This is a genomic window from Herbaspirillum frisingense GSF30, assembly GCF_000300975.2.
Lineage (GTDB): Bacteria > Pseudomonadota > Gammaproteobacteria > Burkholderiales > Burkholderiaceae_D > Herbaspirillum > Herbaspirillum frisingense.
Window position 1 is genome coordinate 223920 of sequence record NZ_AEEC02000001.1, and the last position, 57470, is coordinate 281389.

50 protein-coding genes, 1 tRNA gene and 1 pseudogene (1 of these 52 only partly in view) are annotated in these 57470 nt (G+C 59.9%); 34 read left to right on the forward strand and 18 right to left on the reverse strand.

Annotation, left to right across the window (positions count from 1 at the left end; genetic code table 11):
* Window positions 1–63 precede the first annotated feature (63 nt).
* The 3 genes from HFRIS_RS01035 to HFRIS_RS01045 all read left to right on the forward strand — a co-directional run bounded on the left by HFRIS_RS01035 (window position 64) and on the right by HFRIS_RS01045 (window position 2147).
* Window positions 64–486 carry a F0F1 ATP synthase subunit epsilon gene (locus tag HFRIS_RS01035; RefSeq protein ID WP_006461340.1) on the forward strand — a complete coding sequence of 141 codons (423 nt, stop codon included), beginning with the start codon at window positions 64–66 and terminating at the stop codon, window positions 484–486.
* Between the two features lie 334 nt (window positions 487–820).
* The gene (locus HFRIS_RS01040) at window positions 821–1282 is read left to right on the forward strand and encodes a CoA-binding protein (RefSeq protein WP_006461341.1); all 462 of its coding nucleotides are present in this window, start codon (window positions 821–823) and stop codon (window positions 1280–1282) included.
* Between the two features lie 52 nt (window positions 1283–1334).
* Window positions 1335–2147 carry a polyphosphate kinase 2 family protein gene (locus HFRIS_RS01045; RefSeq protein ID WP_006461342.1) on the forward strand — a complete coding sequence of 271 codons (813 nt, stop codon included), beginning with the start codon at window positions 1335–1337 and terminating at the stop codon, window positions 2145–2147.
* A 27-nt stretch (window positions 2148–2174) separates the two neighbouring features.
* On the opposite strand, the gene HFRIS_RS01050 is transcribed toward HFRIS_RS01045, so the two are convergent.
* The gene (locus HFRIS_RS01050) at window positions 2175–2966 is read right to left on the reverse strand and encodes a transporter substrate-binding domain-containing protein (RefSeq protein WP_006461343.1); all 792 of its coding nucleotides are present in this window, start codon (window positions 2964–2966) and stop codon (window positions 2175–2177) included.
* Between the two features lie 240 nt (window positions 2967–3206).
* Here HFRIS_RS01050 and hemE point away from each other — a divergent pair, with 240 nt between their 5' ends.
* From hemE to fmt, 7 genes are all read left to right on the forward strand, one after another.
* Window positions 3207–4316, forward strand: coding sequence for a uroporphyrinogen decarboxylase (gene hemE / locus HFRIS_RS01055; RefSeq protein ID WP_039873801.1), 1110 nt, complete (start codon window positions 3207–3209; stop codon window positions 4314–4316).
* Window positions 4317–5034: 718 nt separating this feature from the next.
* Window positions 5035–7206, forward strand: a complete 2172-nt coding sequence (locus tag HFRIS_RS01060) for a primosomal protein N' (protein WP_006461345.1) — start codon at window positions 5035–5037, stop codon at window positions 7204–7206.
* 207 nt (window positions 7207–7413) lie between these two features.
* A complete protein-coding gene (gene argS, locus HFRIS_RS01065; RefSeq protein WP_006461346.1) occupies window positions 7414–9147 on the forward strand; it encodes an arginine--tRNA ligase in 1734 nt (577 codons plus the stop codon).
* Window positions 9148–9167: 20 nt separating this feature from the next.
* Entirely contained in the window at window positions 9168–9824 is a 657-nt protein-coding gene (locus HFRIS_RS01070) for an SPOR domain-containing protein (RefSeq protein WP_039873803.1), read from the forward strand.
* 108 nt (window positions 9825–9932) lie between these two features.
* Window positions 9933–10640 (forward strand): thiol:disulfide interchange protein DsbA/DsbL, encoded by a 708-nt coding sequence (locus HFRIS_RS01075; RefSeq protein WP_006461348.1) that lies wholly within the window; start codon window positions 9933–9935, stop codon window positions 10638–10640.
* A 108-nt stretch (window positions 10641–10748) separates the two neighbouring features.
* Complete coding sequence (locus HFRIS_RS01080) at window positions 10749–11555, forward strand: SDR family oxidoreductase (protein WP_006461349.1); 807 nt, start codon at window positions 10749–10751, stop codon at window positions 11553–11555.
* A 43-nt stretch (window positions 11556–11598) separates the two neighbouring features.
* Complete coding sequence (gene fmt / locus HFRIS_RS01085) at window positions 11599–12552, forward strand: methionyl-tRNA formyltransferase (protein WP_006461350.1); 954 nt, start codon at window positions 11599–11601, stop codon at window positions 12550–12552.
* A 10-nt stretch (window positions 12553–12562) separates the two neighbouring features.
* Here the strand turns inward: fmt and HFRIS_RS01090 are convergent, their stop codons facing one another.
* The gene (locus HFRIS_RS01090; protein ID WP_006461351.1) at window positions 12563–13147 is read right to left on the reverse strand and encodes a phosphorylase family protein; all 585 of its coding nucleotides are present in this window, start codon (window positions 13145–13147) and stop codon (window positions 12563–12565) included.
* A 202-nt stretch (window positions 13148–13349) separates the two neighbouring features.
* Between HFRIS_RS01090 and metH the strand changes: the two genes are divergently transcribed.
* From metH to HFRIS_RS01110, 4 genes are all read left to right on the forward strand, one after another.
* Window positions 13350–17093, forward strand: coding sequence for a methionine synthase (gene metH, locus HFRIS_RS01095; RefSeq protein ID WP_006461352.1), 3744 nt, complete (start codon window positions 13350–13352; stop codon window positions 17091–17093).
* Between the two features lie 107 nt (window positions 17094–17200).
* A complete protein-coding gene (locus HFRIS_RS01100) occupies window positions 17201–17485 on the forward strand; it encodes a WGR domain-containing protein (protein ID WP_039873897.1) in 285 nt (94 codons plus the stop codon).
* Between the two features lie 265 nt (window positions 17486–17750).
* Window positions 17751–18914, forward strand: a complete 1164-nt coding sequence (locus HFRIS_RS01105; protein ID WP_420865053.1) for an MFS transporter — start codon at window positions 17751–17753, stop codon at window positions 18912–18914.
* 117 nt (window positions 18915–19031) lie between these two features.
* Window positions 19032–19721, forward strand: a complete 690-nt coding sequence (locus HFRIS_RS01110; protein WP_006461355.1) for a MarC family protein — start codon at window positions 19032–19034, stop codon at window positions 19719–19721.
* A gap of 24 nt (window positions 19722–19745) precedes the next feature.
* Here the strand turns inward: HFRIS_RS01110 and HFRIS_RS01115 are convergent, their stop codons facing one another.
* From HFRIS_RS01115 to HFRIS_RS01130, 4 genes are all read right to left on the reverse strand, one after another.
* The gene (locus tag HFRIS_RS01115; protein ID WP_039873807.1) at window positions 19746–20399 is read right to left on the reverse strand and encodes an LON peptidase substrate-binding domain-containing protein; all 654 of its coding nucleotides are present in this window, start codon (window positions 20397–20399) and stop codon (window positions 19746–19748) included.
* Window positions 20400–20421: 22 nt separating this feature from the next.
* Entirely contained in the window at window positions 20422–21951 is a 1530-nt protein-coding gene (locus HFRIS_RS01120; RefSeq protein WP_006461357.1) for a SpoVR family protein, read from the reverse strand.
* Window positions 21948–23216, reverse strand: coding sequence for a YeaH/YhbH family protein (locus HFRIS_RS01125; protein ID WP_006461358.1), 1269 nt, complete (start codon window positions 23214–23216; stop codon window positions 21948–21950). The genes HFRIS_RS01120 and HFRIS_RS01125 overlap by 4 nt, the downstream gene beginning before the upstream one ends.
* Before the next feature lie 102 nt (window positions 23217–23318).
* Window positions 23319–25241, reverse strand: coding sequence for a PrkA family serine protein kinase (locus HFRIS_RS01130; protein WP_006461359.1), 1923 nt, complete (start codon window positions 25239–25241; stop codon window positions 23319–23321).
* 1197 nt (window positions 25242–26438) lie between these two features.
* On the opposite strand from HFRIS_RS01130, the gene rpmH reads away from it, so the two are divergent.
* The 10 genes from rpmH to HFRIS_RS01180 all read left to right on the forward strand — a co-directional run bounded on the left by rpmH (window position 26439) and on the right by HFRIS_RS01180 (window position 34470).
* The gene (gene rpmH / locus HFRIS_RS01135; RefSeq protein ID WP_006461360.1) at window positions 26439–26576 is read left to right on the forward strand and encodes a 50S ribosomal protein L34; all 138 of its coding nucleotides are present in this window, start codon (window positions 26439–26441) and stop codon (window positions 26574–26576) included.
* Window positions 26577–26602: 26 nt separating this feature from the next.
* Window positions 26603–27016, forward strand: coding sequence for a ribonuclease P protein component (gene rnpA, locus HFRIS_RS01140; RefSeq protein ID WP_081626806.1), 414 nt, complete (start codon window positions 26603–26605; stop codon window positions 27014–27016).
* Between the two features lie 6 nt (window positions 27017–27022).
* A complete protein-coding gene (gene yidD, locus HFRIS_RS24650) occupies window positions 27023–27364 on the forward strand; it encodes a membrane protein insertion efficiency factor YidD (protein ID WP_077236227.1) in 342 nt (113 codons plus the stop codon).
* Between the two features lie 16 nt (window positions 27365–27380).
* Window positions 27381–29096, forward strand: a complete 1716-nt coding sequence (gene yidC, locus HFRIS_RS01150) for a membrane protein insertase YidC (protein WP_006461363.1) — start codon at window positions 27381–27383, stop codon at window positions 29094–29096.
* A 152-nt stretch (window positions 29097–29248) separates the two neighbouring features.
* Window positions 29249–30649 (forward strand): tRNA uridine-5-carboxymethylaminomethyl(34) synthesis GTPase MnmE, encoded by a 1401-nt coding sequence (gene mnmE, locus HFRIS_RS01155; protein WP_006461364.1) that lies wholly within the window; start codon window positions 29249–29251, stop codon window positions 30647–30649.
* A gap of 326 nt (window positions 30650–30975) precedes the next feature.
* The gene (locus HFRIS_RS01160; protein WP_006461365.1) at window positions 30976–31569 is read left to right on the forward strand and encodes a nitroreductase family protein; all 594 of its coding nucleotides are present in this window, start codon (window positions 30976–30978) and stop codon (window positions 31567–31569) included.
* A 109-nt stretch (window positions 31570–31678) separates the two neighbouring features.
* A tRNA-Asp gene (locus tag HFRIS_RS01165) sits at window positions 31679–31755 on the forward strand.
* A gap of 251 nt (window positions 31756–32006) precedes the next feature.
* Window positions 32007–32477, forward strand: a complete 471-nt coding sequence (locus HFRIS_RS01170) for a DUF6538 domain-containing protein (RefSeq protein WP_152486596.1) — start codon at window positions 32007–32009, stop codon at window positions 32475–32477.
* 156 nt (window positions 32478–32633) lie between these two features.
* Window positions 32634–33710: a site-specific integrase gene (locus HFRIS_RS01175; RefSeq protein ID WP_006461367.1), complete on the forward strand. Its 1077-nt coding sequence runs from the start codon at window positions 32634–32636 to the stop codon at window positions 33708–33710.
* 64 nt (window positions 33711–33774) lie between these two features.
* Window positions 33775–34470 (forward strand): hypothetical protein, encoded by a 696-nt coding sequence (locus HFRIS_RS01180; protein WP_006461368.1) that lies wholly within the window; start codon window positions 33775–33777, stop codon window positions 34468–34470.
* A gap of 33 nt (window positions 34471–34503) precedes the next feature.
* Here HFRIS_RS01180 and HFRIS_RS25115 read toward each other — a convergent pair whose 3' ends face one another.
* Window positions 34504–35469 (reverse strand): hypothetical protein, encoded by a 966-nt coding sequence (locus HFRIS_RS25115; protein WP_152486598.1) that lies wholly within the window; start codon window positions 35467–35469, stop codon window positions 34504–34506.
* A 72-nt stretch (window positions 35470–35541) separates the two neighbouring features.
* Window positions 35542–36768 carry an IS256 family transposase gene (locus HFRIS_RS01190; RefSeq protein ID WP_006461370.1) on the reverse strand — a complete coding sequence of 409 codons (1227 nt, stop codon included), beginning with the start codon at window positions 36766–36768 and terminating at the stop codon, window positions 35542–35544.
* A 222-nt stretch (window positions 36769–36990) separates the two neighbouring features.
* Between HFRIS_RS01190 and HFRIS_RS01195 the strand changes: the two genes are divergently transcribed.
* Window positions 36991–37641 carry a hypothetical protein gene (locus HFRIS_RS01195; RefSeq protein WP_006461371.1) on the forward strand — a complete coding sequence of 217 codons (651 nt, stop codon included), beginning with the start codon at window positions 36991–36993 and terminating at the stop codon, window positions 37639–37641.
* A gap of 81 nt (window positions 37642–37722) precedes the next feature.
* A complete protein-coding gene (locus HFRIS_RS01200; RefSeq protein ID WP_152486599.1) occupies window positions 37723–38412 on the forward strand; it encodes a hypothetical protein in 690 nt (229 codons plus the stop codon).
* A gap of 68 nt (window positions 38413–38480) precedes the next feature.
* Here HFRIS_RS01200 and HFRIS_RS01205 read toward each other — a convergent pair whose 3' ends face one another.
* The gene (locus HFRIS_RS01205; RefSeq protein ID WP_006461373.1) at window positions 38481–38912 is read right to left on the reverse strand and encodes a hypothetical protein; all 432 of its coding nucleotides are present in this window, start codon (window positions 38910–38912) and stop codon (window positions 38481–38483) included.
* A gap of 348 nt (window positions 38913–39260) precedes the next feature.
* On the opposite strand from HFRIS_RS01205, the gene HFRIS_RS25120 reads away from it, so the two are divergent.
* The 4 genes and pseudogenes from HFRIS_RS25120 to HFRIS_RS26045 form a co-directional block, all read left to right on the forward strand.
* On the forward strand, window positions 39261–39476 hold the full coding sequence (locus HFRIS_RS25120; RefSeq protein WP_152486600.1) for a hypothetical protein: 216 nt from the start codon (window positions 39261–39263) through the stop codon (window positions 39474–39476).
* A 149-nt stretch (window positions 39477–39625) separates the two neighbouring features.
* On the forward strand, window positions 39626–41476 hold the full coding sequence (locus HFRIS_RS01210) for an ATP-dependent nuclease (protein WP_006461374.1): 1851 nt from the start codon (window positions 39626–39628) through the stop codon (window positions 41474–41476).
* Window positions 41476–43305: an ATP-dependent helicase gene (locus tag HFRIS_RS01215; RefSeq protein WP_152486601.1), complete on the forward strand. Its 1830-nt coding sequence runs from the start codon at window positions 41476–41478 to the stop codon at window positions 43303–43305. Before HFRIS_RS01210 ends, HFRIS_RS01215 begins: the two co-directional genes overlap by 1 nt.
* A gap of 31 nt (window positions 43306–43336) precedes the next feature.
* Window positions 43337–43498: pseudogene (locus HFRIS_RS26045) on the forward strand (HNH endonuclease); the annotation flags it as partial.
* Between the two features lie 57 nt (window positions 43499–43555).
* On the opposite strand, the gene HFRIS_RS01220 reads toward HFRIS_RS26045, so the two are convergent.
* On the reverse strand, window positions 43556–44473 hold the full coding sequence (locus HFRIS_RS01220; protein WP_006461376.1) for a LysR substrate-binding domain-containing protein: 918 nt from the start codon (window positions 44471–44473) through the stop codon (window positions 43556–43558).
* Between the two features lie 172 nt (window positions 44474–44645).
* Between HFRIS_RS01220 and HFRIS_RS01225 the strand changes: the two genes are divergently transcribed.
* On the forward strand, window positions 44646–45458 hold the full coding sequence (locus HFRIS_RS01225; RefSeq protein ID WP_006461377.1) for a class II aldolase/adducin family protein: 813 nt from the start codon (window positions 44646–44648) through the stop codon (window positions 45456–45458).
* Between the two features lie 68 nt (window positions 45459–45526).
* Window positions 45527–46840 (forward strand): MFS transporter, encoded by a 1314-nt coding sequence (locus tag HFRIS_RS01230; protein ID WP_006461378.1) that lies wholly within the window; start codon window positions 45527–45529, stop codon window positions 46838–46840.
* Window positions 46841–46936: 96 nt separating this feature from the next.
* Here the strand turns inward: HFRIS_RS01230 and fusA are convergent, their stop codons facing one another.
* On the reverse strand, window positions 46937–49042 hold the full coding sequence (gene fusA / locus HFRIS_RS01235) for an elongation factor G (protein ID WP_006461379.1): 2106 nt from the start codon (window positions 49040–49042) through the stop codon (window positions 46937–46939).
* Window positions 49043–49272: 230 nt separating this feature from the next.
* Between fusA and HFRIS_RS01240 the strand changes: the two genes are divergently transcribed.
* On the forward strand, window positions 49273–49908 hold the full coding sequence (locus tag HFRIS_RS01240) for a TetR/AcrR family transcriptional regulator (protein ID WP_006461380.1): 636 nt from the start codon (window positions 49273–49275) through the stop codon (window positions 49906–49908).
* A gap of 95 nt (window positions 49909–50003) precedes the next feature.
* Here the strand turns inward: HFRIS_RS01240 and HFRIS_RS01245 are convergent, their stop codons facing one another.
* From HFRIS_RS01245 to HFRIS_RS01270, 6 genes are all read right to left on the reverse strand, one after another.
* Window positions 50004–50930, reverse strand: coding sequence for a recombination-associated protein RdgC (locus HFRIS_RS01245; RefSeq protein ID WP_006461381.1), 927 nt, complete (start codon window positions 50928–50930; stop codon window positions 50004–50006).
* A gap of 121 nt (window positions 50931–51051) precedes the next feature.
* A complete protein-coding gene (locus HFRIS_RS01250) occupies window positions 51052–51261 on the reverse strand; it encodes a SlyX family protein (protein ID WP_006461382.1) in 210 nt (69 codons plus the stop codon).
* Window positions 51258–52556, reverse strand: coding sequence for a TIGR03862 family flavoprotein (locus HFRIS_RS01255; RefSeq protein ID WP_081626810.1), 1299 nt, complete (start codon window positions 52554–52556; stop codon window positions 51258–51260). Before HFRIS_RS01255 ends, HFRIS_RS01250 begins: the two co-directional genes overlap by 4 nt.
* 94 nt (window positions 52557–52650) lie before the next feature.
* Window positions 52651–53394, reverse strand: coding sequence for an amino acid ABC transporter permease (locus tag HFRIS_RS01260; protein ID WP_006461384.1), 744 nt, complete (start codon window positions 53392–53394; stop codon window positions 52651–52653).
* 89 nt (window positions 53395–53483) lie between these two features.
* Window positions 53484–54296, reverse strand: coding sequence for a basic amino acid ABC transporter substrate-binding protein (locus HFRIS_RS01265; RefSeq protein ID WP_006461385.1), 813 nt, complete (start codon window positions 54294–54296; stop codon window positions 53484–53486).
* 229 nt (window positions 54297–54525) lie between these two features.
* The gene (locus tag HFRIS_RS01270) at window positions 54526–56598 is read right to left on the reverse strand and encodes a UvrD-helicase domain-containing protein (protein ID WP_006461386.1); all 2073 of its coding nucleotides are present in this window, start codon (window positions 56596–56598) and stop codon (window positions 54526–54528) included.
* Between the two features lie 156 nt (window positions 56599–56754).
* Here HFRIS_RS01270 and HFRIS_RS01275 point away from each other — a divergent pair, with 156 nt between their 5' ends.
* A complete protein-coding gene (locus tag HFRIS_RS01275; RefSeq protein WP_006461387.1) occupies window positions 56755–57225 on the forward strand; it encodes an SRPBCC family protein in 471 nt (156 codons plus the stop codon).
* A gap of 89 nt (window positions 57226–57314) precedes the next feature.
* Here the strand turns inward: HFRIS_RS01275 and HFRIS_RS01280 are convergent, their stop codons facing one another.
* Window positions 57315–57470: the final stretch of a YeiH family protein gene (locus HFRIS_RS01280; RefSeq protein WP_006461388.1), read on the reverse strand. It continues 903 nt past the right edge of the window; 156 of the gene's 1059 nt are visible here — the last part of the coding sequence; its start codon lies beyond the right edge, outside the window; it ends in the stop codon at window positions 57315–57317.

Sequence of the window (57470 nt, forward strand, 5' to 3'; positions counted from 1 at the left end):
AGCATTCTTTGATTTTCGGCGCCGCCACCCTTCACGGTGGCGGTCCATCGACTAGGAAACGACATGGCACATACTATTCACGTGGACGTGGTCTCGGCGGAAGAGGAAATCTTCTCCGGCGAGGCGGAATTCGTCGCGTTGCCGGGCGAAGCGGGTGAGCTGGGTATCTACCCACGTCACACCCCGCTGATCACGCGCATCAAGCCAGGTGCTGTCCGTATCAAGGTGTCGGGTCAGGCGCACGAGGAATTCGTGTTCGTGGCCGGTGGCCTGCTGGAAGTGCAGCCGGACGCCGTGACCGTGCTGGCCGACACCGCGATCCGTGGTGCCGACCTGGACGAAGCCAAGGCCGCCGAAGCCAAGCGTCTGGCCGAGGAAGCGCTGGTCAATCGCGACTCCAAGATCGACCACGCCGCAGCCCAGGCCGAACTGGCCGCCGCAGTGGCACAGCTGGCTGCGATCCAGAAGTTGCGTCAGAAGCGCTGATCACTCGGCGTGTCCCCGCACAGCGGGGACGAATGCAGTAAATCGAAAGGCAGCCTCGGCTGCCTTTTTTCATGCTCATCCATGCTCGTCGCGAATCGGTCGCCGTACGCTGTACTGCATCTTGCGGCGCAAGCCGACCTTTCCCGTCCCAGACGTACCTCCTTCTGGCTGCCTTACTTAACCTGTATCAAGCTGCCTGGCGGCACGCCTGCCGTCATGCTCATGTTCGGGTAAAGTGAGCCCTTCGATGCGCCGTGGCGAACCAAATCGGCGTGCGTAAATCATTTAGATGATATGGGCCCCGAGCGCCCATTCATCCTCAGCAGGAGCACACATGTCTTCAGCCGTCTCGCCTTCTTCCTCCGCCGCCCTGTCCTCACGCGTCAATGGCAAGCCCATCATCGCCGTGGTCGGACTGTCCAACCGCCCCGAGCGGGCCAGCTTCGACGTTGCCGCCTACCTGCAGTCGGCGGGCTATCGCATCGTTGCAGTCAATCCCATGTACGCCGGGCAGACCATACTGGGCGAACAGTGTCACGCCAGTTTGCAGGAGGCCAGCACGGCCTTGGCGGGGCAGGGCCTGAGGGTGAGCATCGTGGATTGCTTCCGCAAGTCGGCCGACATCCCACCGGTGGTGGAAGAAGCCATCGCCATCGGTGCCGACTGCGTCTGGATGCAGCTGGACATCGTCAATGAAGCAGCGGCGGCCCGCGCCCGCGCCGCAGGCCTGAAGGTCGTCATGGACAAGTGCATCAAGATCGAGCACGCCATGGGGGAATTGCACGGCGTGCTGTAAAGGGCTCCACCTGCAATACGGACATTCACTGATAACGACAAAGCGAGACAGCATGGCAAAGAAGATCGGCCCACCATTCACCGTCCATCCCAAGTTCGTCCTGAAAGAGAGCGATGCCTCCAGCAAGCCCCTCTCCAGCGGCGACAAGGAAAAGGACAAGGCCACTGTCCAGGCCCTGGCCGCCAAGATCGGCCTGCAGCAGCAGATGCTCTACGCCGGTCACAAGCACAAGGTGCTGGTGATCCTGCAAGGCATGGATACCAGCGGCAAGGATGGCACCGTCAATGACGTGTTCGCCGCCGTCAATCCCCAGGGTATCCGCATCGCCAACTTCAAGGGGCCGACGGCCATCGAGCTGGCACACGATTACCTGTGGCGCGTACATGCGCAGGTACCGGTAGCAGGGGAGATTGCGGTGTTCAACCGCAGCCATTACGAGGACGTGCTCATCACCCGCGTCCATGACTGGATCGATGACAAGGAATGCCAGCGCCGCTATCGTCAGATCAACGATTTCGAGCGCATGCTGTGGGAAACCGGGACGGTGGTGTTGAAGTTCTTCCTGCACATCTCCAAGGCCGAGCAGAAGTCACGCCTGCAATCCCGCATCGACGACCCCAACAAGCACTGGAAATTCGATCCCCAGGATCTGGCCGAGCGCAAGTTCTGGGATGCCTACCAGCAGCGCTATCAGGAGGTGCTGCGTGCCACCAGTACCCTGCATGCGCCCTGGTATGTGGTGCCAGCGGATTCCAAGACCCATCGCAACCTGCTGGTGGCCAATGTGGTCCTGGAAACACTGCAGAAACTGAAGCTGAAATTCCCCGATGCCAAGCCGGAACTGAAGAACCTCAAGTTCGACTGAGCGCCCGGCCATCGGGATGCCGGCGGACTACTTCAACCACTTGTCGAAGATCTGCTGGTATTCGCCAGTGGCCTTGGCCAGGTGCAGCCAGGTGTCCACATACGCCTTGAAGGCCACATCGCCACGCGGCAGCAGGTAGGCTTTTTCGGCGAACTGCAGCGGCTGGTCCGGAGTCACCGGGCAAAGCTCAGGATGCAGCTTGGATTGCCACAGGGTTTCGCTGGCATCGGTCACCATCACGTCGGCCTTGCCATCCACGATCTGCTGGAAGATCGTCACGTTGTCCGGGTGCAGCAAGAGCGTGGCGCGCTTGTAGCGGGCACGGGCGAAGCGCTCGTTGGTGCCGCCCGGATTGACGATGGCGCGGGTACCCGGCTGGTCGATCATGTCGAAGTTACGGAACTTGTCCTTGTCGGCACAGCGGATGATGGGGGCCTTGCCATCCACCATGGTGGGTTCCGAGAAGGCGGCCTTGCGGGCGCGGTCCAGGGTGATGGAGACGCCACCCATGGCGATGTCGCACTGGGCGATGAAGTCGTTCATCAGCGTGCTCCAGGTGGTCTTGACGAACTGCGCCTCTACGCCCAGCGACTTGGCCAGCGCCTGCCCCAGTTCCACATCCATGCCTTCGAAGGTCTGGTCGGGCCGGTAATAGGTGAAGGGCCTGTAGTCGCCGGTCATGCAGATGCGCAGCTTGCCGGCCTTGAGTACCTGGTCCAGGCGCGACGCCGGGACGCTGTCCTCGGCGCGGGCCGATGACAAGGTCAGTGACAGCACAGCCAGACCTGCCAGCAGGACGGCGCGGATAGTGTTCTTCATGGATTCTCCTTGTGGATGATTGCGCGGGATCGGCCCGATCTCTGTTCGGTTCTTGTGCGGTTCTTGTTGATTTGAAAGGCCGGCTGGGCGAGTACTTCGCCAGCCGGGCCATCATAGCAAAACCCGCTGCCACGACCTGCATCAATATCAGCGCACGCCGATAGCGACAATTAGCCCGGAAGCCCCGCCCGTAGGATGCGATAATGCCGGATTGTCCTCAGAGCGCATTGCAGGCCGACCATGTCTTCTTCCACGTCTCCGTCCACCTCTCAGTCCACCTTCGCTCCGCTGAAGAACGATACCTTCCTGCGAGCCTTGTTGCGCCAGCCCACCGACTACACGCCGCTGTGGCTGATGCGCCAGGCCGGCCGCTACCTGCCCGAATACCGCGCCACCCGCAGTCGCGCAGGTTCCTTCATGGGCCTGGCGACCAACCCGGACTACGCGACCGAAGTCACGCTGCAGCCGCTGGAACGCTATCCCCTGGACGCCGCCATCCTGTTCTCGGACATCCTCACCGTTCCCGACGCCATGGGCCTGGGTCTCTATTTCGCAGAGGGCGAGGGTCCCAAGTTCGAGCGTCCCCTGCGCGATGAAGCCGCGATCCGTGCGCTGCAGGCCCCGGACCTGGAGCGCCTGGATTACGTCTTCAAGGCGGTCACCCAGATCCGTCGCGAGCTCGATGGCCGGGTTCCGCTGATCGGCTTCTCCGGCAGCCCCTGGACGCTGGCCTGCTACATGGTCGAAGGTGGTGGCTCGGACGATTTCCGCCTGGTCAAGAGCATGCTCTACAGCCGCCCTGACCTGATGCATCACATCCTCAAGACCAACGCCGCTGCGGTAGCCGCCTACCTGAATGCGCAGATTGCCGCCGGTGCGCAGGCCGTGATGATCTTCGATACCTGGGGCGGTGCGTTGGCCGATGGCATCTACCAGCAATTCTCCCTGGCCTACATGCAGCAGGTGGTCAGCCAGCTCCAGCGCAAGCAGGATGGCCAGCAGATTCCGGTGATTGTCTTCACCAAGGGCGGTGGCCTGTGGCTGGAGCAGATCGCCGCCATCGGCGCCGACGCCGTAGGCCTGGACTGGACCGTCAACCTGGGCGACGCACGGCGCCGTGTGGGCGACAAGGTCGCCCTGCAAGGCAACCTGGACCCCAACGTCCTCTTCGCCGGCGACGACGCCATCCGCGCCGAAGTCCGCAAGCTGCTGGAGTCATTCGGACGTCCTGGCCCCGGCAGTGGCCACGTCTTCAATCTGGGCCATGGCATCTCCCAGCACACCCCGCCGCAAGCCGTGGCGACCCTGGCGCAGGCGGTGCACGAGATGAGTCGTGCCATGCGCGGCTGATCGTGCGCGTATCTGTCGTTATCTGTTCATATCTGTGCGGCGGGATAAGTTAATATGCACATCTTTGCCGGTCGGAGCTGACTTATACACATTCGCCGCCGTTTTCTGATTGAGAATCAAACTTATCGGAATATGAACGGAAAGCGCAAGACGGTGTTTGTAAGTCCTTGATTTTCATGGATTTATTTTTTTCGAATAAATGCCTGGTCTGTCCGTAAGCCGCTGTGGTATTAGCTCTCGGACTTGTCAAGAGGCACTTGTCAACAAAGTTATCCACAGGCGCTGTGCATAATGGGCAAAAGCGTTTACAAAACCGCCGCTTATCGAAGTATTTGAAGAATTACTTTAAGTTTGTAGGACAGTACGCGCAGGTCGGTGCAGGAAAAAGCCAGGGTTTTTTTGTCAGCCAGCACTTGACAAATGCCCTTCGCCTGATCCGCAAACCGGGACTTATGCACATAAAAGGCATGCCGCATTTGCACAAACCGTCTAAGCAAATTTTTTTCCCGTGCTAAGGCGAAAAATTTTAAGTCATTGATTTTATTGGACTAATTTTTTGCCCTGCATTTGGGCAGCGCGCCGTAAGCCTCGCCCAGTCTACTCGTGGCGATGTCAAGAGGCATTTGTCCCCAAAGTTATCCACAGGGTTTGTGGATAGGTTGAAAAATGACGATTAAACCGGGGCTTAGGCCGGTTTTTCAGGATTTACATTAAGTTCGTGGAACAACGTCTGCTTCAGGTCGCGCTCGATACGCCCCTGCATACCGTCTTTGATTACCGCTGGAAGGCCAGTTCGCCGGATGAGCCGTTGCCGGCGATCGGCCAACTGGTGGTGGTCCCCTTCGGCCGCCGCGAAGCCGTCGGCGTGGTCGTCGGCCAGGATGCGCAGACCGACCTGCAGGCCGACAAGATCAAGGACGTCATTGCCGTGCGGCACCAGTTGCCGCCGATGTCAGCGCATTGGCTGGCACTGTGCGGCTTTGCCGCCGACTACTACCAGCGTCCGCTGGGTGAGGTGATGCTGCCGGGGCTGCCCAAGAATCTGCGGGCCCTCACCACGGTGGCGCTGGACAAGGCACTCAAGGCCCTGGGCCGGCTTGCGCCCGCCACCAAGGCCAAGCCCAGGTCCAGGAAAAAGGCGGCGGTGGCCGCCACGGTGGAGGAAGCTATCGTCGATCCTGTGATGGCCGACCCATCGCCGGACCCGCTGCAACTGGGTGCCGCGCCGCCGCTGAATCCGTCCCAGCAGCAGGCGGTCGATGCGATCGTCGGCGCCGAGGGTTTCGCCCCGTTGCTGCTGTATGGCGTCACCGGCAGCGGCAAGACCGAGGTCTACCTGCAGGCTGCCGCCACCATCCTGCGTCGCGCGGCAGAGCAGGCCAGTTCATCCGGTTCGCCTGAGCCTGGCCAGCCGACGCCGGCCCCCGCCCAGATCCTGGTGCTGGTGCCGGAAATCAACCTGACTCCGCAGCTGGAAGGCAACATCCGCGCACGTTTCCCGCATCTTAAGGTGGTCGCCCTGCACAGCGGCCTGGCCGAGGGCGAGCGTGCCCGCAACTGGCTGGCGGCCCACCTGGGGCAGGCGCACATCGTGCTGGGGACGCGGCTGGCGATCCTGTCGTCGCTGCCCTCCCTGAAGCTCATCGTCATCGACGAGGAACACGACCCCTCCTACAAGCAGCAGGAAGGTCTGCGCTACTCCGCGCGCGACCTGGCCGTCTGGCGTGCGCACCAGCTGGGCATCCCGGTGGTGCTGGGTTCGGCCACACCCTCGCTGGAAACCTGGCAGCACGCCCAGGCCGGCCGCTACCGCCGCCTGGAACTGCGCCAGCGCGCGGCCCTGCAGGCAGTGCTGCCCAGCGTCAAGGTGATCGACATGGAGCGCGACAAGCCCGTCGACGGCCTGACCTCGACCCTGATCGCGGCCGTGCGCAAGCGCCTGGAGCAGGGCGAGCAGTCGCTGCTGTTCCTCAACCGGCGTGGCTATGCGCCGGTGCTGGCCTGCGACGCCTGCGGCTGGATCAGCAACTGCATGCGCTGCGATGCCTTCATGGTGGTGCATCGCCCCGAGCGCCGCCTGCGCTGCCACCATTGCAGCCTGGAACTGCACATCCCACGCGCCTGCCCGACCTGCGGCAACGTCGACCTGCAACCGTTGGGACGCGGCACCCAGCGGGTCGAAGAGGGCCTGCATGGCATCTTCCCCGAGGCCCGCATCCTGCGCATCGATGCCGACTCCACCCGCCTCAAGGGCTCGGCCCAGAGCGCTTTCGACAGCGTGCACCGGGGCGAGGTCGATATCCTGATCGGCACCCAGATGGTGGCCAAGGGGCATGACTTCAAAAAGCTCACCCTGGTGGGCGTGCTCAATCCCGACACCGCCCTGTTCTCGCACGACTACCGCGCCAGCGAGCGCCTGTTCGCGCAACTGATGCAGGTGGCCGGCCGCGCCGGCCGTGCCGGGCTGTCGGCCGATGGCAGTTCGGGCGAAGTGCTGATCCAGACCCGCTATCCACATCACCCGCTGTACCAGGCCGTGATCCGCCACGACTACGATGGCTTTGCCGGTGAATTGCTGGACGAGCGGCGCCAGGCGCATTTCCCGCCCTTCATGTACCAGGCACTGTTGCGCGCCGAAGGTCGCGAACTGGAGATCGCCATGGGTTTCCTGAAGGAAGCGGCCAGCTTGCTGGACGCCCCGGCCATCACCATCAACGAACCGATCCCGATGACCATGATGCGGGTGGCCAATGTCGAGCGTGCCCAATTGCTGATCGAATGTCCCTCGCGTCCGACACTGCAGGCTTTCCTCAAGGAATGGCTGGCCTTGTTGCGGCAGATGAAGACCCGCGCGCGCTGGTCGCTGGAAGTCGATCCGGTCGATATCTGAGACGGCCCGGGCCGGTTTTTGTTGTGATTACGGCATCTTTGCCTCGGCAGGGCGCCGGACTGCACGCAAGCCGCTTGTTCATGCAGCCAACACGGTACGCCTAGCCGGTATAATCTCGGCTGCTCAACCAATTGCAAGCGATCCCTCCGCGCGGCGCCTCACAGCCGGTCCAGCGCCACGGCCGCTTCCGCTTTACCCCTCATTCCCATGCTCGCACAACAGAAACAACGCATCTCCGACCTGTTCTCGTCCGCCCTGCAGCCGCTGCTGGCCGACAGCGGCCTGACGCCGACCATCACCCTGGAGCGCCCGCGTGACGCCTCGCACGGCGACATCGCCTGCAACATCGCCATGCAACTGGCCAAGCCGCTCAAGAAGAACCCGCGTGAGCTGGCGCAAGCCATCGTGGCCGCCGTGATGGCCGACCCGGCCCGCGAAGGCCTGGTGGAATCGGTCGAGATCGCCGGTCCGGGCTTCATTAACCTGCGCGTGGCCGCAGCCGCCAGGCAGGCGGTGGTGAAGGCGATCCACCAACAGGGCGAGGCCTTTGGTCGCGGCACTGCAGGCGCGGGCCAGAAGGTGCTGGTCGAGTTCGTCTCCGCCAACCCCACCGGTCCGCTGCACGTGGGTCACGGTCGCCAGGGTGCGCTGGGCGATGCGTTGTCGTCGCTGCTGGACGTGCAGGGCTACGATGTCCTGCGCGAGTTCTACTACAACGACGCCGGTGTCCAGATCGCTACGCTGGCAAGCTCGGTGCAGGCCCGCGCCCGTGGCTTCAAACCGGGCGATGCGCAATGGCCGGAATCGGCCTACAACGGCGACTACATCGCCGACATCGCCCGCGACTTCCTGGACAAGAAGACCGTCGCCGCCAGCGACGGCGAACCCGTCACCGGCAGCGGTGATGTCGAAGATATCGAGTCGATCCGTCGCTTCGCCGTCGCCTACCTGCGTCATGAGCAGGACCTGGACCTGCAGGCCTTCGGCGTGAAGTTCGACAATTACTACCTGGAGTCCTCGCTCTATGCCGACGGCAAGGTGGCCGCTGCCGTGGACGCGCTGGTCAAGGCCGGCAAGACCTACGAGCAGGATGGCGCGCTGTGGCTGCGCACCACCGACTATGGCGACGACAAGGATCGCGTCATGAAGAAGACCGACGGCACCTATACCTACTTCGTGCCCGATGTCGCCTATCACATCAACAAGTGGCAACGTGGCTACGGCAAGGTCATCAATATCCAGGGCAGCGATCACCACGGCACCATCGCCCGCGTGCGTGCCGGCCTGCAGGCAGCCGGCGTGGGCATCCCGCAAGGCTATCCCGACTACGTGCTGCACAAGATGGTCACCGTCATGCGCAATGGCGAAGAGGTCAAGATCTCCAAGCGTGCCGGTTCCTACGTCACCCTGCGTGACCTGATCGAATGGTCGGCCGGCGAGGCCGTCGAAGGCCAGGAACGCGACCTCACCCGCGGCCGCGATGCGGTGCGCTTCTTCCTCATCTCGCGCAAGGCCGATACCGAGTTCGTCTTCGACGTCGACCTGGCCCTGGCCCAGTCCGACGAAAACCCGGTCTACTACGTGCAATACGCCCATGCGCGCATCTGTACCGTGCTGGGCAAGTGGGGTGGCAACGAGGATGAGCTCAAGGACGTGACCGACCTGTCGCCGCTGACCGCCCCGCGTGAAGCGACCCTGCTGGCCAAGCTGGCCGAATACCCGGACATGCTGGCGCATGCCCTGCAGGAGCTGGGACCGCACCAGGTTGCCTTCTACCTGCGCGATCTGGCAGGCGAACTGCATAGCTACTACAATGCGGAACGCGTGCTGGTCGACGATGTCCCAACCAGGTCCGCACGCCTGGCGCTGTTGTCCGCCACCCGTCAGGTACTGCGCAACGGCCTGGCCCTGCTGGGCGTATCGGCTCCGGCCAGAATGTAAACAAGCAGCTAAAGAGAAACGTGAAACCGTTGAACGCGAAACATCACAAGCAGGCCGGCGGCACGCTGCTCGGCCTGATCCTGGGTTTGATTGTCGGCCTGGGCATCGCCGTGGGCGTGGCCCTGATGATCACCAAGTCGCCCATCCCCTTCGTCAACAAGGTGGTGCGTCCCGAACGGGCCGATCCGACCCCGGCCCAGGCGGCCGACCCCAACCGTCCGCTCTACGGCAACCGCGACATCGCCCGCGAGGCCGCGCGCGACCAGCAGCAGTCGCAGACCCCGGTGCCGCCCAATACCGCCGCTGCCCAGCCGGTGCCGCCAGTAGCGCCAGCGCCGCAGGCCGCGACCCCGCCGGCCAAGCAGCCTGACACCAGGACGGCGGACGCCAAGCCCTCTGCCGCCGCGCCGTCGGCCTCCAAGAACGACAGCAATGACGACAAGTGGAGCTACTTCCTGCAGACCGGCGCCTTCCGCGACCAGGCCGATGCCGAGAGCGCCCGCGCCAAGCTGGCCCTGCTCGGTTTCGAAGCCCGCGTCACTGAACGTACCGCCGACAGCGGCGTGCTCTATCGCGTGCGCATCGGTCCCTTCGACCATGCCGAAGCGATGAACCGCACGCGCAGCAAGCTGTCCGATAACGGGGTCGATGCCGCCATCGTGCGCATTCCCAAGTAATCCACAGCACACCCACGGTGCCGGCGGCAAGGGATGGCCGGCCGGCACGGGGTGCAGACCGGCGCACAGGCCGGTTCCAAACGACTATCCATCAGAGAGGGTAATACCATGCGTTTCCATCAAAAGCTGCTGGCAGCCGTCAGCTTTGGCGTACTGGCCTTCACCGCCAGCGTCGGCGCCTCGGCTTCGCCGGCCAATCCGCAAGTGGGCAGCGACTACCGCGTGCTGGAACAGGCCCAGCCGACTGACTCCGGCAACAAGGTCGAAGTCACCGAATTCTTCTGGTTTGACTGCCCGCACTGCGCCGCATGGGACCCCTCGCTGACCGCCTGGGTCAAGAAGCAAGGCGACAAGATCAACTTCAAGAAGGTGCCGGTGGCCTTCCGCGATACCTTCGTGCCGCAGCAGAAGCTGTACTACACGCTGGAAGCCATGGGCAAGGCGGATGAGCTGACCCCCAAGATCTTCCACGCCATCCACGTCGAGAACCAGCGCATCAATACCGACAAGACCATCCTGGCCTACATCGAGAAGATCGGTCTGGACAAGCAGAAATTCCTCGACCTGTACAACTCCTTCGGCGTGCAGACCAAGGCCCGCCGTGCCGCCCAGCTGCAGGAAGCCTACAAGGTCGACGGCGTGCCCATGATCGCCATCGACGGCCGTTATGTGACCTCGCCGGCCGTGGTCGGTGTGGCCCTGGCCAACCAGCCCGAGTCGATGCAGCAGGCCGCTGCCCTGCAGGTGATGGATCACCTGGTAGCCAAGGTCGCTGCCGAGAAGGCCGCCGGCGGCGCTGCAGCCAAAAAGAAGTAAGCTTCACCTGTCCTGCACGGTCCGCGTCCGCAAGGCCGCGGACCGTTGTCATTTGAGCCCGGACATGTTCGACCGGTCGCAACCCTTCACATACCCTCAGGAGCCGGCATGGCCACCCTTCCCGTCGTCGCAGCCCAGGAACGCGTCTTCCTGACCGGAGCTTCCAGCGGCATCGGCATGGCCCTGGCGCGCGCCTATGCACAGCGTGGCGCGGTCCTGGGGTTGGTGGCACGGCGTGGCGCCGAGCTGGAGGCCTTGCGCGCCAGCCTGCCGCATCCTGAACGGCATCGCGTGTATGCGCTCGACGTCACCGATCACGCCGCCCTGGCCGCTGCTGCAGAGTCTTTCATGACCGAGTTCGGTGGCGCCGACGTGGTCATCGCCAATGCCGGCATCTCCCAAGGCACGCTCACCGAATACCAGGAAGACCTGCGCGCCTTCGAGCGCATCCTGGCCGTCAATGTCACCGCCACCTTTGCCACCTTCACGCCCTTCGTGGCGCGCATGAAGGCCCAACCCGAAGCACAGCGTCGCCGCTGCCGCCTGGTCGGCATCGGCAGCGTGGCCGGCATCCGTGGCCTGCCCGGTGCCGAGGCCTATAGCGCCTCCAAGGCTGCCGTGATCAGCTACTGCGAATCACTACGGGTGGAATTGCGCACCTCCGGCATCAAGGTCGTGACCATCGCGCCCGGCTACATCGACACCCCCATGACCCGCGTGAACACCTATCGCATGCCCTTCCTGATGCCGGTGGAGCGCTTCGCCGAACGCGCCGTACAGAGCATCGCCGAAGGCGTCAGCTACCGCGTCATTCCCTGGCAGATGGGGGTGGTGGCCAAGCTACTCAGACTGCTGCCGAACTGGCTGTACGATATGGCCTTCGCCCGCGCCCCGCACAAGCCCCGCAATCTCTAGCCACCCGACATCGCGGCGCCCGGCGCCGCCTCTGGAGTTTTTCATGAAGATCATTTTCGCCGGCACGCCGGAATTTGCCGCCGTTGCCCTCGAAGCCCTGTACGCCGCCGGTCACGAGATCACCCTGGTCCTGACCCAGCCTGACCGTCCGGCCGGACGTGGCATGCAGCTGCAGGCCTCGCCGGTCAAGCAATGCGCGTTGAAGCACGGCACGCCTGTGGCGCAGCCGGTCTCGCTGCGCCTGAACGGCAAGTACCCCGAGGTTGCGCAGGAAGCGCATGCGCTGCTGCAATCGACCCCGCATGATGTGATGGTGGTCGCCGCATATGGCCTGATCCTGCCGCGTAGCGTGCTCGACATCCCGCGTTACGGCTGCATCAACATCCACGGCTCGCTCTTGCCGCGCTGGCGCGGCGCCGCCCCCATCCACCGCGCCATCGAGGCCGGCGACACCGAGACCGGCATCACCATCATGCAGATGGAAGAAGGACTCGATACCGGCCCGATGATGTTGATCGAAAGCCTGCCCATCACTGACGAGGACACCACCGGCAGCCTGCATGACAAGCTCGCCGCGCTGGGCGGCCGGATGATCGTGGAAGCCATTGAAAAGCTGGAGCAGGGCGCATTGCCGGCCACGCCGCAACCGGAAGAGGGCGCCAACTACGCCGCCAAGATCGCCAAGGAAGAGGCTGCGCTGGACTTCAGCCAGAGCGCGCAACAACTGGCGCGCCGCATCCGCGCCTTCAATCCCTTCCCCGGTGCCACCGGCCGCTTCGGCGACACCGTGGTCAAGCTGTGGCAGGCGCGTCCGGTGACCGTGGCGCAGCAGGGTGAACCCGGCCAGGTGTTGTCGGCCGATGCCCAGGGCGGGATCGTGGTGACCTGCGGCGAAGGCGCACTGCTGCTGACCGAATTGCAGAAGCCCGGCGGCAAGCGCCTGCCGGCGGCGGAATTCCTGAAGGGCTTCCCGCTGGAAGGCGGCCGCTTCGCCTGAGCGGGTGGGCTCAGGCGTATTGCTTGAGCACGTGCGGCAGATGCCGCCAGAACAGCTCCGCACCCAGGTGGACGCGGGCCTGCCAGTCATCGGCGGCATCGTCGTCGGCGCCGTCGGTGACGAACTTGAAGGCCCGCCAGGGCAGCCCGAAATGGTGGCAGACGCGGGCGATGGCAAACAACTCCATGTCCACCAGATCGACGCCCTGCGCCACCAGCCAGTCGTCGGCTGCGGTGACGAAGCTGTCGCCGGTGCCGCACAGCACGCCGGGATGGCCGGATTCCAGGCGCGGCGGTTGCTGCTCCTGGTTCATCAGCGGCGTCACGCCACGTGGCGCCAGCGGCATGGCCGCCATGTCGCGCTGGACCACCGCCGCCACCTCCAGCAGGCCGTCATGGTGCGGATCGATCTTGCCCGCGGTACCGAAGTTGATCACCAGGCGCGGCTGCCGCTCCAGGATGGCCCGGGTGGCATGCAGCGCGGCATTGACCTTGCCGACGCCGCAATAGAGCAGCTCTACGCCATCGGGCGCGTCAGTGGCCTGGAGTTCGCTTTCCAGGGCGGTCAGGATGAGGATGGGGCGAGGCGCTGTCATCTTTGTCAACAGTTGATGGATTGCAAGCAAATCCAGCCGCAAAGGCCGGCTGGCTCGGGGGGTAGGGCGCTTTCGCGTATAATCTGGCTCTCATTTTTGCCTGTAAAACCGGTCGGTCCAGACCGGTTTTTTTGTCCCGCCAAAGCGTGGACAGTCCCGCAGACAGGCCCGCATTGTTGCCGCAACCAGAGAAAAACGCCAGATGAAGCCGAACGAACTGTGCCAGACCGAATTGCTGCTGCGCGACCTGATGTCGCAGCGCATCCTCATCCTCGATGGTGCCATGGGCACCATGATCCAGCGCTACAAGCTGACCGAAGAGGATTATCGTGGCCAGCGTTTTGCCGACTTCAGCGTTCCCGGCAAGGAGATGTTCGTCAAGGGCAACAACGAGTTGCTCTCGCTGACCCAGCCGCACATCATCCAGGAAATCCACGAGCAATACCTGGCTGCCGGTGCCGACCTGATCGAGACCAATACCTTCGGCGCCACCAGCGTGGCCCAGGACGATTACCACATGGCGCATCTGGTCTACGAGATGAACCTGGAATCGGCCCGCCTGGCCCGCGCCGCCTGCGACAAGTATTCGACCCCGGACAAGCCGCGCTTCGTGGCCGGCGCCCTTGGCCCCACGCCCAAGACTGCATCGATTTCTCCTGACGTCAACGATCCGGCAGCGCGTAACGTCACTTTCGATCAACTGGTGACCGCGTACCTGGAACAGACGCGCGCGCTGGTCGAAGGTGGCGCCGACGTGCTGCTGGTCGAGACCATCTTCGATACCCTGAACTGCAAGGCTGCGCTGTTCGCCATCGATACCTTCTTCGAGGAAAGCGGCAAGCGCCTGCCCATCATGATCTCCGGCACCGTCACCGACGCCTCCGGCCGCATCCTGTCGGGCCAGACCGTGACCGCCTTCTGGAATTCCATCCGTCACGCCCGCCCGCTGACGGTGGGCCTGAACTGCGCGCTGGGTGCAGCCCTCATGCGCCCCTATGCGGAAGAACTGTCGCGCATCGCCGATACCTACGTCTGCATCTACCCCAACGCCGGCCTGCCCAATCCGATGAGCGACACCGGCTTCGACGAAACCCCCGACGTCACCTCGGCCCTGCTGAAGGAATTCGCCGAGAGCGGTTTCGTCAACGTCGCCGGCGGCTGCTGCGGCACCACGCCGCCGCACATCAAGGCCATCGCCGAGACGGTGGCCACCATCGCTCCGCGCAAGGTCCCGGAAGCCACTCATGAGATGCGCCTGTCGGGCCTGGAGCCCTTCACCATCAATGATGAATCGCTGTACGTCAACGTCGGCGAGCGCACCAACGTCACCGGTTCCAAGGCCTTCGCCCGCCTGATCCTCAACGAGCAGTACGACGAAGCCCTGGCCGTGGCCCGCCAGCAGGTCGAGAACGGCGCGCAGATCATCGACATCAACATGGATGAGGCGATGCTGGATTCGGTCGCGGCCATGACGCGCTTCCTGAACCTGATCGCCTCCGAGCCGGACATCGCCCGCGTGCCCATCATGATCGACTCCTCCAAGTGGGAAGTCATCGAAGCCGGTCTCAAGTGCGTGCAGGGCAAGTCCATCGTCAACTCCATCTCGATGAAGGAAGGCGAAGAGAAATTCCTGCGCGAAGCCAAGCTGTGCCGTCGCTACGGCGCCGCCGTGATCGTCATGGCCTTCGACGAAGTGGGGCAGGCCGATACCTTCGCGCGCAAGATCGAAATCTGCGAGCGCGCCTATCGCCTGCTGGTGGACAAGCTGGACTTCCCGCCGGAAGACATCATCTTCGACCCCAACATCTTCGCGGTGGCAACGGGTATCGAGGAACACAACAACTACGCGGTCGACTTCATCGAAGCCACCCGCTGGATCCACGAGAACCTGCCCTACGCCAAGATCAGCGGCGGTGTCTCCAACGTGTCCTTCAGCTTCCGCGGCAACGACCCGGCGCGCGAGGCCATCCACACGGTCTTCCTGTACCACGCCATCAAGGCCGGCATGACCATGGGCATCGTCAATGCCGGCATGATCGGCGTCTATGACGACCTGCCGGCCGAACTGCGCGAGCGCGTGGAAGACGTGGTGCTGAACCGCCGTGACGACGCCACCGAGCGCATGATCGAATATGCCGCCACCTTGAAGGCCGGCGACAAGAAGGAAGAAGCCACCCTGGAATGGCGCAGTGAACCGGTCGCCAAGCGCCTCTCGCATGCGCTGGTGCACGGCATCACGCAATGGATCGTGGAAGACACCGAAGAGGTGCGCCAGCAGATCGCCGCCGATGGCGGCCGTCCCATCCATGTCATCGAAGGCCCGCTGATGGACGGCATGAACGTGGTCGGCGACCTGTTCGGCCAGGGCAAGATGTTCCTGCCGCAGGTGGTCAAGTCGGCCCGCGTGATGAAGCAGGCCGTGGCGCACCTGATCCCCTTCATCGAGGAAGAAAAGCGCCAGCTCGAAATCACCACCGGCGAGGTCGCCAAGCCCAAGGGCAAGATCGTGATCGCCACCGTCAAGGGCGACGTCCACGACATCGGCAAGAACATCGTCACCGTGGTCCTCCAGTGCAACAACTTCGAGGTGGTCAACATGGGCGTGATGGTGCCCTGCGCCGAGATCCTGGCCAAGGCCAAGGAAGAGAAGGCCGACATCATCGGCCTGTCGGGCCTGATCACCCCCTCGCTGGAAGAGATGGCCTACGTGGCCAAGGAAATGCAGCGCGACCCGTATTTCGCCGGCATCAAGATGCCGCTCATGATCGGTGGCGCCACCACCTCGCGCGCGCACACGGCGGTCAAGATCGCGCCCAACTACGAAGGCCCGGTGGTCTACGTGCCGGACGCCTCGCGTGCCGTGTCGGTGGCGCAATCGCTGCTGGCCGACGAGCAGAAGACCCAGTACGTCAGCGAACTCAACGCCGACTACGAACGCATCCGCGAGCAGCACGCAAGCAAGAAGGCCGCACCCATGCTGTCGCTGGCAGCCGCCCGCGCCAACAAGACCCGGCTCGACTTCGCCCCGGTCAAGCCCAAGTTCATCGGCCGTCGCCTGTTCAAGAATGTCGACCTGGGCCTGCTGGCCAACTATATCGACTGGGGCCCGTTCTTCCAGACCTGGGACCTGGCCGGACCTTATCCCGCCATCCTGACCGATGAGGTCGTCGGGGAAGCCGCTACCAAGGTCTTCGAAGAAGCCCAGGCCATGCTCAAGAAGATCATCGATGGCCGCTGGCTCACCGCCAATGGTGTCATCTCGCTGCTGCCGGCCAATACCGTCAATGACGACGACATCGAGATCTATACCGACGACAGCCGCAGCCAGGTCGCCTTCACCTACTACGGCCTGCGCCAGCAGACCGAGAAGCCGGTGGTCGATGGCGTGGCGCGTCCCAACCAGTGCCTGTCGGACTTCATCGCGCCCAAGGATTCGGGCGTGCAGGACTACATCGGCATGTTCGCCGTCACCGCCGGCCTGGGTATCGAGAAGTACGAGAAGCGCTTCGAGGATGCGCATGACGATTACTCCTCCATCATGCTCAAGGCCCTGGCTGACCGCCTGGCCGAAGCCTTCGCCGAATACCTGCACGAGCGCGTGCGCAAGGACTTGTGGGGCTATGCCGCCGACGAGCAGTTGAGCAGCACCGACCTGATCAAGGAAAAATACCTCGGCATCCGCCCCGCGCCCGGCTATCCGGCCTGCCCGGAGCACACCGTCAAGGCTGACGCTTTCCGCACCATGCAGTGCGACGAGATCGGCATGCAGTTGACCGAGTCCTATGCCATGTTCCCTGGCGCGTCGGTGTCGGGCTTCTACTTTGCCCATCCGCAGTCGAAGTACTTCGTGGTCGGCAAGATCGGCGCTGACCAGGTCGAGGACATGGCCCGCCGTCGCCAGGTGTCCAGGGACGAGCTGGAGCGCTGGCTCGCGCCCAACCTGTAAGTCCTTCCATGCCCGGCCTGCGCGCCGGGCAGTTTTTCCTGTGGCTTGTATTCGGCAGCCGTCCTGCTATCATCCACGCCCGCCGTTCCGTAGCCCTTGCTTTAGCCATGATCGATTCCGCTGACCACGTCACCCATGCACTGCCCGTGACCGTGGCCACGCGCCTGCACTTCTCGGACGGCAAGTCGCGCGCCATCTTCACCGTGGACCTGGTCCAGGATCTCCTGGGAGACTGGGTGCTCACGCAGGCCTGGGACGGCGCCGAAGGCCGCAGTGCGGTGCGCCGCGTGGTGGTCGAGGACCATGAGCAGGGCCTGCAGATGCTGCAGAAGATCGCTCGCCACAAGGAGCGCCTGGGCTTTCGCCAGGTGCGCCTGTATCACGTTGGCTGATCACGTCGGCTGATCACGTGGATTGATCCCCCCACATCGCCGGCGCCAAGTACTCACCAGCAAGCCGGCGCGACCCATGTTAGGCTAGTCGGCCCGCACCAGTCGGGTGCAATTCTTGCGCGGCAGATAAAAACCAGAAACGCCGCAGCGATATCAATAATTAGTCCGGAGACCGACCGTGCCACCCTCATTGTCCCCAGAGCCTGCTGCCGTTGACCGTCATCAGGTCGATTCCTCCTATGCCGTGCTGCGCCTGTGCATCACCATGGTCTTGATGGTCGTCGGGGCCAGCGGCATGTACGTGATGGCGGTGGTGCTGCCGGCGGTGCAGGCGCATTTCCAGGTGGATCGCGGCCTGGCGTCCATGCCCTACACGCTGACCATGCTCGGCGTGGGCGTGGGTGGCCTGCTGATGGGCCGCATGGCCGACCGCTCCGGCATCATGCGCCCCCTGCTGCTGGGCGGCGTCTGCCTGGGCGGAGGATTCATCGCTGCAGCGCTGGCGCCCAATATCTGGTTCTTCATGGCGGCGCACTGTGTGCTGATCGGCCTGCTGGGGACGGCCTGTACCTTTTCTCCGCTGGTGGCCGACACCTCGCTGTGGTTCCGCAAGCGACGCGGCATCGCCGTGGCGGTATGCGCCAGCGGCAACTACCTGGGTGGCGCGATCTGGCCGCCCATCGTCCAGCATTTCGTCGACAGTGTCGGCTGGCAGCAGACCTATATCGGCCTGGGCATCACCTGTACGCTGATCATGTGCTCATTGGCCCTGCTGATGCGCGCCCGTCCTCCGGTGCAGGAAAGTGGCACGACCAGCGCCCGCATCGGTGGCGGACCGCGTCCCTTCGGCCTCTCGCCCGGTGCGGCGCAGTTGCTGCTATGCGTGGCCGGTGTGGCCTGTTGCGTGGCCATGGCCATGCCCCAGGTACACATCGTGGCCTACTGCGGCGATCTCGGTTACGGTCCGGCGCGGGGTGCCCAGATGCTGTCACTGATGCTGGCCTGCGGCGTGGTCAGCCGCCTGGTCTCGGGAGCCATCTGCGACCGCATCGGCGGCCTGCGCACGCTGTTGCTGGGTTCCATGCTGCAGGGCCTGTCGCTGCTGCTGTTCATCCCCTTCGACAGCCTGGCTTCGCTGTACATCATCTCGGCACTGTTCGGCCTGTTCCAGGGCGGCATCGTGCCGTCCTACGCCATCATCGTGCGCGAATACTTCCCGGCCGCCGAAGCCGGCCAGCGGGTGGGCGCGGTCATCATGGCGACCATGTTCGGCATGGCCCTGGGCGGCTGGATGTCGGGCAAGATCTTCGACCTGACCGGCTCCTATCACGCCGCCTTCGCCAACGGCATCGCCTGGAACCTGCTCAACCTCGGGATCGCGGTCCTGCTGCTGACCCGTGTGCGCGGCATGCGCTTGCGGGCGGCCTGATCAGGCCAGCAGCGGGCGAACATCGGGCGCACAGCACGGTCGTAGTTGGCAGCGTAGCGGCTTTCAGCTACGCTGCCGGGTCAACCGATCAATGCATTTCCGAGCGCCCATTCCGCCATGTTCATCCTCTTCCTCAAGGCCGTGGTCCTGATCCCGATCACGCTGCTGCCCATCCTCAATCCGCTGGGCATCGCACCGGTGTTCGCCAACCTGCTGGGCAACGTCAGCCGCAGCACCGAGAAGCGCATTGCGCGCCAGGTGGCCATCAATTGCTGGTTCATGCTGGTGGCGGCGATCTTCATCGGTTCGCACGTGCTGACCTTCTTCGGAATCTCGCTGCCCATCGTGCGCGTGGGTGGTGGCCTGCTGGTAGCGGTATCGGGCTGGAAGCTGCTCAACGACAACAGCCAGGACAGTTCCATCCCCACCCAGGTTGCCAAGACCTATGACGAAGACCTGCCCGATGAAGAGATCAAGGCGCGCAGCTTCTATCCCATGAGCTTTCCCCTCACCGTGGGACCGGGCACGATTGCCGCCTCCATCACGCTGGGTGCCAATACGCCCACGCGCCTGCTGGACTGGGTGATTTCGGTGGGCAGCGCCGCGCTGGGTGCCGCGCTGACGGCGCTGGTGATCTTCCTCTGCTACAACTACGCCCACAAGCTGGTCAACCTGATGGGGCGCCTGGGCACCATGGTGGTGCTGCGCCTGTCAGCCTTCATCCTGTTGTGCATCGGCATCCAGATCTTCTGGTCGGGATTGTCGGCCTTGCTGGCCGAGGCGGGGATCAGCGGGGTCGCGCCGTAAGGCAAGGGATAAGGGATAAGGCGGCTACTTCAGCCAGCCCAGTTCATCCAGCGCGTCCTGCACCAGCTCCAGGCGGAGCACGGGGTTGTCCAGCGCCAGCAGGCTCTGCTTGAGTTCGACGGTGATGGGCATCATCTCGGCCCAGCGGTTGGCGACCCAGCCGCAATGGTCCAGCCGGTAAGGCGCCGCGATCGGCACCTCGCTCTCCGGCAGGCCCTGGCGCAATACCGACTGCAGCAGGTTGTCCAGCGCCTGCGCGGTGTTGCCCAGTTCCTCGGGAATCGTCACGGCGCGATCGGCCTCCATCATTTCCACCTGGGCCGTCCACAGGCCATGCTTCTGCTGTTCGGCCTGCAGGATGCGGAAGCGCTCGTCACCCAGGCAGGCCACCCGCATCAGACCGGGGGATGGCGTACTCCACTCCTTGATGCGGGCCATCGTGCCTACGCCGACGAAACGTTCGCTCTGTCCCGGACGACGGACCTCGGAGCCTGCCGTCAGGGCCACCACGCCAAAGCCACTGCCTTCGGCGATGCACTTGCCGATCATGTCCAGATAGCGCACCTCGAAGATCTGCAGTGGCAGCCGCCCTTCGGGAAAGAGCGTGCTGGCCAGCGGAAACAGCGGGATGGTTCGGGCCGAGATCGGCGGGCGCGGGGTGGCGGGGGCAGCGGGCATCATCACTCCTGATGGCGATCAGTCATGAGCGCAGAGCATACCTGTTCTCGGCCACGCATTCATAGCGTTGCACGATGTAGCCGTTGTCATCCACGCTTTCCAGATAGACGTCGAACTGCCACAGCCGCGCCATGTGCCGCAGCACCTCGTTGGTGCTGTCGCCCAGCGAGCGGCCGTCACTGCGGAAGTGGCGCAACGTCAGGCTGCGGTTGCCGCGCGTGTTGACCGACCAGACCTGGATGTTGGGCTCGCGGTGGTTGATGTCGTACTGCCGCGAGAGGGCCTGGCGCACATACTGGAAGCCGCGCTCGTTGTGGATGGCCGAGACCTCGATCTCGCTGCGCGCTTCATCGTCCAGCACGGCGAACATGCGCATGTCGCGCATGAGCTTGGGCGAAAGATACTGGGCGATGAAGCTCTCGTCCTTGTAGTTGCGCATCACGTATTGCAGGGTATCGAGCCAGTTGCTGCCGGCGATCTCGGGGAACCATTCGCGGTCTTCATCGCTGGGCTGTTCGCAGATGCGGCGGATGTCGCTCATCATCGAGAAGCCCAGGGCATAGGGATTGATGCCGTTGTAATAGGGCTTAATGATGGGCGGCTGGAACACCACATTGCTGTGCGAATGCAGGAACTCCATCATGAAGCCATCGGTCAGGCGACCCTGGTCGTAGAGCGTATTCAACAGCGTGTAATGCCAGAAGGTGGCCCAGCCCTCGTTCATGACCTGGGTCTGGCGCTGCGGATAGAAATACTGGCCGACCTTGCGCACGATGCGGATCACTTCACGTTCCCAGGGCTCCAGCAAGGGCGCGTTCTTCTCGGCGAAGTAGAGCAGGTTTTCCTGAGGCTCGGAAGGGAAGCGGCCCTCGACTGCCGCGGCGGCCGTTTCCTTCTTCGCCGGCAGGGTGCGCCAGAGTTCGTTGACCTGCGACTGCATGTAGGCTTCGCGCTCGCGCTGGCGCGCCTTTTCCTGCGCCAGCGACAGCCGTTGCGGGCGCTTGTAGCGATCCACGCCGTAATTCATCAGCGCATGGCAGGAGTCCAGCAGTTCCTCGACCCGCTCGAAGCCATGACGCTCTTCGCACTCGGCAATGTAATTGCGTGCATACACCAGGTAATCGATGATGGCACTGGCATCGGTCCACAACTGGAACAGGTAGTTACCCTTGAAGAAGGAGTTGTGTCCGTAGGCCGCGTGAGCGATGACCAGGGCCTGCATGGTCATCGTGTTCTCTTCCATCAGGTAGGCAATGCAAGGGTCGGAGTTGATCACGATCTCATAGGCCAGGCCCATCTGGCCGCGCTTGTAGTCGCGCTCGGTCAGCATGAAGTGCTTGCCGTAGGACCAGTGCCGATAGTTGACCGGCATGCCGTGCGATGCATAGGCATCCATCATCTGTTCGGCCGAGATGATTTCCAGCTGGATGGGATAGATGTCCAGCTCGTAACCCTTGGCCACCCGGGCGATTTCATCGTTGTAGCGTTCGATCAGATCGAAGCTCCAGTCCGAGGGGCAGGGCAGGGGGTCATGCTTGAAGCGGCTGTTCATGCGTGCACCTGCTTTTCAAAGAGTTCGCGGAAGACCGGGTAGATCTCGGCGGCAGACTGCACCTTCTTCATGGCGAAGTGCGGGTGCGACTCGATCAATTGCATGTACTCGGTCCACAGGTTCTGTTCCGGATCGGCCACCTGGATGTAGGCGAAGTAGCGCGTCAGCGGCAGGATGGCCGACTCCAGCAGCTCGCGGCATTTCGGGGAATCGTCGTTCCAGTTGTCGCCGTCGGAGGCCTGCGCACCGTAGATGTTCCATTCGCTGGGAGAGTAGCGCTTGGTGATGATGTCGTGCATCAGTTCCAGGGCGCTGGAGACGACGGTGCCTCCACTTTCCTGCGAGTGGAAGAAGGTGTTCTCATCGACTTCGTCAGCGCGGGTGTGATGGCGGATGAAGACCACTTCGATGTGCTCGTAATTGCGCGTAAGGAAGAGATACAGCAGGATGAAGAAGCGCTTCGACAGATCCTTGCGCTGCTCATCCATCGAGCCCGACACGTCCATCACGCAGAACATCACCGCACGACTGGAGGGTTGCGGTTGACGCACCCGGTTCACATAGCGCAGGTCGAAGGGGTCGATGAAGGGGATGCGCAGGATGCGGGCGCGCAAATGCTTCACTTCCTCTTCGAGCAACTGGATGTCGGCGCTGTGCTCCTCGGGTTTGCGCTTCATCTCGGCCAGCGTTTCCTCGGCCACGTCGAGCTGGCGCTGCAAGGGACCACCCAGGGCGATGCGGCGGCCCAGCGAGGAGCGCAGCGAGCGCACCACGTCGATGTTGTTGGGCGAGCCATCCACCGAATAGCCGGCGCGCTGGTTCTTCCAGCTTGGTACCTGCAGCAGGTTGGTTTCCACCAGGCGCGGCAGTTCGAGGTCCTCGAAGAAGTAATGCATGAATTCTTCGCGGGTCAGTTCGAAGGTGAAATCGTCCTGGCCTTCGCCGTCGTTGCTGGCACTGCTGCCGCCTCCGCCGCCGCTGCCACCGTTCTGGCGCGGGATGCGGTCACCCTGCAGGTAATCCTGGTTGCCCGGATGCACAGCCTCGCGCTTGCCGCCCTTGCCGTGATGGAAGAAGGGCTCCGAGACATCCTTGCGCGGGATGCTGATGCTCTTCGACTTTTCGAGATCGGTGATGCTGCGGTCGCGCACTGCGTCCGCCACCGAACGTTGGATATGCCCCTTGAAGCGCCGCAGGAAGCGCTCCCGGTTGGCGATGCTCTTGTTCTTGCCAGCCAGCCTGCGGTCGATGATCTGATGCAGCACTCGGTTCTCCTGCTAGTGGTCGGCGGTGCGCCAGGCGCACGGCGCCGAAGGGTCGCCACTCGCATCGCCACGCATGCCGCGGACGATGCGCAACAGCGGCGCTTACGAGGACTTGCGCACGCGCAGGTACCATTCGCACAGCAGGCGCACCTGCTTGGGCGTGTACCCCTTGCTGACCATGCGATTGACGAAGTCTTCGTGTTTCTGCATTTCCTCGGTGGAGCCCTTGGCATTGAAGGAGATCACCGGCAACAGGTCTTCGGTGTTGGAGAACATCTTCTTCTCGATCACCACGCGCAGTTTTTCGTAGCTGGTCCACAGCGGGTTCTTGCCACCGTTGTTGACCCGGGCGCGCAGTACGAAGTTGACGATCTCGTTGCGGAAGTCCTTGGGATTGCTGATGCCGGCCGGCTTCTCGATCTTTTCCAGTTCCGCATTCAGGGCGGCGCGGTCGAAGCTCTCGCCGGTATCGTGATCGCGGTATTCCTGGTCCTGGATCCAGAAGTCGGCATAGGTCACGTAACGATCGAAGACGTTCTGACCATATTCCGAGTACGACTCCAGGTAGGCGGTCTGGATTTCCTTGCCGATGAATTCGGCATAGCGCGAGGCCAGCGTGTCCTTCACGAAGGAGAGGTATTTCTGCTCGGCTTCCTGCGGGAACTGCTCACGCTCGATCTGCTGTTCCAGCACATACATCAGGTGCACCGGATTGGCCGCGACCTCGGTGGTATCGAAGTTGAACACCCGCGACAGAATCTTGAAGGCGAAGCGGGTGGAGATACCGTTCATGCCCTCATCGACACCGGCATAGTCGCGGTACTCCTGATAGGACTTGGCCTTGGGGTCGGTGTCCTTCAGGTTCTCGCCGTCGTAGACCTGCATCTTGGAGAAGAGGCTGGAGTTTTCCGGCTCCTTCAGGCGGGTGAGCACCGAGAACTGCGCCATCATCTTCAGCGTGCCCGGCGCGCAAGTGGCCTTGGCCAGCGAAGAGCTGCGAATCAGTTTTTCATAGATCTTGATTTCTTCGGACACGCGCAGGCAATACGGCACCTTGACGATGAAGATACGGTCCAGCAGCGCTTCGTTGTTCTTGTTGTTGCGGAAGGCCTTCCACTCCGATTCGTTGGAGTGGGCCAGGATGACGCCATCGAAGGGAATCGCGCCAAAGCCTTCGGTGCCCTTGAAGTTGCCTTCCTGGGTTGCCGTCAGCAGCGGGTGCAGGACCTTGATGGGCGCCTTGAACATTTCCACGAATTCCAGCAGGCCCTGGTTGGACAGGCACAGTCCGCCCGAATAGCTGTAGGCGTCGGCATCGTCCTGTGAATACTGTTCCAGCTTGCGGATATCGACCTTGCCCACCAGGGTCGAGATGTCCTGGTTATTCTCGTCGCCCGGCTCGGTCTTGGAAATACCGATCTGGCGCAGGATCGACGGGTAGCGCTTGACCACGCGGAACTGGCGGATGTCGCCGTTGTACTCGTGCAGGCGCTTGACGGCCCAGGGGCTCAGGATGGGCTTGAGGTAGCGGCGCGGGATGCCGTACTGTTCCTCCAGGATGGCGCCATCCTCGTCATAATCGAACAGGCCCAGCGGCGATTCATTGACCGGCGAACCCTTGATGGAATAGAAGGGCACCTGCTCCATGAGCTGCTTCAGGCGCTCGGCGATGGAGGACTTGCCGCCGCCCACCGGACCCAGCAGGTAGAGAATCTGCTTCTTCTCTTCCAGGCCCTGGGCGGCATGGCGGAAATAGGAAACCACTTGCTCGATCACTTCTTCCGCGCCGTAGAACTCCTTGAAGGCGGGATAGACCTTGATGACCTTGTTGGCGAAGATGCGCGAGAGGCGCGGATCTTCGCGGGTGTCGACCTTCTCCGGCTCGCCGATGGCCATCAGCATCCGTTCGGCAGCCGATGCATAGACTGCCGGGTCGTTCTTGCAAAGATTCAGATACTCTTCAAGCGATAATTCTTCTTCTCTGGTCTTGTCGAACCGGCTTGCAAAGCTGCTGTAGATATCCATACCACCTCCGTCGCTCTCAAAAAAGTACGAAACAGATTCATATGTCTGGACTTGCCATCTGCGGTTATCGAAGAACGCGTCGGTGACTCGGAAAAGCGTCATTGCCGGTGTGTTCTTTGAAAGCCGTAGCGTCTACAGCGTGATGCGAAGAACTTTTCAGTTCTGTTTTTTATTCTAGTCCTTTTTTACTTCGTCTTTTGCTTCCAGGTAGTGATCCATTGTGACCGGCATGGTTCATCTGATGCGAAGATTTTCTGAACTGCCGGAAGTCATGGTGAAAACGATCCATCTGATGAGAACGATCCCTTCGCGCCATTCTTACGCGCTATTTGCGAAGCAAGCTTCTGTCCATGCTCTTTCAATGTGCGGATTGCTGCAGCGGTTGACCTCACGGTGCGCTATTTTCGCGCAGCGTGCCATCGTAAAAACCCTGATGGCCGTCGGGAGAAAACCGGCAGACAATATCCGCCTGGTCAGATTGGCAGGCGTTCCCGCCTGTGTTTGTCGTCTCCTGGTTGCGGTGCGATTTGCACACTGATGACTACCCCTAGCTCCTTATAGCTGGAATCGTGCCAGCCCGGTATGACTTATTTCTACCAGCGGCGTGGAGCCACCATCTTTTTTGTAACGAGGCCGGTCGCAAGCCTGGGGTGTTGCTGTTCTGCCTCATCCCTTGGGCCAGTACGGCGCTGTGAAATGCTTTAGATGATTTTCGCAGTTGAACATGAGGCGCACGCATGGGCTCCATGCGTTGGCAGAATTGCAGGGCCAGCGCGGCAGCATGGCAGCAGCAGATAAAATCATGTCGCTATGGCAACTTCCTTCCTGTCTTGCAGTCGACGAGGCAAATCCGCCACGTTCCTGTGGCGAACTCGGCCGTTGCTTGTCATCAGCAGCCTCAAAAGCGCATAAGTCATTGACAGCTAAGTAGAAAATGCAGTCTAATTCAGGGTTCACCATCTGAAGAATTGCGCGCGGTGCCGTCGCAGTGCTGTTTCAGTTGCAGGTCGCCCGATTACCCCGGTAAGCCAGGCCGCCAGCGACAGAGGCCAACAAATGGTGTCAGCGATGCAGGGGCTGCCGGCTTATATGGCGGCAGGGCATCGGTGATGCGGAACAGGCACACCGAAAGCGGTTCCAGAATTCCGATTTATTTTTGCTGTTTGCTCCAAGGCAGCCCAACTTAGCGAGTCCAACATGAAACGTACTTACCAACCTTCCGTCGTGCGTCGCAAGCGTACCCATGGTTTCCGTGCCCGTATGGCAACCCGTGGCGGCCGTGCCGTGATCAACGCCCGTCGCGCCAAGGGCCGCAAGCGTCTGGCTGCTGTTTAAGCCAGGGCATTGCGCTGCCGTTTCGAGTGACGGACGTCCGCTCACCGCTTCCAGCACGTCAAGCAGGCGACTTCCCACGCGATCGGCGAATCGTTAAAACGGATGAGTTTTCATCCGTTTTTCGTTTGCGCCCCGTGTATCGTACCGAGCACTTCGTGTTGTATGCGCGCCGTAACAGCCTGCCGCAGGCCCGCCTTGGCGTGGTCGCGGCCAAGCGGCTCGCGCCGCGTGCCGTGACCCGCAATACGATCAAGCGTGCCACGCGCGAGCTGTTCCGCCAGGCCGAATTGCCCGCCGTGGATTGCATCGTGCGCCTGTCGCGCCCGGTCAATACACGCAAGGATCCGGCCCGCAGCGCCAGCGTCAAGGCCATTCTGCGGGCCGAGTTGCTGCAGTTGTTCGCCTTCTTGCCGAACGCGCCGGCATTTGCCAGGAAATAGGAAGTGATGAAAACGCCTTTGCTCCTGCTGTTACGTGCCTACAAGCTGGGAGTAAGCCCGTTCCTGGGGCAGAATTGCCGTTTCTATCCCAGCTGTTCCGACTACGCCGCCGAGGCGGTGCGCGTACATGGCGCGCTCAAGGGTAGCTTCCTGGCCGGCAAGCGCCTGTGCAAATGCCATCCCTGGCATGCCGGCGGACTGGATTTCGTGCCGGGTTCGGCCGAAGCGCGGGTGCATGCGATGAGCCAGTCTTCCGCGTCTTCTCCCGATTTTCCGAATACTTCGTCGCAGCCCCCGGCTGCGCGGGTTTCTCCCCCTGTGGCCGCTGACGGTTGCAGCCACTCCTGAACTCATCAATACGCATATGGATATCAAACGTACCGTCCTGTGGGTTGTATTCTCCTTCTCCCTGCTGCTGCTCTGGGATAGCTGGATGCGCCATAACGGACATCAGTCGATGTTCTTCCCGTCGGCCACCCCGACTCAGGAGCAAGCCGCCGCCAATCCGGCCGCACCCACCGCCAGCCCGACCGGTTCGCCTGTCCCGCAGGCAGGTACGCCGGCTCCGGCCGCTGCCGGTACCCCTGGCGCAGTGCCGGGCGCGGACGGCAATGCCGTGGCGACCAAGGGCGAAACCATCACCATCACGACCGATCTGGTGAAGGCCAGCATCGACACCGTCGGTGGCGAACTGAAGCGCCTGGAACTGCTCAAGCAGCCGGACGTGGTCGATCCGACCAAGAACGTGGTGCTCTTCGATTCCGAGCCCGGCCATATGTACCTGGCCGAGTCGGGCCTGATCGGCGGCCCCTTCCCCAACCACAAGACCATCTTCACCGCCCAGCCGGGTCCGCGTTCGCTGGACAACGGCAATGAAGTGCAGCTGGTGCTGGTGGCCGACCAGGGTGGCGTGAAGCTGACCAAGACCTACACCTTCAAGCGCGACAGCTACCTGATCGACGTCAAGCACACGGTGACCAACGCCACCGGCGCGGCCATCAATCCCTCGCTGTACCTGCAACTGGTGCGCGACGGCAACAAGCCGGGCGGCGAGTCGCACTTCTACAGCACCTTCACCGGGCCGGCCGTCTACAGCGACAGCGAACACTTCGAAAAGCTGGACTTCGAGAAGATCGCCAATGGCAAGCAGCAGCACGTGAACAAGGCCGACAACGGCTGGATCGCGATGGTGCAGCACTACTTCGTCTCGGCCTTCATTCCGCCGGAGAAGGCCCAGCGCGACGTCTTCAGCAAAAAGGTTGGCGACAACCTGTATGCGGTCGGTTCCATCCTGCCGCTGGGTACCGTGGCGCCCAACGCCAGCGTGACCATGGACAGCCAGCTGTACTCCGGCCCCACCGTCTCCAAGACCCTGCAGGCCATCGCCCCGGGCCTGGACCTGGTGCGTGACTACGGTCACCTGACCGTGATCGCCGAGCCCATCTTCTGGCTGATGACCCACATCCACAACCTGGTGGGCAACTGGGGTTGGACCATCATCCTGCTGACGGTGCTGATCAAGCTGGTGTTCTTCCCGCTGTCGGCTGCCAGCTATCGCAGCATGGCCAAGATGAAGGCGGTCTCGCCCAAGATGCAATCCATCCGCGAACGCCACAAGGGTGATCCGCAGGCCATGAACCGCGAGATGATGGCGCTCTACAAGACCGAGAAGATCAACCCGCTGGGTGGCTGCCTGCCCATCGTGATCCAGATCCCGGTGTTCATCGCGCTGTACTCGGTGCTGCTGGCATCGGTGGAAATGCGTGGCGCGCCGTGGCTGGGCTGGGTGCATGACCTGACCGCACCGGACCGCCTGTTCGGCACCATCCCCTACTTCAACATGCCTATCGGCCTGCTGCCCATCATCATGGCTGCCTCGATGTTCCTGCAGACCAAGCTGAACCCGACCCCGCCGGATCCGGTGCAGGCCAAGGTGATGATGTTCATGCCGCTGGTGTTCTCGTTCATGTTCTTCTTCTTCCCGTCCGGCCTGGTGCTGTACTGGGTGACCAACAACATCCTGTCGATCGCGCAGCAATGGGTGATCACCCGCAATATCGAGAGCGGCAAGACCAAGTAAAGCTGGTTCCTGCAGGCCATCAAAGGAAAAACCCGTGGATTCCACGGGTTTTTTTTCGGTCTTACGCTCCCGTCGGGTTTAACATTGACCCTGCCGCCGGCCCGAAGGGGGGATCCGGCGTGTTTTGATCACACAACAACAAGTAGACGCAGATGACTTTCGATTCTTCTCCCATTGCCGCCATCGCCACCGCACCCGGACGCGGCGGCATCGGCGTGGTCCGCATTTCCGGCAAGAACCTGGCACCGGTGATCCGCGCGGTATGCGGGCGCGACAGCCTGGCGCCGCGCCACGCCACCTACCTGCCTTTCCTCAACGAGGACGGCAGCGCCATCGATCAGGGTCTGGCGATCCATTTCCCGGGCCCGCATTCCTACACCGGCGAAGACGTGCTCGAACTGCAGGGCCACGGTGGCCCGGTGGTGATGCAGATGTTGCTGGCACGCTGCGTCCAGGCCGGCGCCGAGATCGGCCTGCGCCTGGCCGAACCGGGTGAATTCACCCAGCGCGCCTTCCTCAACGACAAGATCGACCTGGCCCAGGCCGAGGCCGTGGCCGACCTGATCGAAGCCACCACCGAGGCGGCTGCCAAGTCGGCCTCGGAGTCGCTCTCCGGCGCTTTTTCCAAGGTGATCCATGAACTGGTCGATCAGGTCACCCGGCTGCGCATGCTGGTGGAGGCCACGCTGGACTTCCCCGAGGAAGAGATCGACTTCCTCAAGCAGAGTGATGCGCGTGGTCAACTGGCCACCATCCGCAGCACGCTGGAAGATGTCTTCCGCCATGCCGCCCAGGGCGCCCTGCTGCGCGACGGGCTCAACGCCGTGCTGGCGGGCAAGCCCAATGTCGGCAAATCCTCGCTGCTCAATGTCCTGGCCGGTTCGGACGTGGCCATCGTCACCCCCATCGCCGGTACCACCCGCGACAAGGTGACCCAGACCATCCAGATCGAAGGCATGCCGCTGAACATCATCGACACCGCTGGTATCCGCGAGGCTGGCGCCGATGGCAGCGGCCCCGACGAGGTCGAGCGCATCGGCATCGAACGCACCTGGGCCGAGGTGGCCAAGGCCGATGTCATCCTGCACATGCTGGATGCCGACCGTGGACCGACACTGGAAGACGAAAATATCACCGCCCGTTTCCCCGAGGGCGTGCCGATCATCCGCATCTGGAACAAGATCGACCGCTCCGGCCACAAGCCCGCAGTGGACCAGATGCCCGACGCCACCCATGTCTACCTGTCGGCGGCCGAAGGGCAGGGCGTGGAGTTGCTGCGCGGCGAACTGCTGCGCATCGCCGGCTGGCAGCAGACGGTGGAATCGCGCTACCTGGCACGTGAGCGTCACCTGCTGGCCTTGAAGGCGGCCGATGAGCACCTGGCCCAGGCCGCGGCCCATGCGGCACTGGACAACGAGGCCGGCGAGCACGCGCTGGACCTGTTCGCCGAAGAGTTGCGGCTGGCGCAGGAGCGCCTGTCCAGCATCACCGGCAAGTTCACGCCGGATGACCTGCTGGGCGTGATCTTCTCGCGCTTCTGTATCGGCAAGTAGGTGTGGCACCGATGGGGACAGGGATGGCGCGGGTGCCATTCCTGACAGATTCCCCACAGTCCACTGCAGAATTGCAACGAATGTTACAGCGTGTAAAAAGCTTGGAGGCGGGAAGAGAGCATCGTTATTCTGAAGTTCCTCCCCCTCCAATTCATCACCCCTGAGAATTGGATTTAACCCGCCGCCGCAAGGTGCGCGGGTTTTTTTATGGCTGGCGCGGCCATGCAGCCGCCACCCCCTTTGCTGCCCTGCACGAAAAAGGCGGCGCTGCTAATATGCCTGCTGCCTGAATTCATCCCTCAAAAACAACTTCACAGGAAAAGAGCATGTCCGCCAATCCGCGTAACGCCGACTACCCCATCGATCCGCAATTCCTGAACCGCTGGTCCCCCCGCGCCTACAACGGCGCCGAGATTGCCGAAGAAACCGTACTGACCTTCCTGGAAGCCGCCCGCTGGGCGCCCTCCGCCTACAATGCCCAGCCCTGGCGCTTCGTCTACGCCCGTCGTGGCACTCCTGCATGGGACAGCCTGCTGGGCCTGCTCAACGAATTCAACCGATCCTGGTGCGCCAACGCGTCGGCCCTGATCGTTGTGCTGTCGCGTACCGTCATGCTGCCCCCTGGCGCGACCGAAGTCGTCCCGGCCCCGACCCACTCCTTCGACACCGGCTCGGCCTGGGGCTACCTGGCCCTGCAAGCCTCGCTGTCCGGCTGGCATGCCCACGGCATGGCCGGTTTCGACAAGGACAAGGCCCGTACCGAACTGAACGTACCGGCCGAATTTTCGGTGGAAGCCATGGTCGTCATCGGCAAGCTGGGCGACAAGTCCGTCCTGCCGGAAGGCCTGCAAGCCCGCGAAGTCCCCAGCCCGCGCGAACCGCTGTCGAAGCTGGCATTCGAAGGCAAATTCAAGGCGTGAGCCTGACCGTAAAATATTTCGCAATTTTATGAAGAGGGGCTAGCTTTTTGAAAAAAGCTCTCCTATAATAGCGTTCTTTCAGCAAGCAAAGACAGCTGAAACGGTTTTAGGAGTGGTAGTTCAGTTGGTTAGAATACCGGCCTGTCACGCCGGGGGTCGCGGGTTCGAGCCCCGTCCGCTCCGCCAAATAAAACGCCCCGTTCGTAAGAACGGGGCGTTTTTGTTTTTGCGCAGCAAAAACCTGCGGAGTGGAGGGAGCCGCCTGCGCGGCTCCCGGCGGGGCGAGAAGGGAATCGCTTGCAAGCGATTCCGCGGCCTGCGCATGTGTAGGAGAGCCCCGTCCACTCCGCCAATTAAAAGCCCTGTTCTACGAACAGGGCTTTTTCTTTTCCCCTTTCCCTCGGTGATCCATTGGGGTGGTCCATTCGACCTCTCTAATGCGTATTCCAACCTACATTCAACGCTCTCGACACGGCATCTTCTTTTTCCGTATAGTTGTACCAAAGACACTTCGGGGAAAGTTCGATGAGCAAGGGGAAATCAAGCGTTCTCTTCACACACGCAACCTGCGTGACGCCATGCGGTTTGCTCGGCCATTGGCAATACAAGCTCTCGACCTTTTCGCAAGTTTGGGAGGCGTCATGAGTCAGCCGCCTAACATTCACGATCTTCTTGCTAAGGCCGATGCCGGAGACTTGCAAGAACTCAAATCAATTCAGGCGGTGACGCTCCCTAACGGCGTGCATCACTCGTTTACTGTCGAAGCCGAATCGACCGATCCCGACGAGTTGGCGGCTTTCAAAGCAGTAGACGATCAGAATATTCAAAAGATTGCTGGAATCGTTCAGCAATATCACCACGCTCACCCGCAGCAACCGTTATCTCCCGAGGCAGCAGCTTATATTTAGCGTCAGGACGAAGAATTAAGGCAATTTGCGGCTTCGTTGAAGTGGTCTGCTAAATCCCCTCAAATTACGCCCCGAGAGCCCTCTGAGGCAGTCCTAGCTCGGCCTGCGATACCCGGCAATACGTTATCGCTTCGCTGGCAGGAATATGCGGTGCAAATGACAGGGGCAACGTGGGGGACCTCTCGTACGGCCAAAGCGAATCAGCGGATGTTCGACCATTTTCAAGCCTGGCTGAAAGAGGACGTTGATCTGTCCCAAATCACACGAGAAACGATCAATCGCTTCATCCATTACCTTTTGACTGAACGGGAAGTAGAAGCAGGCAAGCGAAAAGGCCAGAAAGGGCTGGATCAGCGGTCAGTCGATAATTACACGTCGGTTCTGAATAAGCTTTTGATGTGGGCACAAAACAAGGGCTATTTCCCTAGCGAACAGCGGCTTCCCACTGCCCAGCAAGCCCTCGTCAGTAAAAAAGTACGTCGCAGCCGGGCGGAGCGAGCGAATCCGCCTTATACGCTCAATCAGTTGCAGAAACTGTTCAATCCCAAGCAATTCAGTCCGAAGCTTCCACATCACTTCTGGCCACCGTTGATTTCTCTGTTCACCGGGGCACGTCGGCGGGAGATTGCTCAGCTGCTGCTTTCCGACTTCCTGTTTGAGGACGGAATTCACGGCCTGTCGATCAATATTCTGGAAGACGATGACAAGAGCGTGAAGAGTGCTGCGGGAATTCGTACGATTCCTCTCCATCCGGTTTTGATCGAACTGGGGCTGCTGGAATACGTTGAGGATGTCCGAGCGTTGGATATCGGACCGGAGTTATTTCCTGGTATTGGGATCACGATTGAAGGCGAAAAGGGGAACGCCGTAGGGAATGCATGGGGACGACACGTCGCCAAAACGTTGGGCGATGAATCTCGCAATCCCACCTTTCACTCTTTCCGTTCGACCGCTTTGCAGGTGATGAAAAAGAACAAGGTCGGCATTGAGATGCGATGCCAGTTAGCCGGACATGAATTCAGTCATGTGAGCCAGGTGTATGCCCCCGACCGTTATACGTTGAGGGAGTTAATGGAGGAGGGCATTCCGAAATTTGTGTACGACGGCTTGGATTTGTCCGAACTGAAATGCGTGCGAGGTCAATTCGACCAGCATAATCGCAAATCCACAGCACTTCGAATTCGTCGAGAAAAGATCATCGCACGGCGAGAACAGCGGAAAAAAGAAAAGTAAAAACGGGCTGCGGTGATGGGGCTCAATGGACAGAAGATATCTACATTGAAAAGAAAACCAATACATGGAAATTAATTTTGAGCCTCACATTTGCGTCTATCTGGACGTTTTGGGAGGAGCGACTATTTTCTCTAACGCCGATACAGATAAAGAGACCGCCGAAGAATTTTTGCAGTGCATTCTAGATTTCGAGAATCGACTGAACGGAATTCGTCACGGCAAGAAAACTGTCGTTAAGACTTTCAGCGATAACATCTTTGCTGCCATACCAATTGAGGCAACGCCTACTATCAGCACAAAGGAGTGGGTAGGCTATTTTCTTCATGAGGTCATCCAGCAGATCAAGATGATTTTCCTCTTGTCTGAACTCCCCATCCGAGGTGGTGTGACGATAGGAAACCTCTTCATCAATGAGCGTGCCATCCTGGGGCCAGCGGTGCCACGAGCAGTTCATTTGGAAGAGATGGAAGCGAAGTATCCCCGTGTTGTTGTCGATAAAAGTGTTCTCGATTTGCTGCCCCAATTTAGAGGCTTTGAATTGGAAGAGCATCCGATGATTTATCGGGGAGAGGATAATGTTTCTTCGCTAAATTACTTGGGGCTAGATTCTTATTTGCTTAAAAAACACGGCGAGATCATCCAACAGAAGATTCTTGAATTTTCAAATAACGAGCGAATTCTCCCCAAATACAAATGGCTTGAAAAATATCATTTGGCGATGGTTGAGAAAATGACAGGAATGAATCTCGTGATACGTTGAGATGAAGACGATGTTCCGAATTGCATCGACTCATTATCGATACGATGAAATAGGGGACTCTCTTCTATAACGTTGGCCATCGAACTTAAAGGTATCGGATGCTCTCACTTTCCCATCATAATCAGCGACGTCAGCCTTGAAGTCATTGGCAGAGTCTAGAAACATCAGATTCTCTGGCCCTGGAACCCCCTCTCTGCGTACCTCAATGTCATGAAAACCCATCGTCGTGGGAATGATAGATATAAGTCCTGTCCAGCCATTACCTTCCGGATATCCTTGGCCTGTCAGTAGATTGAAAATCTCTTTAAACGAGTCGCCCACGCGTGCATGTATAGAGGTAATGGTGACGGTCCATCCCTGGGCCATGTCGCCATATTCCATAACGACGGCATACTTCTCTTCGCCAATGACCTTGATCCTTAAATCTGGCGGCTTACCCCAAGAGCCAGCTTTATACGCGGCGATGTCGTAGATTTTTAGGTTCCAGCCATCCTCTAATTTCACGAATTCAAAGAAGCTAAGGTACGGAGCACAGGCGTGGCAGGCCAAGTCCACAGTGATGGTACTGAATACGAGAACAATTTCTTCTTTGAGTTTGTAGGTTTGGAAAAATTGGCCAACAAAATCATGGTCAAAAGGGGGATCCATATCAGATGCCAGTGTCTTCCAATCGGCACTTTCTAAATGATCTAGACAAATTCTCTTCGCATCATCAAGATTCCATCGCCCGGGAATATCGACTGGTTTGTTTTGGGAATGCACCAACATGTAGTTATGATTTATGTTGTTGGTGATGGTGTTGCTTCCAGAGACAGAACCGATTTGAACACTATTATTTCCAGCTGTCTGTTGTACGGAATGGGACGGGATTTTCTCAGAAATTTTCTTCTTCTTTTTCTTCGATTGGGTTATTTGGACGACCAAAGCAAGGGCCGCAATTCCGGCACCGACGATTCCAGCGACCCAAGACCATGGTTCAAGACCTGACGGGATATTCATGCTATTAGACCTATCTTCTTGTTTTCATTGAAGGATGGGCGTGACCGAATTTTTGTGTAAACGGGATTTCGTTTAATTCGTAGAGATACGTTCACCGAACTGGATAGTAAACCGAGTCAGTGCAGCTTTCCAATCGCTGATGGGCAGCGTCCACTTTTTACTGATGTTGCGCAGGGCCAGGAAGAAGAGTTTAACCAGTGCCTCGTCGCTGGGGAACGAGCCCCGGTTCTTGGTCAGCTTGCGCAAACTCATGTTGACCGATTCGATGGCGTTGGTCGTGTAGATGACCTTGCGAATTTCCGGCGGATAGTCGAAGAACGGAATCAAGCGAGGCCAGTTGCGCCGCCAGGATTGGCCGATAGGTAGATACTCCGCATCCCATTTCTCTTCAAATTCACCGAGTCGAAGTTCTGCCTCTTCGGCGGTGGCCGACTGGTAAATTAATCGTAGGTCCGCAGCGACTTCCGGGCGCCGTTTCCACCAGACGTAGTTCAGACTGTATCGAACCATGTGGACGATGCACAGTTGCACTGTAGTCTTCGGGAACACGGCTTCGATGGCATCCGGGAAGCCCTTCAAGCCGTCAACGCAAGCGATGAAGATATCCTGCACGCCAAGATTGCGAAGCTCGGTGACGACCTGGAGCCAGAATTTGGCACCTTCCGTTTGCGCCAGCCACAGCCCCAGCACTTCCTTCTCGCCGTCCATGGTGATGCCAATAGCCAGGTAGACGGCTTTTACGCGCACCGTTCCCTCACGTACTTTGACATGGATGCAGTCCAGATAAACGATGGGGTAAAGTGGGTTCAATGGCCGGGCTTGCCATGCCTTGACCTCGTCGACGACGGCGTCAGTAACCGACGAAATCAGGCTCGGCGAAACCTCGGTACCGTACATCTCTTCCAAGTGTGCCTGAATCTCTCGGACCGTCATGCCTCGGGCATACAGCGAAATAATCTTGTCGTCGAATCCCGCCCAACGCGTCTGATGCTTGGTCACTAGCTTCGGTTCGAAGCTGCCATGACGGTCACGGGGAATTTCAATCGGCAGCTCGCCAAATTCGCCCTTGAGCGTCTTGCGACTCTTGCCGTTTCGAGTATTGCCTGTGTCATTGGCAACGCTCTCATGCTTTCCATGACCGAGGTGCTCGCTCAGCTCGGCTTCCAGCGCCCGCTCCACCAACACCTTGGTCAGATGTTTCAACAGGCCTACTTCGCCTATCAAATCCTCGGGATTCTTGTAATTGGCTAGCAAACCAGCCAGTAGTTCTTCGGGTACGTCGTGTTTCTTTTTACTCATTGTGGCTCCGGACAAGGCGACAGTTTCCTGCCAATAATCCGTTTACACAAAATTATGTACAGGCCCCATGCTTGGGCGTACTTATGAGATATCCTGATTTAGAGACTTTCTGTCGGCAGGAAGGTCGTCTGGATTGGCGGAGTATGGGGCATTGATGCCGCAAATACGAAGTGGTACTTCATACCAGGATGGTTACATTACGAGAAAAAGAGGGCGACGAAAATGGATTCAAACATTGTTTACGTTAAGTGTCTGAACGAAGATCGTGGCATTGGAGATTTCTTTAAAGACCTCTACAAATATGGAACGGTGAGTAGTCGGGACTTCGCTTGCACTCGAATGGATGAAGCTGCAATTAGAGACATATTGCGAGCGTACATTTCGAAAAACGGCATTTCGTCCCTCTTTCATTTCTCACTCACCTGCGATGCGGTGCTTCATCCTGGAATTCATGTGGACGAGATTGAGGAAGTAATTCTTGGATTTATCAAGAGCCTCAACGGAGTCAAGGATCTCCTAGTCATCGATCCGTACTTTTACTCAGAAGATCCAGATTGCGTTTCTTTGTTCGGAAGAATGATGGCCGAGATTTCGAGTGATCTTGAAAGCGTGACGTTCTTCACGAATGGAAAGAGCATCTCCAAAAAAGGAAAGATGCACGCGGTTTTGAAGCAGCAACTTTCGGCCGTGAAAATTAACGACGTGATTACCGACGAATTCCACGACAGATTCTGGATTGATCCGGATCGCCGAAAAGGAGTGGTAATGGGAACTTCCCTTAACGGAATCAAGAAGAAGATCGCATTGATCGATCATCTATCGTTTGGCGACGTCAAGCAAATCGCAGAATTGGCTCTTCCTTTGATCCCTTGAAGCAGCAGAGGTTTTTTGGTCGAAACGAGGGAGAAAATTCAGATGGAATCACAAAGCAAGATAGAGGCGTAAATGAGGGAAATGAAGTTTCGTGACGCGATGGATTACCTTCCCGGTGTTCAACCGATTAAAGCCCGCCAACTCATCTCAGTTTGGCAGGGGGAAGCAATTGATCACCATTTGTTTGCAAAGAAGAAGTCTGTTAAACCATATGTCGTCTCTGCGGGCTCTCTCAGTTTTTCAGAGGATGACCTGAATGAGCTGATTCACAATGACGGGTTCAGTGCTAGCACCATCAGCCCTAAGGGGGCCGGATTGCTTATCAGGCTTTACGAAGAGAACATCCTTCCGATCAAGGGAAAGGCAGGCCCCGTTTCAGAGGTTTTGATTGCGTATGCGAGCGAAGGTCAGACTTTTTCAGATCTTCGAAAACTACGGGTCGAGACGGAGCGACTGAAACGTGAGGTAGTGATCAAGAAATTTGAAGATCTGGATTCGATCAGTGATTCTGATTTTTCATACACTTTTTTAGATCAACTGTTTTTCCATCATAAAAAGATAGGAATCGGATTTTCTGAATTGGTCGTTGGCGGAATCAAGGTCACGAAATACGTGAGCAAGCATTACAGCAATTCACGTAAAAATTTCGACTATGCAATTAAATACAGTGGTACAAAGAATGATGGCACACCCTTCGTATATGAAAAGCCAAGCCGCTATGCCGAGAACAGAGGGAATGATCCAGAGAGAAACTGGGGCCTTCCTGAGTGAGTAAGTATAAAGAGCCATAAAAAATGCCTGGAAAATCCAGGCATTTTTTATGGGGAATCAGCAAAGAATTAACGCAGATTGAACATGACACTCAGGCGTTGATACCAATTGTCCATCTCTTCCTTCGAATGAAAGCGTACTTCGACGCGTGGGTCCGTCATTGAACGGGTCTTAATGAAGAGGCGGTTGTGAGTGTCTTTCTGCCTGATCATCCCCCATCCATTCCGGGTCGTTACCGTGTTCCAATTAGTTTCAACACCTGTGACATCGTAAGTATTGAGAACGAAAGGCTTTCCAGCAGAGTAGATCAGCATTTTCTGGGCATTGGTGTCGAGCCCTATTATGTTGCGGTACTGTTGATCAAGATGTAATCCGTGTTGTTGAATGAGCTCTTGCCAGATACTGCTGCTTGCTCCGGTCGCATGGAAAATTTTTCCTGACCGTTTCAACCACATAAAAACAATCGCTGTTAAGCCTGCAATAAGCAAAAAGCCTGACATCTATTTTTCTCCCATATGCAATCTCCCCAAAATTGCGATTTCATGTAGGCGAGCAGGGGGAGTGGCCGCAATTACGGTCAAAATTGTGGCGCGGCAAATGTAGTAGAGAAATAGTGTCTTTTAGCCTTTTTACATCACTCAAAAGTTGATGGGAGGAAGGATTTATCATCTTCTTCTCCTTCGGCCAGATCCATGAGACTTGTGTTAGAATGACAATATGGACTAGTGTAATTCCGTTGCCACCCGGAATTTAGTCCTGCCGCTCCAATTCCATCCAGTCAGTTTACGGAAAATGGCCCGGAAGTAGCGAGCACTCAGAATACGGTGGCACGTAGTGAGCAGAAAAAGTTGGAAGTAGCTCCATCAAATCCTCGCAATGTCGGCGAGCAATCCTCAGGCGTCAAAGTTGGGGGACGTTCGAAAGTCACAAAGCTGGATACACAATTCACTGTCGATGGGGAGATGAGCATGAAGAAAAAAGGTCTTGGTTTTGGCATTACCTTCAAGAAGTTTGTAGCAGGATTTACCGCAGTTGTAGCAACGAATATGAGTGTTCTTCCGTAAACTGATTGGATATAAAAAACCCGCAAGTCGACCTTGCGGGTTTTTTTTCGTCTAGATTTTCCCCATTGTTTTATTATTTGGTTACGTCAAAAAACATTGAGCGAAAAGTACAAAATAACTCGTTCAGTTTGAAGAAAGACAGGGGAAGGATGACAATTTACGCAATCGAGAGCGGCGTCGCAATTACGGACGTTCGCGTCAGCAATTTCAGGTCGCTCACGAATATTGAGGTCGAGCTCGGTGATCTCACGGTATTGATCGGTGCGAATAATGCCGGGAAAACCAGTTTTCTAGACGCCTTATATACCGCTGTCGGAGCGGGCAGAAAGACCTTTTCGAGCGAGGATGTGAGGCTCGCGAAAGGTGAGGCATTGCCCCCGAAAGATCGCCAGATTACGGTGGATGTTCGGGTACGTCCTGTGGGAGATGACGGGGAGGTTATTGATAAATTCCCAGCCGGAAGTTTTTGGACGTCTCTGTGGGGGAGCTTGTTTGCTTTCGATGACGAATTTAACGAGTTCATCGCTTTACGTGTCACGATGGCTTGGAGCATCGCCAAAGCAGATTACGTCGTTGAGCGTAAAGCCTTGAAGGAATGGAGGCCGTTTGCCGACTGGTTGACGACAGAAGTGCATGATCGAAATGTCACGGCCTCTTTGCTCGAACCTTTGGCATTTCACTACATCGATGCAAAACGCGATCTGGATGAAGATTTGCGGAAGCAGGGCTCTTTCTGGCGTCGAATGACCGATGAACTTGGTCTGGACGAAGCAGACATCGCCGAATTGGAAGAAACGCTCTCTTCGATCAATCAACAAATCGTGGATAAGAGTGAGGTGCTGAAACATCTCAAAGATAGCCTGGCTGATTTACAAGTCGTCGTGGCCGCAGACAGTGCCGGGATTGATATCTCTCCCGTAGCCCGGAAATTGCGAGATTTGTCGCGAGGGATTGACGTGTCTTTTTCCACGTCGGGGGCACAGGCTTTTCCGTTGGCTCGCCACGGCATGGGTACCAGAAGCCTGGCGTCTTTGTTGGTCTTCCGAGCCTTCGCCTCGTGGAGGAATACTCGGGTTGTTGCAAGTGGAGACAAAATTCACTCCCTTCTTGGCCTCGAAGAGCCCGAATCCCACCTTCACCCCCAAGCACAACGCTCACTGTTTTCTCATATCAAAGACATTTCCGGACAACGGGTGGTCAGCACTCATTCCCCTTATTTTGCGGGGCAAGCCCAATTGGAGGATCTGAGGCTGTTCATCAAGAACGGCGGGGAAACGTCTTGCACTCGGCTTGACTTAACGAAACTGACCAAGTTAGACGACAAGAGGAAACTCCAAGAGACGGTGATTGAATCTCGGGGAGACATTCTGTTTGCAAGGGCGGTTATTTTGTTCGAGGGACAAACAGAAGAGCAGGCCCTTCCTATCTGGGCAGAGGCCTATTGGGAAGCAACTATTCATGAGCTGGGTTTCAGTTTTGTCCGAGCGAACGGGACAGACTATTTCCCCTTCATTTGGTTGGCCAAAAGCCTAGGAATTCCTTGGTATATTATCGGCGACGGTGAGGCAAAGCCGGTCTCAGATTTGGAGGACGCTTTAAAAAAAGCAGATGCTCCGGCTATCAATGACTCTAAAAACATCGTCATATTCCCCAATGGGCATAATTTTGAAACCAAGTTGGTTAGCGAGGGATACCTTGCTGAGATAGAAATAGCCCTGGACGAAATGAGCGAACGAAAAAATTATCTTGATGAGTTCATGAAGAAACATCATGGTAAAGCGTATCCAAAGGGAAGAGGTAATCGCGATTATGAGTCCGATGGTGCCCGTCTGAGGGCGGCGGCGGATGCAATGGCCCTGTCCAAGACCAGAGTCTCGAAGCCCGTTGCAAAAGCGATTTCTGGATTAGAAGACGAGGGAAGACGCTTCCCAGAAGAGATTCGTTCGCTATTTGAAGTGATCAGTCGCGATCACGGTCTACACATAAGAGAGAAGAAATAATGAGCACTTCAACGACACCACGCCTTTCTCCTCAACAAATGGAGGTGGTCAAGCACGTAGAAGGGGCTCTCGTTGTCGTGGCTGGACCAGGTTCGGGAAAGACTCGGGTGTTGACGGAGCGTGTGCGGACTTTGCTTACCGAGGTGCCAGGGCACTTCCGGGTTTTGGCGTTGACGTTCACCAATAAAGCCGCTGAGGAGATGCGTGACCGATTGTCTGATCTCGGAAGTGAGCGGCAGAGAGCCTTCATCGGGACCATTCACGGTTTTTGTTTGGAGATGCTTGCTGAGCGTGGGAAATTCGTTGGAGTGGAAGGTACGCCAAACATCTTCGAGCAGTTCAAAGACCGCAAAGAGATTCTCCTGAAAGCCATCAAAGAAGATCCCTACTTGGACGAGGAGCTAAATCAGACCGTCGATCCGAAGGAACGAGGGAAACGCGTTGACGAATGGCTTCAAATGATCTCTCGGGTGAAGGCACATCCGATTACGTATGCGGTCATTGAAGAGGAGTTGACGAGGCGGGTGATTCAGGCATACGACGCTGGATTGAGGGCCTGTCATGCTTACGATTTTGACGACTTGCTTTTGCTGACATACAAACTACTGAGTGAAAATCCCAAGCTCGCTGATTTCTATCGGCGGCTCTACAACTTTGTCTGTATAGACGAAGCCCAAGATTTGAACGAGGCCCAATATGCTGTGATTTGTGCTTTGTGTGGAGATCATCTTAAAAATGTGATGCTGGTCGGAGATCCGAAGCAATCGATTTACGGCTTCAACACATCCAGCCCCGAATACATGTACCGCTTCGAGACCGATTTCGCAGCGAAGAAGATCAACCTCACCGAAAATTTCCGTTCTTCCCAAGCCGTTGTATCGATGGCCAGGAAACTCGACTCCAACTACCTGGTGGAGGCACAGATCCCAATTCCAGGGGAGTTGCAGATTATTGTAGGGAATGACGAAGAAGACGAGGCTAAGAAGATCGTTGAAAAAATGAGTTTCCTGTTTGCGAATGGACACACAGACGTAGAGGGAAAAATTACTCCGTCGAGTTGTGCCATTTTGGGCAGAAACCGGTTTGTGCTGCTGAAAATTGAAGCAGAACTTCAATCACGAAACATCCCATTCTTCCGACGCGTGACATCGAATCACGAAAACGAATCTGAAACGGTCGATGAATTTCAGTTGGCCCTCAGAGTAGTCGCAAATCCGAAAGATCGGCTGCACTTTGCGGCTCTCGCAAAAAAATGGAAGGTGTCTGATCCTGAAAGCACCCTTGATTCGCTCGGTGCTCTCGATGGCATGGCGACCATGTCGGGCAATAAGAATGCTCTTCCTATCGTGCACGCCGTCAGAGCGATTGTGAATAGCTCTGACCGCTTGGATCTCATGCCAGCGTTCTCATCTTTGCGAAGCCATGCCGATTCACTGGATGAAAATTCGAGGCGGGCAATCTATGAAGATGTCGCTGTCTTCGAGCAGGAGTGGGATCAATATCTAAGAGCAAGCAGCACAGGCCGGACTTTGGTCGGGTTTATGAGCAGCAAGGCACTTGGGGCTACTCAGCACTCCCAAAAAGAGGGGGTAGCTCTGCTGACTGTGCATTCTTCCAAAGGCCTGGAATTTGACGTCGTGTTTATCGCTGGAATGTGTGAGGGTGTGTTCCCAGATTATCGTGCGAAGGGAAAGGCTCTTGAAGAAGAGCAGAGAAACGCATTTGTGGCAGTGACGAGATCCAAGCGGCTTTTATATTTGTCCTATCCAAAAATGCGAATGATGCCTTGGGGCGATAACCGTTTCCAATCCCCATCTCGCTTCCTGTGAGAGCCAATTATCCCTTAAATATGGCTGAAAAATAAACGGCAAAAAATGTCAGCTATGCAGGGATGAGTTGAATCAATCCAACGATTCAAAGGAACACATCATCCCGAATTCAATCGGGGGTAAGAAGAAGGTTTCGGGTTTTATTTGCAAGTCTTGCAATAGCAAAACTGGCGAAACCTGGGATGCTGAGTTGGCTTCTCAGTTGAATTGGTTTTCCCTATTTTTCGGAATTATTCGAGACCGTGGAGCCCTAGTCGCGTTGCACGTGGTCCTCGTCGGGTTCACCCGCTGCCGCACGTATCCATTCCCTGAATGCCTTCACCGCCCGCATGCCGGCGTCTCCCCGGCGATAGCACAGGAAGTGCATTTCCTTCTGGATGGACTTGAAGACATTCTCGTCCAGCCGCACCAGGTCGCCGCGCGCCAGTTCGGTCTCGGCGAAGCGCGCCGTCTCCAGCGCCACGCCCAGGCCATCGACGGCGGCGGCTACTGCCAGCGAGCCACGGTCAAAGGAGGGATGGGCGCGCGGCGGCAAGCGGACGCCGTGCAGGTCGAACCAGTCCTTCCAGCGAACCGGATTGAGCTTGGATTCGATCAGGGTCAGTTCCAGCAGATCCAGCGGCCCCCGGATGGCATGACGCTGCAGCAGAGCCGGAGAGCACAGCGGTATGGTCGGTTCCATGCCCAGGGCTTCGACGAGGACACCATCGCGGTGCGGCGGGGCGCCGTAGGCAATGTCGATATCGATGGCGGCGTCGCGCTGCAGGTCGATGGGCTCGGCACTGGTGGACATCTGCAGGGTGATCGCCGGATGCGCCTGCATGAACTGCCCCAGGCGCGGACTCAACCACTTGCTGGCAAAGCTGGGCGCGCAATGCACCGCCAGTACGGCCCGCTCATCGGCCTGGCGGAACACCGCACAGGCGTCTTCGATCGCATCGAAGGCCGGGGAGAGCTTGCCCAGAAACAGCTGCCCCTGGAGGGTCAGCGTCACCCGCCGGGTCTGGCGGATGAACAACTCCTTGCCGCACCACTCCTCGAGCGAGCGCACCTGGTGACTGATGGCCGAGGTGGTCAGGTGCAGCTCCTGTGCCGCCAGTGTGAAACTGCCCAGCCGGGCAGCAGCCTCGAAGGCACGTAGCGAGAAGAAGGACGGCAGTTTGCGCATGGCGGATGGCTGGCAGGGTGGAGTGTGCGGCGGAACGGCTTATGGTTGAGCCGGATTCAACAATCGGTGAAAACAGGTCTTTTGTCAACGCGCGGGCGTACTGCCACCATGGCAGCCAGCCGTCAGGAAGACTACCTGCGCCCCTTCATTCCCGATAACAGGAGACCGCATCATGCTCGACACCGTCAAACGCACATCCGTCTACCAGCCCGAGCAACTGGGCCTGAGGTTCCCCGAGATTCCCGAGTTCAAGAGCTTCGACGAACAGCGTCTCTACCTCAAGAAGCGTCTGGTCGCGGCCTGCCGCGCCTTCGCACAGCAAGGCTTCGACTACGGTTTCGCCGGCCACCTGACGGTGCGTGACCCGGAACGTCCCCACCTGTACTGGACCAATCCGATGGCCGTGCATTTCAATCAGGTGCGTATGTCCAACCTGATCCTGGTGGATCACGAAGGTCGCGTGGTCGAAGGTGACTATGCTGTCAACCGCGCCGGTTTCGTGTTGCATGCGGCCGTGCACGAAGCGCATCCGGAGATCGTCGCCATGTGCCATGCCCATACCGAATACGGCACCGCTTTCTCCACGCTGGGCCAGCCGCTGTTGCCGATCAGCCAGGATGCCGCCGCCTTTTTCGAAGACCACGTGGTCATCGGCGACGAGGCCGGCCAGGTCGCCGTCGAGGTCAAGGCCGGGCATCGCGTGGCCAATGCCTTTGCCGGCGTGAAGGCGGCCATCCATCAGAACCACGGGCTGTTGACCGCCAGCCGCCACAGCATCGAATCGGCCGCCTTCTGGTTCATCGCCCTGGAACGCTGCTGCAAACAGCAGTTGCTCATCGCCGCCAGCGGCCAGACGCCGCGCCTGGTGCCCGAAGACAAGGCCCGCTACAGCCGCGAACACGTCGGTAGCGACTATATCGGCTGGTTACACTTCCAGCCCATCTACGACGACCTGGTGGCGACCCAGCCCGACATGTTCACCTGAGCCGGCAATAGCGGCCGAGCCCCCGCAGAGGTGGCCGGCCAGCAGTACCCCATCACAACGGAGACCCCATGACCACCACTATCGCCACCGGCCACGCCGGGCTTGCGCCGGCCGCCGAAGAGCGGCTATATGCCAAAGTCACCTGGCGCCTGATTCCCTTCCTCTTCATCTGCTACGTGGTCGCCTATCTCGACCGCGTCAACGTCGGGTTCGCCAAGCTGCAGATGCTGAATGAACTGCAGTTTTCCGAGGCCGTGTACGGTCTGGGCGCCGGCATCTTCTTCCTCGGGTATTTCATCTTCGAAGTACCCAGCAACCTGATGCTGCATCGCTTCGGCGCGCGTCGCTGGATTGCCCGCATCATGTTCAGCTGGGGCATCATCTCCGGCGCCATGATGTTCGTGCAGACGCCTACCGTCTTCTACATCATGCGCTTCTTCCTGGGCGTGGCGGAGGCCGGCTTCTTCCCTGGCATCATCCTCTACCTGACCTACTGGTATCCCTCGGCCCGGCGCTCCAAGGTGACGTCGCTGTTCATGACCGGCATCCCCATGGCCGGGGTACTGGGCGGTCCGCTGTCGGGCTGGATCCTGGCGACCTTCGATGGTGCGCATGGCATGGCGGGATGGAAGTGGCTGTTCCTGATCGAAGCCTTGCCTTCGCTGCTGCTGGGCGTGATGGTGCTCAAATACCTGGACGACGGGATCAACAAGGCTTCCTGGCTCAACGATGACGAGAAGCGCCTGCTGCAGGCCAATATCGACGCCGACGACGCCAAGGTCAGCGAGCATTCGATGCTGGGTGGCTTCCGCCATCCGATGGTGTGGGTGCTGTCGGCGGCCTACTTCGGTTTCATCATGGGCCTGTATGGCATCGGCTTCTGGTTGCCGACGCTGATCAAGGCCTCCGGTGTGAGCAGCCCTGAAACCATCGGCTGGCTGGTCGCGATCCCCTATGCTGCGGCCACCCTGGCAATGATCTGGACCAGCACGCATTCCGATCGCACCGGTGAACGCCGCTGGCACGTGGCCCTGCCGGCGCTGTTGGGGATGGTCGGCCTGATTGCCAGTACCCTGCTGCCGCAGACGCCGCTGGTGGCCGTGGCCACGCTGACGCTGGCGACCATGGGCATCATTACCGGCCTGGCGCAGTTCTGGTGTCTGCCACCGGCCTTCCTGCGGGGTGCCGCTGCCGCCGCAGGGATCGCAGTCATCAACTCGGTGGGCAACCTGGCGGGTTTTGTCAGCCCCTTCATCGTCGGCTGGATCAAGGATGTCACGCACAGCACCAACAATGGCCTGTATGTGATCTCGGCGAGCCTGGTCGTGGCGGCGGCGATTGCCCTGTCGATGGCCAGGGAGAAGGTCAACCAGCCACGTTGACTGGCCGTCTCTAAAAATAAAGCCGGGACATCGCAAGATGCCCCGGCTTTGTGACTACCCGGCGTAGAACCCCGGTTGCCTGCGCAGGCCAGGCAATCAGCCGCGGGCCTTGTTACCGGTCAACTGCTCCACCACCTGCCGTGGCGCCTCGGCATAGTGCTTGAACTCCATCGAGTAGGTGGCGCGACCCTGCGACAGTGAACGCAGCGTGGTCGAGTAGCCGAACATTTCCGACAGAGGGACTTCGGCGCGCACCAGCTTGCCGCCGCCCACCATGTCTTCCATGCCCTGCACCATCCCGCGCCGCGAGGACAGGTCGCCCATCACGTTGCCCATGAATTCCTCGGGCGTTTCGACCTCGACCTGCATCATCGGCTCCAGCAGCATGGGGCCGGCGCGCTTCATCGCTTCCTTGAAGGCCATCGAGCCCGCCATGCGGAAGGCGTTTTCGTTGGAGTCCACGTCGTGATACGACCCGAAGGTCAGCGTGGCCTTCACGTCCACTACCGGATACCCCGCCAGCACACCAGCCTTGAGCGATTCCTGGATACCCTTGTCGACCGCCGGGATGAATTCGCGCGGGACCACGCCACCCTTGATGGCATCGACGAATTCATAGCCCTTGCCGGCCGGTTGCGGCTCCAGCTTGATCACCACATGACCGTACTGACCGCGTCCTCCGGACTGCTTGACGAACTTGCCTTCCACGTCTTCCACGCCCTTGCGGATCGCTTCGCGGTAGGCCACCTGCGGCTTGCCGACGGTGGCTTCGACGTTGAACTCGCGCTTCATGCGGTCCACCAGGATTTCCAGGTGCAGCTCGCCCATGCCCGACATGATGGTCTGGCCCGATTCCTCGTCGGTATGCACGCGGAAGGACGGATCCTCCTGCGCCAGGCGGTTCAGGGCAATGCCCATCTTTTCCTGGTCGGCCTTGGTCTTCGGTTCCACCGCCTGCGAGATCACCGGTTCCGGGAAGATCATGCGTTCCAGGATGATCGGGTGCTCCGGGTCCGACAGGGTGTCACCGGTGGTCACGTCCTTCAGACCCACGGCCGCCGCGATATCGCCGGCGAACACTTCCTTGATCTCCTTGCGCTCGTTGGCGTGCATCTGCAGGATGCGGCCCAGGCGTTCCTTCCTGCCCTTCAGCGGGTTGTAGACCGTGTCGCCGGAGTTGATGAGGCCGGAATACACGCGGAAGAAGGTCAGTTGCCCCACGAACGGGTCGGTCATGATCTTGAAGGCCAGGGCCGAGAACGGTTCCTCGTCCGACGGATGGCGCTCGATCTCGCTGTCGTCCTCGGCATGGCCGGCGATGGCCGGCACGTCGATGGGCGAGGGCAGGTAGTCGATCACCGCATCCAACATGGCCTGCACGCCCTTGTTCTTGAAGGCGCTGCCGGCCAGCATCGGCACGATCTCGTTGGCTACCGTGCGCAGGCGCAGGCCGCGCTTGATGTCGTCCTCGGTCAGGGGCGTGCCGGAGAGGTATTTCTCCAGCAATTCCTCATTGGCCTCGGCGGCCTGCTCGACCATGCGGTCGCGCCATTCGCGTGCGGTCTCTTCCAGCTCCAGCGGGATGTCTTCGTACTTGAACAGCACGCCCTGGCTGGCCTCGTCCCAGATGATGGCCTTCATCTTGACCAGGTCGATCACGCCCGAGAAGTGGTCTTCCGCGCCCACCGGAATCTGGATGGGGACGGCTTTGCCCTTCAGGCGTTCCTCGATCTGACGCTGCACGCGGAAGAAGTCTGCGCCGATGCGGTCCATCTTGTTGACGAAGGCGATGCGCGGCACCTTGTACTTGTTGGCCTGGCGCCAGACGGTCTCGGACTGCGGTTGCACGCCACCCACCGAGTCGTACACCATCACCGCGCCATCCAGCACGCGCATGGAACGCTCCACCTCGATGGTGAAGTCCACGTGGCCCGGGGTGTCGATGATGTTGATGCGGTGCTCGGGGTAATTGCCGGCCATGCCTTTCCAGAAGGCGGTGGTGGCGGCCGAGGTGATGGTGATGCCGCGTTCCTGCTCCTGCTCCATCCAGTCCATGGTGGCCGCACCGTTATGCACTTCGCCGATCTTGTGATTCACACCCGTATAAAAAAGAATGCGCTCGGTGGTCGTGGTCTTGCCCGCGTCGATGTGGGCGCTGATACCGATGTTGCGGTAGTTTTCTATTCGGGTCTTGCGGCTCATGGCATGTCCTTTCGATGGGTGCCTATTTGACTGATGAGGTGGAAAACAGGTGGTCATGGACCACCAATCCTGTTCGGTACACACTTATTTATGTAACGAGCATTAGATAATAGAAACGACTGCGGGATTATTCAAGGGGTTTGCAATTATTTTTGTAACCCCGATTAAAATAAACTACACTGCCTGACGAATCCATTACCGATTGGGGTAACACCCCGCAAAGGACACCGATGATAAGAACCCGCGGCCGCCCGCGCAGTTTCGATCGCGATCAGGCATTGCGCCAGGCCATGCAAGTCTTCTGGAACAAGGGTTACGAAGGCACCACCATGGCCGACCTGACCGATGCCATCGGCGTGAAGGCCCCGAGCCTGTACGCCGCCTTTGGCGACAAGGATGCCTTGTTCCGGGAGGTGGTGGAAGTCTATTCGCGCACCGTCAGCGCCGAACCCTTGCGCCTGTTGCAGGCTGGAAAGGGCATACGCGAAGATCTGCAGGCCATGCTGCGCGCCAGCGTGCGCATGTATTCCGGCAAATCCGAGTTACCAGGATTGCCGGTTGGCAAAGGCTGCATGGTGGTGATTTCCGCCATCAACTGTGCCCCCGAGAACAGCGAACACAGTGATGCGCTGTCACAACGCCGGCACAAGCGCCGCAACGAGATCCGTGCCCGCCTGCTGCAGGCGCAACGCGATGGGGAGATTCGCGCCGATGCCGACGTGACCGCGCTGGGCGATTTCTACACCAGCTTCCTCAATGGACTGGCGCTGGGCGCCCGGGACGGAGTGTCCAATGCGCGGCTGGCCGCCACGCTCAAGCACGCCATGCTGCCGCTGGAGAGCGTGCTGGTGGAAGCGGGCAGTTGACACTGCGATGCCAGTGCTGGCAAGGGACATAAAAAAACGGGAGCCGAGGCTCCCGTTGTTCATTGGCTTGCTTGCAGCAGCTCAGGCCTTAGTCCTCAGGCCGCTCGTGCCAGGGTGCCGTCATTTTCCTTCAACTGGCCGCCCAGGGCGTCCACCAGCGCGGCCAGCAGCTTGGCCAGTTCGCCGCTCATCAGCATGAAATCGCCGTCGAAGCGTTCGTCGTCGTTCTTGCCGGCGATTTCGCTGTCTTCCTTGAGCACGTCCAGCGGCGCGATGCGCTTGACCGACAGGTTCTCGGTCAGCACGAAGGACACCTTGTCCGCCCAGGTCAGGGCCAGGCGGGTGCACTGCTTGCCGGCCTCGATGTGGCGGCGGATGTCTTCCGCTTCCAGTGCGTGGCGGACATAGCGCACGGTGGCCTTGCTCTCGGCGGTGGAGCGCAGTTCGGTATCCTGGTCGACGGTGAAGCCGTTGGGGGCTTCATCGCTGACCAGCCAGTCTGTCATCGCCGCGCCTGGCGACATGACGGTGCGCAGCGTTTCCAGCGGGAACTTCGGAATGGCCTTGAAAAGCAGTTTCAGGACTTCCTCGGCCTTGGAGGGCGAGCCGGCATCGACCAGCAGCCAGCCATTGACCGGATCGATCCACACCCAGGTGCTGCGCACGATGGAAAAGGCGCGTGGCAGCAGCTCATCGGTGACCTGCTCCTTCAATTCCTTGGTCTGCTTGCGGCCGGGCGGGAAGCCTTGCTGTTCTTCCAGCTCGGCGGCGCGGGCCTTGGTGACCTGGTTGATGACGGTCGAGGGCAGCAGTTTCTTTTCGGTATCGAGCTTGAGCAACAGCTGGCGGTTCACTACATGCACCAGCTTTTCATTGTTGCGCGGCGGGACCCAGCCCTGGCTTTGCATGTCCAGGCTGGAGCAGGCGGTGAAGGCCTGCGGTGCCAGGTGGGATTCGAGTTCGTCGGCGTTGATCGCCCACGGTGCGGGCAGACGATAGATCTGTAGATTCTTAAACCACATAGGCTTCCGGAGGCAGGGGCAAAAAGGAAGATTTTACACGTCCGTCCCGACACAAGCGATGTCGGATTGTCCACGTCCGTCCCTGAATTCTCCATCCCGCGACAGTGCCGTCGCCTATGGTTCAGTAATGCGGCGGCCTTTCATTGGCCGCCGCACGATCCTGGCTGCTGTCGGACATTTCCTTGAAGCGTTTGGCCAGGGCATGCAGCAGCATTTCCAGTTCTTCGATCTTCTTCTGCTGGCGATAGACGGTCTGGTTCAGCTCATCCACCAGGTCTTCCTGATGGGCGATCTTCATCTCGATGTCGATGATGCGGTCTTCGTTGATCACTTCTGTCCTTCCGTAGAGGGGGTGGCCAGGCCGGCATGGCGGCCTTCGTCCTTGAGCCATTGGACTACGCCAAGGCCGGCGGCATGGCCGGTGGCGAAGCAGGCGGTGAGCAGGTAGCCGCCCGTGGGCGCTTCCCAGTCCAGCATTTCGCCGGCGCAGAACACACCCGGCAGGGCGCGCAGCATCAGTGCGTCGTCCAGCGCCTCGAAGCTGACGCCACCGGCACTGCTGATGGCTTCCTCGATCGGACGCGGTCGCAACACCGGCAGCGGCAGTGCCTTGATGGCACGCGCCAGCTTGCCCATGTCGGCGAAATCTTCCTTGCTCATCAGTTCGCGCAGCAGGCCGGCCTTGACGCCCTTGAGATGCAGGCGGCTCTGCAGGTGGCTGGACAGCGAGCGGGCGCCCCGTGGATGGGCCAGCTCGGCTTCCACCTTTTCCAGCGACCAGTCCGGCAGCAGGTCCAGGTAGAGGCGGGCCGATCCGGTGCTGGCGATGGTCTCGCGCAGGGCGGCCGACATGGCATAGACCAGGCTACCTTCGATGCCTTGTGCGGTGACGATGAATTCACCGCGACGATTCTGTACGCCGCCGCTGGGCAGCGCGGTACTGGCGACCACCGGCTTGACCGGTTGGCCGGCGAAGCGCTCGCGGAAGTGTTCGCTCCAGTCCAGTTCGAAGCCGCAGTTGGAGGGCTGCAGCGCAGCGACCTCGACCTGCCGTTCACGCAGCAATGGCACCCAGCTGCCGTCCGAGCCCAGGCGCGGCCAGCTCGCTCCGCCCAGGGCCAGGACCACGGCGTCGGCGCGCACGCTGATGTCGCCCTCGGGGCCGGCCAGACGCAGGCTGCCATCGTCCTGCCAGCCCAGCCAGCGATGGCGCATGTGCAGGCGCACGCCGGATTCGCGCAGGCGATGCAGCCAGGCGCGCAGCAGCGGTGCAGCCTTCATCTCGCGCGGAAAGACCCGGCCGGAACTGCCGACGAAGGTCTCGATGCCGAGATCATGGATCCACTGGCGCAGGCGATCCGCATCGAAGCGGCGCACGAAGGGCGCGACCTGCTCGCGGCGATTGCCGTAGCGCGGCAGGAAGTCGGGCTGCGCTTCGGAGTGCGTGATGTTCATGCCGCCGCGCCCGGCCAGCAGGAACTTGCGGCCGGCCGAGGGCATGGCGTCATAGACGTCCACGGCCAGGCCATGGGCGGCCAGCACTTCGGCCGCCATCAGCCCGGCCGGGCCGGCACCGATCACGATTGCGCGGCCGTTGCCAGGGGTGTTGCTTGGGAGAGTCTGCATCTGTGTCATGCGCGGGATGATACCGCCCGCCTGCGCTGAGCGCACGCGATTGCCGCACATTGCTGCGGTGGCGGTCAGTAGTGGTCAGCTGCGATCAACGACGATGCGGTGCGCTGTACTTGTTTTCCAGGCGCGACACGACCAGCGCCAGGCAGATGGTCATGGAGAAATACAGCACCGAGATGGTGATATACGGTTCCCAGTAGCGGGCATAGGTGCCGGCCACGGTACGGGCCGCATACGCCAGTTCGGCCAGGCCGATGGCCGAGACCAGGGAGGAATCCTTCAGCAGCGTGATGGCTTCGTTGCCCAACGGAGGCAGCATGCGGCGAAAGGCCTGGGGCAGCACCACGTAGCGCATCGTCAGGCCGTAGTTCATGCCCAGGCTGGCGGCGGCATAGGACTGGCCGCGCTCGATGGACTGGATGCCGGCACGGAAGATTTCCGAGATGTAGGCCCCGGCGTTGAGCGACAAGGCCACCGTACCCGACAGGAAGGCGCCGTAGTCCTGCTTGATGGTCCGGGCCAGTTCGCCGCTGATCAGGAGGCCATGCTCCTGCTGCACCAGCAAAGGCATCACTGCAAAGTGGATCAGCATGATCTGCACGAACAACGGCGTGCCACGGAAGAAGGCCACATAGAAGCCGGACAGCCAGCGCAGGCATCTGAGCGGCCACTTCCAGGCGCCGTGCTGTACCTCGGCCAGGCGCAGCATGCCCACCAGCAAGCCGATCACGGTGCCGATCAGGATACTGATCAGCGACACCTGCAAGGTCATGAGAACGCCCTTGGCGAACAGCGGCGCATAGCCTTGGATGATGCTCCAGCGGAAATCCATGTCGGACTCGATCGGTGATTGAAGAAATCGGGTGTCGAAAATGCAGGACGGCGGCATGGCGCCGCCGTCCTGTCTTGGCAGCGGTCGGCTTACTTGCCGAAGTATTGTGCGCTGATGGCGGCAAAGCTGCCATCGGCCTTCATCTCGGCCAGGCCCTTGTTGATCCTGGCCAGCAGTTCCGGATCATCCTTGCGCACGGCGATGCCGTAGTCTTCCTTGGGGAAATCCGGATCGGTGACGGTGCGCAGTTTGCTGTTGGGGTTGTTGGCGATGTAGTTCTTGACCACCGGCTCATCGGCCACGACCGCATCGACGCCGCCGCTTTCCAGTTCCTTCAGGGCCAGCGGGGTCGAGTCGAAGCGCTTGATCTTGGCGCTGTTCTTGCCCAGCACCTGCTGCACCAGTTCGTCACCGGAGGTGGCGCTCTGGGTACCCACGGTCAGGGGCTTCAGGTCGGTCATCTTGCTGACCTTGGTATCAGCGGCCGGCAGGGCGATGGTCTGGGTGGCCACGAAGTAGGGCTCGGAGAAGGCCACCGACTTCTTGCGCTCGTCGGTGATGGTGATGGCCGAGATCAGCAGGTCACGGTCGCCCTGCGCCAGGAAGTTGAAGAAGCCTTCGAACGGGGTCGGCACGAACTTGACTTCGATGCCGATCTTCTTGGCCAGCGCCTTCATGATGTCGATGTCGAAGCCGACCACTTCCTTCTGTTCGTTTTCCGAGGAGAAGGGCGCATAGGCCGATTCCACGCCGACCACATACACGCGTGCCGGGGCGGCCTGCGGCGCGGCGCCAGCGGCGCTCTTGTCTTCCTGCTTGCCGCAGGCAGCCAGGCCCAGCATGCCGACGAAGCCGGCGGTCAGCGCCAGCGCGCGGGCGTGGCGGGAGAACATCTTGATCATCTTGTGGATTTCCTTGTCTGGAATGGTTGGGCGGAGCAAGGCGGCACGCGCGGATGGCACAGCCGGCGATGTTGCTCCGGTGAAACTCGGGGATTTTTTAGCAGGCGGCATTTTAAACCGCGAGACGGCCGGGGCGGGCGCTTGCACATCAAATCCGGGCAAATCGCACAATTTATGTGCGTGTGGACGACATTTTTGCCACGTTTTGAACGCCCTGGCGCGGCCAGGCTCAACTTCCTTCCGGCGTCGGACGAGGTTTCTGCAACAAGGCCTTCAGATTGGCCAGCCGCGCCTGGGGCGTGATCTTTTCACTTTCCTGCGGCACTGCCTCGCCTTCGTCCAGCCGCATCTCCTTCACGAAGCGCGAAATCTGGCACTCGATCACTTCCTTGGCGCGCTTGCGGCGCTTGCACCAGGACAGGTGCAGCGAGCGCTGGGCGCGGGTGATGCCGACATACATCAACCGGCGTTCTTCTTCCACGCGTGCGGCGGCGGCTTCGGGCGGGGTATCGGGGTCGCCCTTGTGGGGCAGGATGCCTTCTTCCACGCCGACCAGGAACACGTGCGGAAACTCCAGTCCCTTGGAGGCGTGCAGGGTCGACATGCGCACTGCATCCTGCTCTTCGTCGCGGCCTTCGAGCATGCTCATCAGGGCCACCATCTGGGTGATCTCCAGCAGGTTCTTTTCCTCGCCGTCGCCATCACGGCCACCGCAGGCGCGTTCCTTCAGCCAGTTGATGAAGTCCACCACGTTCTGCCAGCGTGCCTGGGCGGCGCGCTCCTCGAAGCTGTCATAGAGGTAGAACTCGTAGTTGATGGCCTCCATCATGTCGTCCAGCACGCGGCCGGCCTCGGCACCGCTGCCGGAGGGTCCGGGGCGGGTGGCACGCGACTCCAGTGCATTGATGAAGTCGCAGAACTTGCGCAGCGGCAGCAGCTGGCGGTCGGTCAGCTTGTCTTCCAGACCGCCCTTGTAGACGGCTTCGAACAGCGAGCACTGCCATTGCCCGGCCAGCGTACCAAGCACTTCCAGCGTGGCCTGGCCGACGCCCCGGCGCGGGGTGGTGACGGCGCGGATGAAGGCCGGGTCGTCGTCCTGATTGGCGATCAGGCGCAGGTAGGCAATGATGTCCTTGATCTCGGCGCGGTCGAAGTAGCTCCGTCCGCCCGACATGACGTAGGGAATGCGTTCGCGCCGCAGCGATTTTTCCAGGATGCGGGCCTGGTGGTTGCCGCGATACAGGATGGCGTAGTCGGCGAACTTGGCGCGCCGTTCAAAGCGGTGCGCCGAGAGGGTGATGGCGATCTGGTCGGCTTCGGCTTCCTCGTCATCCATGGCCATCACGCTGATCGGATCGCCCAGACCGTGTTCCGACCAGAGCGTCTTGTCGAACAGCTTGGGGTTGTTGGAAATGACCGCATTGGCCGCCTGCAGGATGCGTGTGCTGGAGCGGTAGTTCTGTTCCAGCTTGATCAGATGCAGGTTGGGGAAGTCCACGCCCAGCAGCTTGAGGTTTTCGATGGTGGCGCCGCGCCAGGCATAGATGGCCTGGTCGTCATCGCCCACGGCGGTGAACATGGGCTTCTTGCCCACGCCGGTGACCAGCAACTTGACCAGTTCGTACTGGCAGGTGTTGGTGTCCTGGTATTCATCGATGAGCAGATAGCGCAGCTTGCGCTGCCAGCGGTCGCGCACTTCCTCGTTGCTGCGGAACAGTTCCACCGGCAGGCGGATCAGGTCGTCGAAGTCCACTGCCTGGTAGGCCTTGAGCGTGGCGACATAGCTGCGATAGATGCGGGCCGCCTGGGCCTCGTCCTCGGTGCGGGCGTTCTTCTCTGCCAGTGTCGGATCGACCAGGCCGTTCTTCCACAGCGAGATGGCATTCTGGATGCCGCGGATGATGGCCTTGTCGGTGGTCACCGCCAGTTCTTGCACCAGGGAAAAACAATCGTCGCTGTCCATGATTGAAAAGCGGTCCTTCAGCCCCAGATGCTTGGACTCCTGCCGCAGTATCTTCACCCCCAGCGAATGGAAGGTCGACACCGTGAGGTGCTTGGCCTGTTTCGGGTCCTTCAACAGCTTGGCGATACGCTCCTGCATTTCCAGCGCAGCCTTGTTGGTGAAGGTCAGCGCGGCGATGTTGCGCGATTCGTAACCGCAGTTCTCGATCAGGTGTGCGATCTTCTGCGTGATCACCCGGGTCTTGCCCGAGCCGGCCCCGGCCAGCACCAGGCAAGGTCCGGCCATGTAGTGGACGGCTTCGCTTTGTGGCTTGTTCAGGCCGAAAGAAGGGGCGGACATACGGAGGGTATCGGCGGCGGCAGGGGGTGGAAAAGAGGCGCCATTGTAGCAGTCCGCCTGCAGCCCGGCCGCTTCAGGTCGCTACCGGCGGACCGGCCCTGTGGGACAATGCGCGCATGGGCTCACCCAGCGTGGCCAGACTAAACGAGTGCAAACATGAAATTCAATCACCTCATCCAGATCAACGATCCGCTCAACCCGCTGATCGACACCCTGAGCCGCGACGAGCTGTGGCATGGCCTGGTCCTGCGGGCGGAGTCGCCGCGCCTGTTCATGCCGCACCTGGACGAGTGCCGCCTGTCCGACAAGAGCCTGGAGGGCGTGCATCGCGAGTTGCGCTATGGCGAACTGGTGATCATCGACAAGGTGAGCTACCTGCCGCAGATCCAGGTGCTCTACGAAGTGCCGGCGCAGGGTGACATCCCGGCCTCGCGCATGAGCATGACCATCGAGGAGCCGCAGGCCGAGGTGCTGTTCGTGCGCTTCGAGTACGACGATGGCAAGCCGGCCGATATCGATGGTTCCGAAGCCTTCTACGACAATTTCCGGCGCCAGGCCTATCAGGAGGCCGATATCGATACGATACGCATCATCCGTGAATTGTCCCAGCGCGGCGGCTTGCACTGAGTGACGTCCCCTGTCTGGCAGTCATTTCCGCATGCGAAAAGCGCGGCTCCCCAGGGAGACCGCGCTTTTTTTCAGTCTGGTGCCAACACTCAGGCCAGCAAGCGTCCCAGTGCGCCGTTGACCAGTGCGCCACCGATCACCAGCCAGGCGAACAGCACTGCACCCAGGATCATCGGCTTGATGCCGGCGCTGCGCAGGGCCGAGAGGTGGGTGGACAGACCCAGGGCGGCCATGGCCATGGCCAG

What these genes read in the sequence shown, in the direction of transcription:
- HFRIS_RS01035 (WP_006461340.1), top strand. Translation starts at nt 64, where the DNA reads ATGGCACATACTATTCACGTGGACGTGGTCTCGGCGGAAGAGGAAATC.
- HFRIS_RS01040 (WP_006461341.1), top strand. Translation starts at nt 821, where the DNA reads ATGTCTTCAGCCGTCTCGCCTTCTTCCTCCGCCGCCCTGTCCTCACGC.
- HFRIS_RS01045 (WP_006461342.1), top strand. Translation starts at nt 1,335, where the DNA reads ATGGCAAAGAAGATCGGCCCACCATTCACCGTCCATCCCAAGTTCGTC.
- HFRIS_RS01050 (WP_006461343.1), bottom strand. Translation starts at nt 2,966, where the DNA reads ATGAAGAACACTATCCGCGCCGTCCTGCTGGCAGGTCTGGCTGTGCTG.
- hemE (WP_039873801.1), top strand. Translation starts at nt 3,207, where the DNA reads ATGTCTTCTTCCACGTCTCCGTCCACCTCTCAGTCCACCTTCGCTCCG.
- argS (WP_006461346.1), top strand. Translation starts at nt 7,414, where the DNA reads ATGCTCGCACAACAGAAACAACGCATCTCCGACCTGTTCTCGTCCGCC.
- HFRIS_RS01075 (WP_006461348.1), top strand. Translation starts at nt 9,933, where the DNA reads ATGCGTTTCCATCAAAAGCTGCTGGCAGCCGTCAGCTTTGGCGTACTG.
- HFRIS_RS01080 (WP_006461349.1), top strand. Translation starts at nt 10,749, where the DNA reads ATGGCCACCCTTCCCGTCGTCGCAGCCCAGGAACGCGTCTTCCTGACC.
- fmt (WP_006461350.1), top strand. Translation starts at nt 11,599, where the DNA reads ATGAAGATCATTTTCGCCGGCACGCCGGAATTTGCCGCCGTTGCCCTC.
- HFRIS_RS01090 (WP_006461351.1), bottom strand. Translation starts at nt 13,147, where the DNA reads ATGACAGCGCCTCGCCCCATCCTCATCCTGACCGCCCTGGAAAGCGAA.
- metH (WP_006461352.1), top strand. Translation starts at nt 13,350, where the DNA reads ATGAAGCCGAACGAACTGTGCCAGACCGAATTGCTGCTGCGCGACCTG.
- HFRIS_RS01100 (WP_039873897.1), top strand. Translation starts at nt 17,201, where the DNA reads ATGATCGATTCCGCTGACCACGTCACCCATGCACTGCCCGTGACCGTG.
- HFRIS_RS01105 (WP_420865053.1), top strand. Translation starts at nt 17,751, where the DNA reads ATGGTCTTGATGGTCGTCGGGGCCAGCGGCATGTACGTGATGGCGGTG.
- HFRIS_RS01110 (WP_006461355.1), top strand. Translation starts at nt 19,032, where the DNA reads ATGTTCATCCTCTTCCTCAAGGCCGTGGTCCTGATCCCGATCACGCTG.
- HFRIS_RS01115 (WP_039873807.1), bottom strand. Translation starts at nt 20,399, where the DNA reads ATGCCCGCTGCCCCCGCCACCCCGCGCCCGCCGATCTCGGCCCGAACC.
- HFRIS_RS01120 (WP_006461357.1), bottom strand. Translation starts at nt 21,951, where the DNA reads ATGAACAGCCGCTTCAAGCATGACCCCCTGCCCTGCCCCTCGGACTGG.
- HFRIS_RS01130 (WP_006461359.1), bottom strand. Translation starts at nt 25,241, where the DNA reads ATGGATATCTACAGCAGCTTTGCAAGCCGGTTCGACAAGACCAGAGAA.
- rpmH (WP_006461360.1), top strand. Translation starts at nt 26,439, where the DNA reads ATGAAACGTACTTACCAACCTTCCGTCGTGCGTCGCAAGCGTACCCAT.
- yidD (WP_077236227.1), top strand. Translation starts at nt 27,023, where the DNA reads ATGAAAACGCCTTTGCTCCTGCTGTTACGTGCCTACAAGCTGGGAGTA.
- yidC (WP_006461363.1), top strand. Translation starts at nt 27,381, where the DNA reads ATGGATATCAAACGTACCGTCCTGTGGGTTGTATTCTCCTTCTCCCTG.
- mnmE (WP_006461364.1), top strand. Translation starts at nt 29,249, where the DNA reads ATGACTTTCGATTCTTCTCCCATTGCCGCCATCGCCACCGCACCCGGA.
- HFRIS_RS01160 (WP_006461365.1), top strand. Translation starts at nt 30,976, where the DNA reads ATGTCCGCCAATCCGCGTAACGCCGACTACCCCATCGATCCGCAATTC.
- HFRIS_RS01170 (WP_152486596.1), top strand. Translation starts at nt 32,007, where the DNA reads ATGCGTATTCCAACCTACATTCAACGCTCTCGACACGGCATCTTCTTT.
- HFRIS_RS01175 (WP_006461367.1), top strand. Translation starts at nt 32,634, where the DNA reads ATGACAGGGGCAACGTGGGGGACCTCTCGTACGGCCAAAGCGAATCAG.
- HFRIS_RS01180 (WP_006461368.1), top strand. Translation starts at nt 33,775, where the DNA reads ATGGAAATTAATTTTGAGCCTCACATTTGCGTCTATCTGGACGTTTTG.
- HFRIS_RS25115 (WP_152486598.1), bottom strand. Translation starts at nt 35,469, where the DNA reads ATGAATATCCCGTCAGGTCTTGAACCATGGTCTTGGGTCGCTGGAATC.
- HFRIS_RS01190 (WP_006461370.1), bottom strand. Translation starts at nt 36,768, where the DNA reads ATGAGTAAAAAGAAACACGACGTACCCGAAGAACTACTGGCTGGTTTG.
- HFRIS_RS01195 (WP_006461371.1), top strand. Translation starts at nt 36,991, where the DNA reads ATGGATTCAAACATTGTTTACGTTAAGTGTCTGAACGAAGATCGTGGC.
- HFRIS_RS01200 (WP_152486599.1), top strand. Translation starts at nt 37,723, where the DNA reads ATGAAGTTTCGTGACGCGATGGATTACCTTCCCGGTGTTCAACCGATT.
- HFRIS_RS01205 (WP_006461373.1), bottom strand. Translation starts at nt 38,912, where the DNA reads ATGTCAGGCTTTTTGCTTATTGCAGGCTTAACAGCGATTGTTTTTATG.
- HFRIS_RS01210 (WP_006461374.1), top strand. Translation starts at nt 39,626, where the DNA reads ATGACAATTTACGCAATCGAGAGCGGCGTCGCAATTACGGACGTTCGC.
- HFRIS_RS01215 (WP_152486601.1), top strand. Translation starts at nt 41,476, where the DNA reads ATGAGCACTTCAACGACACCACGCCTTTCTCCTCAACAAATGGAGGTG.
- HFRIS_RS01220 (WP_006461376.1), bottom strand. Translation starts at nt 44,473, where the DNA reads ATGCGCAAACTGCCGTCCTTCTTCTCGCTACGTGCCTTCGAGGCTGCT.
- HFRIS_RS01225 (WP_006461377.1), top strand. Translation starts at nt 44,646, where the DNA reads ATGCTCGACACCGTCAAACGCACATCCGTCTACCAGCCCGAGCAACTG.
- HFRIS_RS01230 (WP_006461378.1), top strand. Translation starts at nt 45,527, where the DNA reads ATGACCACCACTATCGCCACCGGCCACGCCGGGCTTGCGCCGGCCGCC.
- fusA (WP_006461379.1), bottom strand. Translation starts at nt 49,042, where the DNA reads ATGAGCCGCAAGACCCGAATAGAAAACTACCGCAACATCGGTATCAGC.
- HFRIS_RS01240 (WP_006461380.1), top strand. Translation starts at nt 49,273, where the DNA reads ATGATAAGAACCCGCGGCCGCCCGCGCAGTTTCGATCGCGATCAGGCA.
- HFRIS_RS01245 (WP_006461381.1), bottom strand. Translation starts at nt 50,930, where the DNA reads ATGTGGTTTAAGAATCTACAGATCTATCGTCTGCCCGCACCGTGGGCG.
- HFRIS_RS01255 (WP_081626810.1), bottom strand. Translation starts at nt 52,556, where the DNA reads ATGCAGACTCTCCCAAGCAACACCCCTGGCAACGGCCGCGCAATCGTG.
- HFRIS_RS01260 (WP_006461384.1), bottom strand. Translation starts at nt 53,394, where the DNA reads ATGGATTTCCGCTGGAGCATCATCCAAGGCTATGCGCCGCTGTTCGCC.
- HFRIS_RS01265 (WP_006461385.1), bottom strand. Translation starts at nt 54,296, where the DNA reads ATGATCAAGATGTTCTCCCGCCACGCCCGCGCGCTGGCGCTGACCGCC.
- HFRIS_RS01270 (WP_006461386.1), bottom strand. Translation starts at nt 56,598, where the DNA reads ATGTCCGCCCCTTCTTTCGGCCTGAACAAGCCACAAAGCGAAGCCGTC.
- HFRIS_RS01275 (WP_006461387.1), top strand. Translation starts at nt 56,755, where the DNA reads ATGAAATTCAATCACCTCATCCAGATCAACGATCCGCTCAACCCGCTG.